Source organism: Sphingomonas sp., assembly GCF_030145815.1.
In the GTDB taxonomy this organism is placed as follows: domain Bacteria; phylum Pseudomonadota; class Alphaproteobacteria; order Sphingomonadales; family Sphingomonadaceae; genus Sphingomonas.
In genome coordinates, this window is record NZ_JAIXHL010000002.1 from 223,019 (window position 1) to 280,689 (window position 57,671).

The window sequence follows — 57,671 nt, forward strand, 5'->3', positions numbered from 1 at the left end:
GATGCTGAGCTACACCGAGCAAAAAGCCTATAATCTGGCCATGCGAAAATAAGCCGCAACCTGGAGCACGAAGTCGGCGGGGTACTGAGCGGCTGACCGCGATGGCCTCCCAAGCCTTGATCACGCTCGGCAGACTCGGCGCCGCGCGTTGAGCACATGAACCGACACGCCCGTCGCGCCGACGGATGCCCCTTGGCGCTCGGCCCTCCGAACATATGGATCGGCAGATCCCGTGCCTTCGCGTCGCTGGTCGAAGCGGCCGGTGACCGCTTCGAGGAAGCACTGGAGATCGTCGAGGATTATCTGCGGCCCGTTGCCGATCTCGACACCTTCGCCTTCCGGATGACCAAGGACGGTGCCGACGGCAAGAATCACAGCGGACGCTTCCCTGCGGCTGCGCTACGCATGCTCGACAAGCTGGGCGGCCCGGATCGGCAGACGGCACCGTGGAATATCGGCGAGCTGCTTGAGACCGTCGCGACAGCGCGTCCCCGGCAACACCTCCCGCCTGGGCGTTTTTAAGCATACCGGTCAAGGGAGCGCTTTGCGCCTTCACTCACAGACCCGCAAAAATCACTGGTGACGGTTTCTCCAAGTCACTTCTTCAATCACCGGCTGAATCGCTTTTGACAACTTTCGAAGCCAGACCGCCTCATTCGCTACGCGCTCGGGGTCTGCCTCGATCGACCATGCGCGGCGTTCAGGGGACCAGGAATATCCCGCCCCCTTGAGCACGTCCTTATGCTCGAAAAGCGCCCGAGTGGCATAAAGGCGATGCGTGATGCGTCGTGCGTTGCCAATCATATGCGCCGCTATCGAACGCCCATCCCCCGTGTGAGAGGCGAGCAAGCAGGTTGTTGCCCACACATCGGCAGCGGCCCGGTGAGCGTCTGGCAGGTAGAATCCAGCTTGTGTCAGAAGGCTCGCAACGCTGCGACCGCCGCTCCAGCCAAGCTCCGGCCAGTCGATGTCCCTCATTGAGCATGCCCATGGCAAGCGCGCGAATGCGGGAAAGCGCTGGGTGACGAAAGCGTGGTCGAATTTCGCATGATGCGCCACGACCACATCGACACCGCGAAGCGCCTGCATGATCTCGGTCTCGGCAAACCATTTGCCGATAAGCATGTCCGAAGTGATGTGGGTCAGCCGCTCGATCTCGACCGACAGATCCTCGGCCGGATCTTCCAGCCAAGACTGCGGCGGCGTCACATCGACGACGTCCCCGCCCTCAAGATCGATCGACAAGGTGCCGATCGCGAGTTCGATCATCTTGTCGCGCTCGGGGTCGAGCCCTGTGGTTTCGCAATCCAGGATTGCGCATTTGATCACGCTGTCCGGCACCGGCATCGAGCGGCACCAGATTTCGTCGGGCTTGGGCAGGCGACGGAGCACGCGGTAATCGCCGATCTGTTCAAGCCGACGGGCAAGCCGCTCGCCGCGGCGATTTGGGTTGAGGTGATAGAAGGGCATAAGCAGTTCCTCGAAAATGCGAACGCCCGCCGCCTGGACAGGCGACGGGCGTAAGAACGGTTGGATGGATCGAGCGTCAGGTGCGGGTAGCGGGACGCAGTCCGATCAGTTGGAGCCAGGCATCCTCGGCGGCCCGCGTCTGGTCCGCATTGGCAAACCATTGCCAATGCCGAGCTCCGCGCCGCCCATTGTCACGCCAGAACCGCGCGGTTGCCAGCAGATGGACGTGCGGGGTTCCGACCGGCGCACCGCCCGCATCCCGCCGGAAATGGATCGCCCAATCGACGATCATCCCTTTGTCGGTCAGGTGCTTGTAGACGTAGTTCTCGACCAGCCAGGTCCAGCGCGCGGGATCGTCGGCGGATGGAAGATCGGCCACGATGTGCGTCGCGGCGACCGCCTGCGGACCCTCCCGCGCGGCCGCCTCATCGGCATCTCGCCACAACGCATCGCCGTTTCTGAGGTGCGGCGGCAGCTTCAGCGGGTGGCAGCGGCCTGCCGCCAGCAGATCGCCGCGATCGACATAGCTATCCGGCACCTTGCCAAATCTGTCGCTGCCGCTGATGCGGTTGATATACAACCAGGATGCCGTCGCCGTGTAATGCGTGGAATACGGTCCTTCGGTCGAGCGGCTTTCGCGCCCGGCGGCACAGACGGGCCTTGCATTGAATGGCGGGCGGAGACGCGAGCGCGCGCCCTCTTCCGCCCCGCGAACGCGGAGCTTGGTGACGGTATCAGACATCGGAGTTTTCCTTGACGAATGCCGCGTTGCGGCGGTTCGCGCGCCGCAGCCGCAACGCGCGGAGCCGTCAGGCTCGGTTCTCATGCATCACTGCATTTTCCCCTCTGCCTTCTGGCTCATCCTTCACTTCATCTGTCTGACCTTGCTCAGGTTGCGCGGCGCCGCCCGCGCTTTTCCGACGTGGGCTGAAAGTGATCCGGACGTTGCAAGCCGTGGGTCACTACGGGCCTGCGATCACTCTATCCCACTACCTTCACGATGCCGGACAATGGTCGGCCGCCGTTCGGTGTTCGGCGTCGTGACAGCGGGTGCGTCTGTTCGGGCGCGGATGTCAGGTCCGGAGACATGTGTCGAAATAACCGAATGATGCCGGACGTCGGCCAGCGGCGCGGCGTTGCTCAGCGGCATCAGGTCATCGTCTGCAGGGGTAGCACGCCGATAGGCACGAGCCCATCTCCGACGCCGTGCAGTGTCACCCTGGTTGCCAATGCGAGCATCAAGCGCGCGTTGGCGAGTCTGGGCAAGCTCTTTCCGCGTCTTGCGAGCACGGCGTCTGGCCTCAACGAGGGTGATCGTTTCGAGCTCGAGACCGAGCCGTTCGGCGGCGCGCTGGCATTGCGCGAGATAGGCGGCGTCCCCAAACACGGCGACCGCGCCGAACCGGTCGCGGGCCAGCGTCAGCGCTGCCTCGACCGCGCGATCCGAACGATCGTTGACCCAGATGATTGAGCCTGCATCGACCAAGGCGGGCTGGCCGCGACGCGTGTGATCGTCGAGTGACCAATAGCAAACCATGTCGCCGCGCCGTTCGCTGTCGAACCCTGCGAGAGTCGTCCCGGCAGACGGCCCGTGGTCAGCGCACCAGGGCGCCGTGATCCCCACGTCAACCGCTCCGATCGCTTCGAGGTCGACTGCATAGAGGTCGTCAGAATCGGCAGCGGCAAGTCGCAATCCACGCACCGCGTCGATGCGCGCATTGAATGCAGCCTTGATCGCTGATGTCGCGGACTCGCGCAATGTCGGCCAGGCCGCCGACAGATCACGCTTCAACCGGAGGTCCCCGTCGAACACGGCCAAGTCCAAGCGATGGGCGGACAGTGCCGCCTCCATATTACCGAGCGATGCATCTCTGGCGGCAAGCAACGCTCCCACGCGTCCATCGATCTGCCGAGAGACATCGCGCATCCGGCGCGTGCGTCCCAACCAGGTCTCGGCCTTCGCCGGGTCAAGAACGCGCGGGACATAGGGCCCGGGCTCGACACCGACCGGCGGCTCATATTTCCCGAGCCGGTCGTCGAGCTTACGCCAGCTGTGTCGGCGATCGATATTGCTGAGCTTCACATGCTCGTCCCAGGCATAGAGTTCGCCACCATTCACAGATGGTCGAATGCCCATCCCGTGCGAAGCCAGCGCCGCGTGCAATTGCTGCCAAGCCGAAGCGTCGTCGAGGATTGGCCCGGCGATGTCCTGCGCAACTCTGGTGAACGACGCGAACCCCGAGAGCGCCTCCCATTCGAGCGCGTCTTGGCGAAGGGGCGTCCGCTTCCGGACCACGTTCGCAGGTTGTGGCTTGCGCACCACCTCATCGTCCACGACCTCATAGCGGGCGCCTGCTTCGGGTTGCAGCCGTCGCACATGCTCGATCCGGGCGATCGCGCGTTGCATCGCCTCCCTTGAGCCTGAACGCCCATCCGGTCCTTGCCCGAACGGCAGCGCCGCGCCGGTGTCGGGATCGATGGTCACGAACATCATGTGCAGATGAAAATTGTCGGTATCGATATGCGCCGCCCACAGGATCACCGCATTCTCGCAACCCAGTTCCTCCCCCACCGTCGCCACCGCGTCGGCGCACTCGATCTCGGACAGCTGTTCACCGACACGGCACGACATTACGGCGTGACGCACCGGCTTTTTGACCTTGCGACTGCGCGCCTTCAGACGTCGCTCGGCTTCTTCCGACCCGCTTTCCCAGTCGAGCGCATTGCCGCCGACTACGGCCCCGCGAGATAGTACCCGCTCAGGCGGGGGTTCGGTCGCCTTCGTCGCACGGGTCATGTAGGTCGACAGTGTCAGGCCATAGTCCATGCCAATCGCATCGGGCTTCAGCCAGCAGCGGTCACCGTCCACCATGTAGCTGGCGAGATAACGAGCATAGCGCTCGACGCCCTTCGCGCTGCTCTTTGACGGGATCAGCTTGATAATCATCCCGATGATATCGGCGATGCGGGGCGCAAAGCCAAGTTGGACCCGTCCAATTCTCTGCTCTCGCCGTAGGCACTCGGTTGCGACACCCGCGGCACGCGGGCGGAGCGACCGTTCGACCGGGGTTCGCGTCAGCGCACCCCCATCCTGTGTCAAAAATTACCCCTTCTCGAGGCAAGCTCGAGCAGGACGTGGCACAGCATGACACGTCGTCTCATGTCGGAGCGTCACGCGGCATGACATTGCGCAGCGGCGTTGTGCGCAGCGTGGGATGGCCCGCGCACCGCGTAACATAGCGCGACAAAATTTCAGAATGTCCCAAGTTTAAGAGAGATCGAATCGCGAAGGTGTCTCCGTTGAAACACGGAGTAACCTATCATGCCCCGTAAGGCATTGGACGGCGCGAAACTCGCCGCCGACATCGACCGGCTCGAGCGCGAGGACAAGACCTCGCCCCCCACCGCGCAGCCATCGCTGATGGACGCGGTGCGCGGACTTGCCACCTATATCGAGACCCGCGCCAGGCTGGGCTGGACCGATCCGATGATCGCGGCTGTGCTCACCAACGCCGGATATCCGATCAGCGCCGACACCCTGCGCTCGTATCGCAAGCGCCTGCGCGACGAAGGCCTGATGGCCCCGCTGCCGGTCGAAGAACAGAAGAACAGGACGCGGCCGCCGGCCGCCATTGTCACTACGGTGCCGCTGCCGACGACCGTCGAAGTGGCGTCCACAGCCGATGCGATAGGAGCGCCCGCCACGGTCATGCCCAGCGGCGCGCTGCCGCGCACTGCGGCGATACCGACAACAGAAGAAGCCGCCATGGCGCGCGCGCCGCCAGAGCCGGGCCTGACTCCGTCTCCGGCCCGCACCTTCCGGGTCGATCCCACCAAACTTCCGCCCGACCGGGCGTGACCAATCCAAGGAATGCATCATGAACTACGTCACCGAACAGAACATTCCCCTCAATCGCGCCGCCCGGCGGCGGCTCAAAACCATCCTGTCGATCAAGAACAAGGGCGGGGTCGGCGGCAGTCACCTCGCCATGGCGACCGCAACCGTGCTGCGGATGAGCGCCGGCGGCGCCTTCACCACCGTGCTGGTCGATCTCGACGGCTCGACCGGCACCACCATCGGCAAGATGGGCGAGCGCGACGAGGACGGCCACATCAAACAGGAGCAGTCGCTCGACCGCGGCGTACCCGCGATCGACCTGTTCGATCCCGGCCAGCGCGGGGCACTGTTCTCGCTGACCGAGATCGAGGACCGGTTCCTGATCCTCGACGGGCCGGCGGCTTCGATCAACACGTTCAAGGCGCTGACCGAGAATCTCGCTGCCAAGGACTGGGTCCGGCACAACGACGAATGCGGCCGCGATCTCGTGGTCATGATCCCGATCACGCCGCACCTCGCCTCGATCGCGGCCGTGCCCGAGGCGATCGCGCTGTTCGGCGATGCCGCGCGCTACATCGTCGTGCGCAGCATGCTGGGCTGCAAGCCCGGCGACTACGTCCTGTGGGATGCGCCCGAGTTCCGCGACAAATTCGGGCGTATGGTCAGCGGCCGCTCCCGGGCGATGCTGGAGGAGGCCGGCGGCGTGGTGCTCGACATGCCCGCGCTCAACCCCGGCGTGCTAGCGCGCGCCGAAGCGCTCAAGGTGCCGTTCGCGGAAGCTATCCACCCGCCGCTTCTCGACTCCGCCGAACGCATCTCAGTCCGTCGCTGGCTGGAGACTTGGGCGGCGCAGCTCGATGACGCGCGCGACATGCTCGGGCTCGATGCGGACTTCGCTTGGAACATTGCGTGAGCGGCGGCAACGGCACCGGTCGCCGCAAGACCGCCGATGAGCTGCTCCGCCAGTTGCTTACCGAACCCGAGCATATGGCGGTGCTCGAATATTCCCGCGACCAAGGACTCGAGCGCGACAGCGCCGTGTTCTTCCTGGTCGCAATGCTCAAGACCTTCGCGTTCGTGTTCGATCGGACACTGGTCGCGATAGAGACGGCCGAGGCCGGAACCGACGCTTTGCTCGCTGCCACGCGGCAGGCTGAGACCCGCCTCGATACACTGCTGACCCAGAAACACGCGCTGTTCGCCGAGATGATGGAGCAGAACCTGGAGCGGATGGCCTTCTATACCGGCGAGATGCGTTCGGCGATCGGCGAGGTCCGGATCACCAAGGACGAACTCGCCAAGACCAACAAGGAAGCCGTCGGCACCTATCGCGCCTACAAGCGCCTTGCCGATGATGGCAGCGGCACGGCGCTGTCGCAGCTGTTCCAGAAGCATGCGCTGGAGGCACTCGACCGGCGTGTGCCGTTCTACGACGACACGATCCGGCTGCTGATCCTCACGACCATCGCGCGTTCGGCCCGCAAGGCCATGACGATGATGGGCGCCGGGTTCCTGCTCGTCCTGCTCGTCGTGATGCTCCGCCACTGACCCGTGAACCGCGTCGGCGCCTCGCTGTGGCCCATGGCGGGTCCGCGATGCGGGGCGCCTGCCCAACTCTCAACTATCGAATGGAAAGACAATGACCCGCAAACCGCTTCCCGACGATTTCAACGTGCAGGCGTTCAACGCAGGCGATATCATGGTCATGCTCGAACAACAGGTCGGCATACCGCTGCACGCGACCATCCACATGGACATGCAGCCGCTGCACGATCTCATGCGCCTGTTCGTGGCGCCCGAGGACCGGGCGTGTTTCGAGTATCTCATCATCATCGATGACGAAACGGCTGAGTTGCTCAAGGACCTGATGCTGAGCACCGTCGCCAGGTTACGACCCGAGCGCGAGACGCCCGAGCACAGTATCGGCGTTATGTCGCGCACCGTCGCGGCCGAGAAGCTCGGCGGCAGCGTGCCGGCGGATCTCCCGCTGGTCGAGCTCGAGGCCAGGCTCTTCAACGCCACCGGCGTGGAGGAAGTGATCCTCGAAGACGCCGACGACGCCGAGTACGGCGCGGCGATGAACCGGCTGATCTCGAGCCGGCCCCACGGCCGATCGCGGGAGTTGGACTGATCAACCAAAGGTATAGCCGGCCGCCGCCGCAACCCGCCGCGATCATGCGTCACCGAAAAAATCGGCCGCCGGTTTCACGATTCCGATGGTCGCTCTTACAAGATGGTCGATGTCCAGTATCATCCTCACCGAGCTCGATGCGCTCGCGCTTCGCCACAGGTTTGTCGACCGGTTAAACGGCCGGGCCGATATCGTCGCGCCCCGGACGGTTACACCGACGCTGAGCAGGCGGATCGATCGTTATCTTGTCTCGGGCCTCGACTATGATGGCGAGCCCGGAATGGGCGGTTGGCCGGTGCCGACCGGCGGGCGCTACGTCAAACTGTGCTTCTCGCCAACGGTGCAGGCCAACCTCGGGGAGGCGTCCGCCGGTCAGCCGTACCGGCTGCCGCTGACGCTCCTGGATTACATGGCCTATGTCGAGAGGATCACCGGGCTCGGCCCGGATTGCGACGAGGCGCTCATCGACGTGTTCCGGTTTACGCCGGCCTGGCTCTTCGAGGCGACCGAGACCATGCGCGTGCAATGCCCCGAAGCCTGGGTGCTCCTGCTCAGCAACGAGTTCGATCTTGCCTGCAAGCTGTGGAAACCGCTGCGCTCGATCGTCGAGGGCAGCCCGTTTAGGCATGGGCTGATCCACGGGTTCATGATCCTCGCCGAATTCGAACGTGCGCATCTTATCATGCGGCATCTCGCCCGCGCGCGCGCGATCATCGACCGGCCGAAATTTCTGGAGGCGTTGCAGTCGAGCCTGCCGCTGTCATCATGGTTCAAACCCAACGAGCTGCGCGAGATCTACCGCTGGCTCGAATATGCCTGCCTCTCGTCGGGCGCGTTGCGGGATTTTGTGATGGATCGCACCGACCACCAGATCGCCAGTCTGCCGGCGGGCTATCCGTTGTGGGCGGCGGCGCGCGGCGTGCTGCCGGGTCCCGCCAGCGCGTTCGGCGATCATCCCCAGGTGCGCGAGATCATGGCAAAGGTGTTTGTACTGCCGCCGTTGCCGCCATCTGCGGATGGCAGCAAACCGCCGGTCGAGCGGAAGCGCCCGATGCTGCGCGATCATACCCTGTTGCGCTGGTATGGGCAGACCAATGCGGTGCTGCCCCTGATCGTGCTCGACGGCGTGCGCGACGTCTATCCGACCAGACGCGTGCCCAACCTGCCATCCAACAGGCAGGGGACTACCGCATCGACATCTGCCCGGCCCCAACTCGTTGCCCTGGCCTCGGCGATACGGGCAAGCGCGGATCCCGCCCTGCATGCCGAGCTGGTCGCTGCCGCAGAGAACTACATTGAAGGGTCGCGGAAGTTTGCCGGCGCAGACGTCGCGCTTGACGGCAATCGCAAGCTCGGGCTGAAGATGGCGAAGCGCTATCTCCCGCCACGCATGCGTGGCGGCTCCGGCGCCCGGTTCGATCCTACGATGTGGTCGATGCCGACGCGCGATGCCGGATTCTGGCGCATGTTCGTCGAGGTTCGCCGCAGTGGCAGGCTCTACCGCAGTCCGCATGCCAGGTTCCGCACGATGATGCGTCAGTCGCTCGGCATCCTGCGCCGAGCGTTCGGGCCGTTGTTCACACGCCTAACTTGGTCTGATGAAACCGCGCGCATCGTCTGCGACCTAGCATGTGCCATCGGCCCGATCAGCGCCAACCCCCAGATCGCCTATGCCATTCAGCAGCTCGAGCGAAAGCCGAGCATAATACGGCGGTTGGGCAACACCGTCCGCCGGCCAGGCTACGGGCATGGCAAGAAAAGCGGCGCAGCCGCGAAAATTACGCGAGTCACCTGATGATGGAGGTCGACGGGGGAACCCTTCGATCGCCATTAGTGTCAATTCGCCGGTCGTTCATAGGGACCACTTCGCACCCCAATAGCGGTTATTCAAGCTAACCTATGACGGCCCTAAACCTGACGATCACCATTGGCAGCTCTGATCTGCGATGGAATGAGGCGCTGGTCTACCCGTACTCCACAGGCTAGCATCCCGCTCAAGCCCCACCGGGCTAAAAGACCGCGGGGAACAGGGGGTGTGATGGTTCTCTCTACAGATGTTCGTAGGAACAAGCTGACTGACATAAAGGCATCAGGCGAAAGTCAGGGCAAACAGAAGCTCTATTATATGGGTGAGACCCAGAGCTTCGATGTCTATCGGATCGACCTCGATCATCTGATCTATAATCGACACAACGGTCGCATCGAGGCCGAGATGCTGACGTGGGAGCAGGAGAACGCTGCGCCGATCGGCACCTATGATGACGAACTGCATGAGAAGATCGGCACGTTCCTCTGGGATTCCAACAAGGGGAGGAATAAGGCCACCCTTACTGACCTGACTAGCAAGGGCCAACAGAAGCCGGGAATCGTCAGCCTCGATGGCGTGATCATCGATGGCAATCGGCGTGCCATGCTGCTCCGGAAGCTCGAAGGAGAATCCAAGAGCAAGCAGTACTTTGACGCCATCATCCTTCCCCACGCCTACGCTGACAACCAGGCCGAGATCGTTCGTCTGGAGACGCAGTATCAGCTCGGCGAGGACGCGAAGGTCGAATACGGCCCGCTACAGAAATACCTTCACGCACGTCGACTTCATGACGATCTCAACATCTCTGCCGAGGAGATCGACACACTGATGGGCGAGTCCCGCGGCAACACCAAGAAGTTGCTCGAGATCATGCAGCTCATGGACGACTATCTCGAGCACATCGGCTGTCCGAAGCTCTATTTGATGCTCAAGGACAGCGATGGCACGAAGGAAGGCATGTTCGTCGACCTTCATGCGGATCTGAAGCGCATCGAGGTCGGCAAGGCGAAGATCCCATGGGCGTTCGATCCGGACATTGACCCGTTGCAGCTTCGGCTGATCCAGTTCGACTACATCCGGCTCGGTGACTTCGCCGACGCGAAGAAAGTGTACCGCGAAATCTCGCATCAAGGGAAGGACCGCAATTTCTTCGCGAGCAAGGATATCTGGGAGCAGTTCCGCGATAGCCATTCCGCGGAGATCGACCCGATCACGATGGAGATGGGGACGCTAGAGGCCTACATCGCGGCAGATCCGGATGCCTTCGCGACCAAGATAGATGCGGCCCGTGCGCGGGACAAATCTTGGAGTGCGAAGGTCAATGCACCGATGAAGCGGAACTTCGGCCAGTCGAGCTACAAGCTCAACCTGGCGACCGAGGTCCTGAAACCCGGCGAATACCTGAAGCGCGCTAAGGACCAACTCGACAAGATCGACCTGGATAGCGAAGGCCTTCTCTCCGCGGCGGAGAATGAGGCGCTTGCGGTCGAGATCGGCCGCATCGCCTTCAACATCAAGAAGCGTTTCGACCGTCGGGTCTCGAAATAGGTAGATGGCCACGATCGAGTATGATCCGGCTGACGAGCTGCTTATCCTGCGCGGCGCGGGAACGGTCGTCCGACATCCGCTATTGGCGGCATTCACCCGCCAGGTCGGCGGAGCGCTCGATGATGATGGGTCGCTGCGGATTCCGACCGCTCCCGAGGAACTCACCAACCGCTATCAGACGCTTTCTCGATTGCTGGCGAAACTCGCCGTCGAGATCGAGACCGGCGGGCATGTCTCGGACGCGTTGGACCGCGTCGAGTCGGAGGAGCAGCAGTTCGTAGAATTCTCGCGGCAGGCTCGTGCGATCTGGGATGCGCAGATAGACACCGAAGCCTTCCGTGATTTCGTCGCTGTCGTCGAGGAGGCCTGCCCGGGTCGCACCTTCTATCGCAAGCAGCTCCTCTCGGCGTTCCATCTCGCCTTCTCGCAAAATGCGTGCAATTTCTCGGTGCCGGGCGCGGGCAAGACCTCGGTGGTCTACGCAGCCTATGCCTACCTTCGAAGTTTGCCGTCAGAGGACCCGAAGTCGGTCGATCGCCTCCTGATTGTCGGGCCGCTCTCCTCGTTCAAGGCGTGGGAGGACGAGTTCGCCTCGATCTTCAATCACCAGCCCGTGTCGCGCCGTCTTTCCGGTGGTGTGCCGACATTGGATCGGACCGATCACCTTCGTGGGATCAGCGTCAACTCGCGTTCAACAGAACTTACGCTCACCACCTATCAGACACTGGCGAACATGGAGGATGAGTTCCGGACCTTCCTCATGCGGGTCGCCCCCCGCGCGATGGTGGTTCTGGACGAGGCGCATTACATCAAGAGCGCGGATGGGCTGCAGGCCGCCGCGGCGTTGCGGCTCGCCCCACTAGCCCGTGCACGCGTGGTGCTCACGGGGACGCCGGCGCCCAACGGTTACGAGGACCTCGCGAACCTGTTCCGCTTCATCTACCCGACACGAAACATCACGGGGTTCCCGACGGCCTCCCTGCGGGCCATGACGGACGGCTTGATGCCCGCCGCCATCCCAGAGCTCAAATCCAAGATCGAGCCGTTCTACACGCGCATCCGCAAGAGCGACCTGTCGCTGCCCGACGCCGAGGAAAGGCGCGTCGCCGTGCCGATGTCGGCGGACCACGAACGCATCTACCGGAGCCTCGAGAACCGCATCGTACCGCACCTGAAACAGCAGATGGACGATCCCTCGGCGACGATCAGGGTTCGGGCGCGGCTGATACGCCTTCGCCAAGCGGCCGTGAATCCGGAGCTCCTCCTGCGCCCACTCGAGACCGAGGATGGTATTTTCGACACGGGCGGAAGCGGCGATCTCAACATCGCCGAACTCGAGGTGGCCGACCTGATCAGGAACTTCTCCGCCAGGACGGACCTCGCCCGCCTCGGGGTGTGTCGGACATTGACCATCAGCGTGCTGGCCGATCAGGGGAAGATCCTGATCTGGTCCTATTTCCTCGGGAACCTCGACCTATTGCGGCGTGGGCTCGGTGACCTTGCGCCTTTCATCGAGGTCCTCACCGGCGCGACCCCCGTGGCCAGTCGCGAGGATGACGCGGCCGTTGAGCTTGGCACGCGAGAGGAAATCATCGACCGGTTTCACTCCACCACCGACCGGGCGATCTTGATCGCGAACCCTCAAGCGGTCGGTGAATCGATCTCGCTGCACAAGGCATGCAGGACAGCCATCTATTTTGACCGGGACTTCAACGCGGGCCGCTTCATTCAGTCAAAGGACCGCATCCACCGATACAATCCAGCCGGCGGCGAAGCGGTCACTTATCATCATCTGGTCACGCCCGGAACCGTCGATCAGGATATCGACACTCGGCTCACGGTGAAGGAACGTCGACTTGCGGACCTCGTAGACAAGGATGACATCCCGCTGTTGACGGCGGCCGATGACAGCGACCTCAGCGATCTGCGCGCTATCTTCGAGGCATATGAGCGCCGCAAGGCCCAGTGACGGCCTGCTCCCCGCTGGCTCGACCATCTCGATGGTCGAGCTGCTGGCGAGAAGGTCTGACGGGACGTCGATAGACCACCTGTTGAGGGACCTTGCCGCGATCAACAGCATATCTTGGTCGAGGGCCCGGAACACGGTCGCAAAGCTGATCGCGTATGGCTTGTTCGAGACCGACGCCAAATCCTTGGTCCGGCTGGCTCCTGGAGAGCGCCCGGACGTGCCGGATTGGATCGCGGAGCGGGTCGCCGCCGAGTTCACCGCGCTGCTGACAAAGGCCGAAGCCTGGTCATGCGTAGGTCGTGATCCGGCGACCGGCGACCTGACGATCGACGCCATGACACTGCCGCCGATCCGGGACGGCTTGGCGATGTGGCTAACCGAATTCGCGATCGCCCAGCGCGCGGCGGTTCAGACGCGTTTCTGGAAGGTGTCCGACAATCACAACAACGCCTTCCTGAGGGGCGCTCGAGATGCGAACAAGGAGACGCCGCGCCGGGCGAAGTCGGCCGAGCGCCTCGCTGCCGATCTAGCTCAGCAGGCCGAGGCTGGCGCGGCCGCCGAGGTATGGGTCGTCCAGTATGAACGCGAGCGGTTGTCCGATCATCCATTGCGAGACCAGATCCGCCGGGTCTCGGAGGACGACGTCTCGGCGGGATATGATATCGTGTCATTCGCTTCGGTCCATTCGATTCGGCACGATCGGTTCATCGAGGTTAAGTCGTATGGCGAACGGAAGGTGTTCCATTGGTCGCGCAACGAGATCGCGACCGCTGTGGAATTTGGTGAGGACTATGCGCTTTACCTCGTGGATCGCGAGCGGTGCGAGCAGGCGGGATATTCTCCCCACATGATAACTGGACCCACGCCAGAGATGTTCGCCTTGCCCGACAGCGGTTGGCGCGTTGAGGCCACCTCGTTCGAGCACGTCGCCATCTCGGAATAAATTCAGCTCAATCGAGGAGACCCCAGGAAGTCAGTCAATCGCCTCGTCAGGTCGGCTATGTCGCGGGTCTCGCACTCCCAGATCGTCAGCGTCTCCCAGCCAAGTGCGGACGCGTCACGCTCGAGCCGGTCATCCCGCTCACGATTGCGCGCGAACTTCGCCTTCCAGAACTCGGTGCGGGTGGAAGGTGTCCGGGAGAGGCTGCAGCCGTGGGCATGCCAGAAGCAACCATGGATTTGCACGCAGCGTCGACGAGCTGGGAATGCGATGTCAGGTCGACCAGGGACCTCGCCGAATTGGACGCGGAAGCGGTAGCCCAGGCTGTGAAGGAGCCGACGAACGACCAGTTCTGGTTTGGTGTTCGCCCTGCGGATGCGCGCCATGTGCGCGCTACGTTGTTCAGGTGTCAGCCGATCCGCCATTACCGGCGATATAGGGTGGAGCTATGGGATGTTCACCGTGCTGAAGTCTCCGACAACCTCCTTTTGGGCTGATTGCGGATCGGTGCGGCCAAGAGGGGATTCACGCGCGACGCGATGAGCAGCCCGGCCAGGATCAAGGCCGCGTTACGCTGTAATTTGGGTACGCCCGGGATATCCGCGAGGCCGTCGCGATACTCATGCTCGAGCATCGAGGCTATCAGGCGCTGTGCCTCCGCGTCGTGATCGGCCAGCGCATCGATCAGGCTCGAGCCCGTTTCGCTGAGTTTGTCCAACACCATGAAGGGACGTGTCCCGCCGGGCCCATGATGGCTCCAGACCGCCTGCAGGTTGTGGATGTCGGCCGTCGATATGAAGTCCGCGAGATCATCGAGCGGCGCGGTGACTGCCTCCGTCAGTTCGATCGACATGGCCGATGTCAGCCTCCGCGCCATGGATTGGTCCAGGACGAGACTGAGTATCTCCTTCGACGTCCCGAAGTAGAACGCGACCTCCCATCGGACATCCGCCCCGCAGTGATCGTTCCGAAACTCGAAACGGACGCCGCTCTTCAATTGCAGGCTTGGTATCGCGAACCGGAAGGTCCGCGTGGTCGGATAGCGCGCTCCTGCGCGATCCGGTGGCGTCTCAACTGGAGTGGGCACCGGCCGCACCAGCGCCTTGGCGACGTCTGACAACGGCTGCACCTTGTCAGCTGGGTGGTCTTGGAGGACATGCCCCATCAGGTAGGCGAACGCGGGCGGTACGGCGTTCCCGATCATGCGGAGCTTCTGACCGTAGTTCGCCCCGTAAAACTGGAAGGTAATCGGAAAACCTTGGAGGCTGGCTCGCTCCCGCAGCGTGAGCCGCCGATATTCCTCACGATCGGACCCGGTCGCGATGACGATGCTCTCGCGTGACACGCGCGTGCATGTGGCGGTAATCGTCCGAACGGTCCGATCCAAGGGATCGGGGAATGGCATGGCATTGTAGACGGTGTGCGTTACCTTGTGGGACCGGTTGATCCGGGCCTCCTCGAAATTCAGGACGTCCTCCTCGACATGATCGATCAGGTCCTCGCGTGGTATGGCGATGCCAAAGATGGGATCGACGACAATCTCATTCTTCAGCGAGCGGATCACATCGCCCAGGAGCCGTGGCCGGGTGTTGGCTTGGTAGGATTCCAGCAGGCCGATGTCGAAGTTGCCGGCGACGCACCGCCGTCGCCGTTGAGGCAGGCCATAGTTGGCCATGTCAATGATATGCGTCACGCAGCCCAGATGATTGAACTCCTCGAGCGCTCCACCCTCCTTGAGTTCCGCCTCGATGATCTTCGCCACACGGGGCACGTTCTCCATTGCCCAGACACGCGGTTGCAGATGATCGACGATGGTTAGGAAATGCTTCACGTCTTCTAGACCATCGGCGATGTCACCGCCCCCACCACGATTGCTGTAGGAGAACTGGGTACAGGGGGGGCTGCCGACGACGATGTCTATGTCGTCAGGGAGGTCTGCGAGCGCTAGCCGGCGGATATCAACCGTCTGCGCTTGATGGAAGTTGTTCTTGAAGTTGGTCTCGTTCGCAGGTCCCCATTTCTCGTAGGACGCGACAACTTCGACGTTCGCCAAACGCAACCCCAATGACCATCCGCCGACACCGGAGTAGAGGTCGATCGCCCTCGGCCTTTTCGATTTGCGTCCCATAATAGCCCCCACGAATACACGGGAACCCTTCAATAGATCCTCTCGCGCTATTGCAAGATCTTTCGTCGCCACGTGTGCGGCTTCAAGTCGGAGCAAGCCGACTAGCCGTGTCAGCCGCCGCCCTCGCGTCGGGTATGCGCGGTCGCATTTTTTGTCGCCAAAGCTGGAAGACCGCCGGGACGCCACGGAGAAGCTGTGGGACGCATTCGAGCGCATGAAGACGCTTGAACCGGGCTCGGACAAGAAGGTGCAGGCCGACGCGCTCCCTCAATCGTGCTGCGAATCCCGGATCGAAGATGAGAGTTGCGCTGGGGCAAGAGGCGAGGGCGTTGACCATGCTCGGCAACAGCCTGCGCATCCGTCACTCGGAGGTGACGCAGGAGATGATCGACCGATCCGAGCAGCTTGACTGGCTTTCGTGCGGATGTTCAGCTTAGTGCGCTTTCTCCTCCTTGGCGCCGGGCGCAGCGACTGAGAATCATGGTCAGGCGCGCGATCCAAAGCGCGAGGCCCTTGCAATGTTCTTGGTGCGTTCCCAACTGCTGACGGAGCTCTATGGGAGGGGCGACGCATGAGGCAGCTTGAGGTTGAGAACCAGCTCCGCGATGTGGTCAGCCGCATCATCCTTCAGGTGGAGCTGGCGACGGCGCAGGGTAGGACCGACATAAACCTGGCGCTGGAGGATGCGTTCATCCCCATCCTGAAGTCGGTCTTCAACCTGCCGCACCTTATAAACCTCAACCGCAAGCAGAAGAACTATCCCGGCATCGACCTCGGCGACGACCACGACCGCGTCGCCTTCCAGGTGACGTCCACGACCGGCCTGGAGAAGGTGAAGTTCACGGTCGGCCAGTTCATGACCCGATCCTACTACAACACGTTCGATGAGCTCTACGTGCTGATGCTCGGGAAGAAGCAGTCATCTTACAGCCAAAACGCCGTGAACGCGCTTCTGACGGAGGACTTTTCCTTCAATTGCGCCAAGCACATCATCGACCTCGGTGACATCCTGGGCATGGTGACCGGACTGCGGTTGGCCGCGCAGGAGCGAGTGCTGGCGGAGTTGAGGCACATCCTCGGCGAGGTTGACGCCTTCATCAGCATCCGTTCCGAGACGGTCGAGGCGCCGACCGCGATCACAACCAATCTGCAGGAGATCCGGCTGCCCGATGCCGTGTACGTCGCCGAATTGACGATCAACGATAAGGCAGTGGTCGAGCGGGCGAAGGTTGAGCTGAGCTACAGGGGGTATGCCAAGGGTCGCAGGGCGGTCGTGAAGATGGCCCTGCTCCTGAACGACGTGCAGACCGACGCATGGGTCTGTCATGACAACAAGCTGTTCTCGTTCACGGATATCGCCTCCAGCGGCCTCGTCAGCATCGTGGACGAGGGCACCGTGGAGCGGCTGGACGTCGCCGATCTGGCAGACTCCGACGAGCTGGACAACGTCAACGTCCTGAAGCAGCTGCTCGCGGCCGAGGCTCGTCAGATGCTCAAGGCGCGCAACGTGCGCGCCCATCCGAAGGACGGCTTCTTCTTCTTCGTGCCGTTCGAGGATGGCCAGGACATCCGCAGGGAGGCCTGGGTCGGCAAGGCCAACGCGACCCGCACTGTCTATGTGGTCAGGTATCAGAAGAAGGACCCGGACAAGGTCCTGCACCATCAGCACTTCTCATTCGAGCTGACGTTCTCGAACCTTGGTGGGACCTGGTTCGCCCAGATCGTGCCGAGTTGGTATTTCTCTTACGACGGCTTCAGGCGGTCGAACTGGCACGACAAGCTGCTGTCCAAGCAGAAGCGGCTCGAGCTCAACCTGAGCGTGCGGAATGCGGTGCGTTTCGTCGCGTACTTCCTGTTGAACAGCAGCGGGGCGGATGAGGCGGATGAACAGTCGCTGAGGTTCGGAACGCTACTCGAGTTCGACGTGGATCGCGATGGCGAGGAGGACCTGGACGACGGGGACATCGCCGCGGATGCCGCCTTCGATGACGACATGACCGATGATGAGGTGGCGGCATGAAACTGACCACCCTTGCAGAGCCGCTTCTCGAGTTCGGCACCGGAACGCACATCTGCCCGCGCACGGGCATCGAGAACATGGGAGTCTATGACAAGCGCGATGAGCTGCGCCGGACCGAGCTTCGGATTGGCGTCGTTGGTCGCGGTGAGGGCATCGACCTCTTCGACGAATGGCTGGAGCGCTGCCGGGAGGGCGTCGAGCGCAAGAAGGAATCCCAGCTCCTGAACCTTTTCCGTGGCTTTGGAGGGGTGAACCAGAGCTATGGCTTTCTCACTAGGCTGATCAACTCGCCCCAGTATGCACGGCTGCTCAAGAAGTCGGAGATCACGGCGATCGTGAAGCTGGCCTCTCGCGCCGACCGAGTAGAGCGGGCCGTAAATCTCTATTACGAGCAGATCCGCTTCCTGGCCGAGAACAGGTCCGTCGACGTGATCGTCTGCGTCATGCCGAACGAGATGTTCGATTCCGTGACCACCGCCGCAGTCGGCGACGACAAGGATGATAGCGAGCTCGAGCACAACTTCCGGAGGAGGCTGAAGGCCCGGTGCATGCACCTCGGGACGCCGCTTCAGCTCGTCCGGGAGAAGACCATCCTCATCACCAAGTTCGCCGGAGAGCAGCAGGATCCCGCGACGAAGGCCTGGAACTTCTGCACGGCCCTCTACTATAAGGGGAACCGGACGATCCCCTGGCGGCTGGTCGAGGACGGCTCCAAGCTGAGATCGTGCTACATCGGCATCGGGTTTTACAAGAGCCGTGACGGCGAGACAGTGTCGTCCAGTCTGGCACAGGTCTTCGACGAGTTCGGCCATGGCATCATCCTGCGCGGGACGCCCGTTTCAATCGACAAGAAGAACCGGCATCCCTTCCTGAGTGAGGATCAGGCCTACGAACTGCTCAGCGACGCGCTGGACGAGTATGACCGCGCGTTGGAGCACATGCCGGCCCGGATCGTCATCCACAAATCCAGCCGGTTCCGCGATGGCGAGCGCAAGGGCTTCTTGCGGGCGTTGAAGGAGAAGGGCATCCGCTCGAAGGATTTCGTCGCCATCACGGACACCGACGTCCGCCTCTTCAGTGACAAGAAATATCCGCCCAAGCGAGGAACCCTGCTAACCATCTCGGAGACTGAAGGCGTCCTGTATACGAGGGGCACCGTTGATTTCTACAAGACTTATCCGGGACAGTACGTGCCGAGCCCGCTCAAGATCACGGTCTACGAGCAGGACTCTTCGCTCGAGAGCCTGTGCGATGAGATTCTTGGTCTGACCAAGATGAACTGGAACAACACCCAGATGGACGGGCGACTGCCTATCACGCTCGAATGCGCGAAGAAGATCGGCGACATCATGAAGTATGTGAGCGTGAACGAGAAGCCACAGGTCAGTTACAGCTTCTACATGTGATCGTGGCTACCGCCAGCCGGCTGATCTGACACCGCAGCGCTGACGCTGATTGGATGATTCGTGTCGGGACTGAGCGGCAATAATCGCGGCTTGGCAGTTGCTGGACATGTTGGCATCGTAGATGAAATCGACGGTCTCGGCGCATCGTTGTGCGCCATCTGTGCACGCATATTGCGACGAACACTTTATAGCGCACCCAACCGGATTGGAATTTGCGACCCAACGCTTAGAATGGTCGTGCTCTATCCTTCATTGAGTCTGACGGATTAGGGGGCAGTCGCGAGGCAGATTTTCGCTAACCGCCCAAGGCCCGCAAGCCAACAAATCCCAGTTGGAGCCGTTCAATTCCCGCCGCCGATGATGTCCGCTTTCGCGTTCGTGCCGCCAAAACTACCAGTCCGCCAACGGCTCAGAATAAGACAACCACCGCCCCGGTTGGGTACTAGCGGCTCGGATGCAGTCATCTACAACGAGCGCTTCAGCGAAAGCATTCGTATTGCGAACGGGCGCGATCGGGCATATAATAGTAGCTCGCTTCAATGCGATGAGCCGAGATCAGATCGCACCCGGGCAGCGTCCCGTAATGTGAGTCGGCGATAGAAGGGTGGCAGTTGGCACCCATGTTCCGGCGGTGGCGATGCCCGCGCGGACTGGCCGGCCCTAATGGCTCGGTCATGGAGCTTTCCGCGTGAACAACGCTCGCGGATCTCATCCCGCATTGGCCTCGATGCAGGCCGAAAGGACATCGCATGCCTAATTTTGTCTATGCCGGCTTCACCGTGACCGGCGACCCCGTGGAAGTTCAGCGCTTCAAGGACAGGATGATCAAGCCGGAGCATGAGGTCGGCATGGCCGCCTACTTCGACATCCCGTCTCCGCCGCGAAAGCAATATGTCGATCCGGCGACACCGGAAGGTGCCAAGCTGACCCTGGACTTCAACGGCATCATCCAGATGCCGCCCGAGAAGGATTGCCCGAACTGGGAGGAATGGGCGATCGAGCACTGGGGAACCAAATGGAACGCGCAGTCGGTCGATATGCGCGATGAGGGACCGGGCCGGTTCTGGTTTCAGTTCACGACCGCCTGGGATTTCCCGACACCCGTGTTCGAGGCGCTCGCCCGGGAGTTCCCGACCCTGGTCTTCGAGGGATCCGCTTATGAGGAGGATGACGCGTTCGCACTCGCCGGCCAGATCAACGGCGACAATACCTGGGGACCGGCCGTGATCGACCGGGGCGAAGAGCCCGACGAGGATGACGAAGGCGATCCCTTCTGACCTGATCCCGTTCCTCATCGAAAGAAACATCATGTCCGACTCAACTGGACCCACCTTCGCCAGGAGCGGCAAGCAACCGGATCCGTTGCCGGTTTGCGCGATCTGCCCAAAAGCGATGTGGTATCGCTCGTCCAAACGGCTGCGCGCCTTCTGCCGCGAGCTTCGCACCATCACCTGGCAGGACGACGAAGTCGAGCCGATCCTCGAATGCGATGGCTATGAGGCAACGCTGGCGCCGCCCGACGAGGACCGGCGATAAGATGGAGTGCTCGTCCCTAGCCGCCACGATGGAGCGCGGCGATGCGTTCGCTGCGCTCCATCGTGGCCGGGAACAGGCTCCGGAGCTCGGTTTGCCGGATGGCAAGCTTGAGCCCGGCCGCCATCGATCGACGCTGGGCGCGGCTGGGCCGACGGTCGAAGTCCAGGATCGTGGCCTGCGCGCCGCTTCGCATCGCAATGATGCGGCGGCGGATGCGGGCAGCGCGAAGGGTGAGCACGATGCCCATGGCCGTTGCGATCAGGTCAACGGTCAATCGGGCGATCACCGTGCAGCCCTCCCAGGCAGCAATCATGATCGTCAGCGTGATGAAGACGGACATATCCCTGTTCCTTTTTTCCTGATCCCATCCGGATCATCCTCTCCTGCCCACCAGATAAATTTGAGAATGTCCCAAGCTTGGGTGCCAGCCGGGCTGGCAGTTCAACGCCATGGACCGGCACAGCGACAGCGACGATATCTCCGCGCGCTTTGCGGTCGCGCGCGGCGTCGCGGGGGAACACCCGCCCCACTCGCGTCTGGTCCATACCGATATTCCAGAGCAGCTTCCGGTCCTGCCAGGCGAAAGCGATCTGATCCTCCAGCATATCGGCAATGCGCTCGCCAGCATCTTCGACCAGTAGTGTCGTGACGCAGGAGGATGCACCATGACCGAACGCCGACGCGCCTTCATCTATCTGCGGGTCAGCAATGACGATGAAGGCGGCAACAACGCCTCCAGCGCGGCGCAGGAGGCCGCCTGCCGCTCCCTGTGCGAACGCGAAGGTATTGCGGTGGCCGAGGTGTTCGAAGAACTGAACGTGTCAGGCCGAAAGCTGCAGCGCAGGCAGTTCGACCGGATGATCGCACTGGCGACCGCTCCTACCCGCCCGGTGGACGTCGTCGTCGTTTACGCGCTGAGCAGATTCACCCGGCGCCTGCTCACTCAGGTCACCGCCGAGCACAAGCTCACCGAGGCCGGGGTGAAGCTGATATCCGTCATCGAGGGGATGGGCGACGATCCCAACAGCCGGATGATGCGCGGGTTCATCGCGGTGATGAACGAGAAGTACGCCAACGATGCATCCACGTTCACGTGCCGCGATCGGCGCGGCAATGCGCAGGCGGGGTACTGGAACGGTGGTCCGGTGCCGTTCGGCTATGAATCCCGCGTCGTGACTATTGAGGGACGCAAGGAGCGCAAGAAGCTGTTCGCGCGCGAAGACGAGGCGGCAACCGTCCGCCTGATCGTCAAACTGGCCTGCTCCGGACTGACCGGCCAGCCGATGGGCACGCGAGCGATCGCAAAATATCTGAACGACAATGGCTACACGATGCGGGGCAGGAAATTCTACCACAGCAACGTCGATGGCATCCTGACGCGCGAACATTATGCCGGATCCTACCGCGACCGCACGCGCGACGATAACGGCGTGCCCCCAAGCGCTGCCGACGAGATCGTTGTCGCATGCCCAAAGATTATCGAGCCCGATGTGATGGCCCGCGTTGCCGCAATCCGATCACGGGCGGCCCCGCGCGTGACGGCGCCGCGCACCACCAACTCGCCAGTGCTTCTCGGCGGCCTGGCGACATGCGGGCATGCCGAATGCAACGCCGGCATGGTGATCAGGAGCGGCAAGGGCGGCCGGTACCGCTATTACGTCTGCAACCGCAAGGCGACGGCCGGTGCGGATATTTGCGGTAGCAGCTCGATCCGCGAAGATGCGCTCGACACCATCGTACTGGATGGCCTGCTCCACCGTGTGCTTTCCCCCGACCGCTTGCGCCAGCTTCTCGCTGACGTGCTCGACCGTTCCGATGACGCGAGGCAGCGCCGCGAAAGGGATCTCGGCCGCGTTCGGCGCGAGCGCGTCGCGGCGGAGACGCGGCTCCGGCGGCTGCTCGAGATCGTCGAGGAAGGCATGATGAGCGTGCGCGATCCGATCTTCGCAGCGAAGCTCGCAGAAGCCAATGCGTCCATCGCCGCACTTTCGGAGACTGAGCGCAGTCTAGCCGGGCAGCTCGGCAGCGCGTCGCGCCAGATCACGGACGAAGCGATCCAACAATTCGGTAATGCGCTGCGTGCTCGCATCATGGCCGAGGATAGCGCCATGCGCCGCGCCTACGTTCGCCTGCTCGTCTCCAGCGTGACGGTCAACGACAACGAAATCGTCATAGCGGGGTCAAAGGCAGCCCTCGAAAATGCTGCCCAACAAGGCGATCCCGCAGCTTGCGCCGCGGTGCCCAGTTTTGACCGGAAGTGGTGCCCCTGGCCGGACTCGAACCAGCATGCCTTGCGGCGGTCGATTTTGAGTCGACTGCGTCTACCATTTCGCCACAGGGGCAGCGAGCGGGCTGGCTAGACGATGGGCCGCGCGGCGGCAAGCCTTTAACGGCCCATTGGTGCCGATGCGTTTGACACTGGCCCTGCCCCTGCCTATATCGCGCCCCTACCCCGACCGGTCGGGACATGGCACGCCGTCGCGCAGCGCGCCGTACGAATGGACCGGACAGGGATCATAGACGCTTGAGAGGCTGAGTTTTTCCCCGTTTCGACGCAGGGAATCGCTCGGCCCTTTTGGCGTCTGTCTGCGTGCCTGTCCCGGCGGATACCGGGGCGAAATTCAGGCTGAGAAGGCGAAAACAGCACATGGCAACCAAAGCGATCGAAAGCGGCACCGCAAAGCGCCGCATCCGCAAGGTGTTCGGCGACATCCACGAAGTGGTGCAGATGCCGAACCTGATCGAGGTTCAGCGCGAATCCTACGAACAGTTCCTGCGGAGCGATCCCTCGATCGGCTACGTTTCGGGTCTCGAAAAGACGCTGCGCAGCGTGTTCCCGATCCGCGATTTCGCGGGCACGGCGGAACTGGACTTCGTGACCTATGAGCTCGAAGAGCCCAAGTTCGACGTCGAGGAATGCCGTCAGCGCGGCATCACCTATGCCGCCCCGATGCGCGTTACGCTTCGCCTGATCGTGTTCGAGGTCGACCCCGATACGGATGCCCGTTCGGTGCTCGATATCAAGGAGCAGGACGTCTATATGGGCGACATGCCCCTGATGACGGGCAACGGCACCTTCTTCATCAACGGCACAGAGCGCGTGATCGTGTCGCAGATGCACCGCTCGCCGGGCGTGCTGTTCGACCATGATCGCGGCAAGACCCATGCCAGCGGCAAGTATCTCTTCGCCGCACGCGTGATCCCGTATCGCGGTTCGTGGCTCGATTTCGAGTTCGACGCCAAGGACATCGTCAACGTCCGTATCGACCGCAAGCGCAAGCTGCCGGTGACGACTTTGCTCTATGCGCTGGGCCTGAACAGCGAAGAGATCCTCAACCACTTCTACAACACCGTCACGTACGTGCGCGGTCCCAATGGCTGGCAGATTCCGTTCGCCGCCGAAAACTGGCGCGGTGTCAAGCCGATGTTCGACATCGTCGACGCCAAGACCGGCGAAGTCGTGTTCCCCGCCGGCCAGAAGATCAGCCCGCGCGCTGCCAACAAGGCCGGCAAGGACGGCCTCGAGACGCTGCTGATCCCGACCGAGGAAATCTTCGGCCGCTACAGCGCGTTCGACCTGATCAACGAGACGACCGGCGAGATCTACATCGAAGCCGGCGACGAAGTGTCGGCAGAGAATCTGGAGAAGCTGGACAAGGCCGGCATCGACCGCATCGAGCTGCTCGACATCGACCATGTCTCGACCGGTCCGTGGATCCGCAACACGCTCAAGGCCGACAAGGCCGAAGAGCGCGAGCAGGCGCTCTCGGACATCTATCGCGTGATGCGCCCCGGCGAGCCGCCGACGCTGGAGACGGCGGAATCGCTGTTCGGCGGGCTGTTCTTCGATCCGGAGCGCTACGACCTGTCGGCCGTGGGCCGCGTCAAGCTCAACATGCGCCTCGACCTCGACTGCCCGGATACGGTGACGACGCTGCGCACCGAAGATATCCTCGCGGTGATCAAGACCTTGGTCGGCCTGAAGGACGGCAAGGGCGAGATCGACGATATCGACAACCTCGGCAACCGCCGCGTGCGTTCGGTGGGCGAGCTGCTGGAAAACCAGTATCGCGTCGGCCTGCTGCGCATGGAGCGTGCGGTCAAGGAGCGCATGTCGAGCGTCGACGTGTCGACGGTCATGCCGAACGACCTGATCAACGCCAAGCCGGCGGTCGCCGCCGTCCGCGAATTCTTCGGCAGCTCGCAGCTGTCGCAGTTCATGGACCAGACCAACCCGCTGTCGGAAGTCACCCACAAGCGCCGCGTGTCGGCGCTTGGGCCGGGCGGTCTGACGCGTGAGCGCGCGGGCTTCGAAGTCCGCGACGTCCACCCGACGCATTATGGCCGTATCTGCCCGATCGAAACGCCGGAAGGCCCGAACATCGGTCTGATCAACAGCCTCGCGACGTTCAGCCGCGTGAACAAGTATGGCTTCATCGAAACCCCGTACCGCAAGGTGATCGACGGCAAGGTGACCGACGAGGTCGTCTATCTGTCGGCGATGGAAGAGGCCAAGCACACGATCGCGCAGGCATCAGCCGAAACCGATGCCGAGGGCCGCTTCGTCGAGGAGCTGGTGTCGGCCCGTCAGGCCGGCGAATTCCTGATGGCGTTCCCGGACACGGTGACGCTGATGGACGTGTCGCCGAAGCAGCTGGTTTCGGTCGCAGCCTCGCTCATTCCGTTCCTGGAAAATGACGACGCCAACCGCGCGCTTATGGGTTCGAACATGCAGCGTCAGGCCGTGCCGCTGGTGAAGGCGGAAGCGCCCTTCGTCGGCACCGGCATGGAAGAGACCGTTGCGCGCGATTCGGGCGCGGCGATCGCGGCCAAGCGCGCCGGCATCGTCGACCAGGTCGATGCCTCGCGTATCGTCGTCCGCGCCACCGGCGAGGTTTCGGCAGAGGAAAGCGGCGTCGACATCTACACGCTGATGAAGTTCGAGCGTTCGAACCAGTCGACCTGCATCAACCAGCGTCCGCTGGTGAAGGTGGGCGACATGGTCAATGCCGGCGACATCATCGCCGATGGCCCGTCGACCGAGTTCGGCGAGCTGGCGCTGGGCCGCAACGTCCTCGTCGCGTTCATGCCGTGGAACGGCTACAACTACGAAGACTCGATCCTGATCAACGAGCGCATCGTGAAGGACGACGTGTTCACGTCGATCCATATCGACGAGTTCGAAGTGATGGCCCGCGACACCAAGCTGGGGCCGGAGGACATCACCCGCGACATCCCGAACGTCGGTGAAGAAGCGCTGCGCAACCTCGACGAGGCGGGCATCGTGTACATCGGCGCCGAGGTCGAGCCGGGCGACATCCTGGTCGGCAAGATCACGCCGAAGGGCGAAAGCCCGATGACGCCGGAAGAAAAGCTGCTCCGCGCGATCTTCGGTGAGAAGGCCAGCGACGTGCGCGACACCTCGCTCCGCCTGCCGCCGGGCGTTGCCGGTACGGTCGTCGACGTGCGCGTCTTCAACCGCCACGGCATCGACAAGGACGAGCGCGCGATGGCGATCGAGCGCGAGGAGATCGAGCGCCTGAAGAAGGACTCGGACGACGAGCGCAACATCCTCAACCGCGCGACCTGGTCGCGTCTGCGTGAGATGCTGATCGGTCAGGTCGCGACTTCGGTGCCGAAGGGCCTGAAGAAGGGTGCCGAAATCGATCAGGACCTGCTCGACAGCGTCGATCGCCACGAATGGTGGAAGTTCGCCGTCGCCGATGACAAGGTCCAGAGCGATCTGGAGACGGTCAAGGGTCAGTATGACGAGGCCGTCAAGCGCATCAAGGACAAGTTCGAGGACCGCCGCGAGAAGCTGGAGCGGGGCGACGAGCTGCCGCCGGGCGTGCTGAAGATGGTCAAGGTGTTCGTCGCGGTGAAGCGCAAGCTGCAGCCGGGCGACAAGATGGCCGGCCGTCACGGCAACAAGGGCATCATCAGCCGCATCCTGCCGCAGGAAGACATGCCGTTCCTCGAGGACGGTACGCCGGTCGACTTCGTGCTCAACCCGCTGGGCGTGCCGTCGCGCATGAACGTCGGGCAGATCTTCGAAACGCATCTCGGCTGGGCCGCACGCGGCCTGGGCAAGAAGATCGGCGCGGCGCTCGACGCATGGCGCGAAGCCAATCCGAACCCGCAGGCGGGCGAAGCCCCCGAAGCGGTCAAGGAACTGCTGCTCGAAGTCTATGGCGACAACTATGCCGATCAGATCAAGAGCCGCGACACCGCGTCGCTGATCGATCTGGCGGAGAATGTCCGCGCCGGCGTTCCGATGGGCACCCCGGTGTTCGACGGCGCGGTCGAGGCGGACGTGTCGGCGATGCTGAAGCTGGCCGGGCTCGACGAGAGCGGTCAGGTGACGCTGTATGACGGCCGCACCGGCGATGCGTTCGACCGCAAGGTGACCGTTGGGTACAAATATGTGCTCAAGCTGCACCACCTGGTCGACGACAAGATCCACGCGCGCTCGATCGGCCCGTACAGCCTCGTCACCCAGCAGCCGCTGGGCGGCAAGGCGCAGTTCGGCGGCCAGCGCTTCGGCGAAATGGAGGTCTGGGCGCTGCAGGCGTACGGCGCTGCCTATACGTTGCAGGAAATGCTGACGGTGAAGTCCGACGACGTGGTCGGCCGCACCAAGGTCTATGAGGCGATCGTCAAGGGTGACGACACGTTCGAGGCCGGCATCCCCGAGAGCTTCAACGTGCTCGTCAAGGAAATGCGCTCGCTGGGTCTCAACGTCGAACTCAAGTCGATGGACGACGGCGACGAGATGGCCGAGGCGGCGGAGTAAGCGATCCAGTCCCCCTCTCTCCGCTTGCGGGGAGAGGGTCGGGGAGAGGGGCCTGAATGGCGCGCTCTCCCACCGGACTCCCCCTCTCCCCTGCCCTCTCCCCTGAAGGAGAGAGGGAGTTTGAGGAAAAAGAAATGAACGAACTGACCAACTTCGCGAACCCGGTGGCCAAGCCGGAGACCTTCGACCAGATCCAGATCGGCATTGCGTCGCCTGACCGCATCCGTTCGTGGTCGTTCGGCGAGATCAAGAAGCCCGAGACGATCAACTATCGCACGTTCAAGCCCGAGCGTGACGGCCTGTTCTGCGCGCGCATCTTCGGTCCGATCAAGGATTACGAATGCCTGTGCGGCAAGTACAAGCGCATGAAGTACAAGGGCATTGTCTGCGAAAAGTGCGGCGTCGAGGTGACCGTCTCGAAGGTCCGCCGTGAGCGCATGGGCCATATCGAGCTGGCTGCGCCGGTCGCGCACATCTGGTTCCTCAAGTCGCTGCCCTCGCGCATCGGCCTGCTGCTCGACATGCAGCTCAAGCAGCTTGAGCGCGTGCTGTATTTCGAATCCTACATCGTCACCGAGCCGGGCCTGACGCCGCTGGAAAAGTTCCAGCTGCTGACCGAGGACGAACTGCTCGACGCGCAGGACGAATATGGCGAAGACGCCTTCTCCGCCGGCATCGGCGCGGAAGCGGTCAAGATCATGCTCATGGACCTCGACCTCGAGGGCGAGAAGCGCACGCTGCTCGAAGAGCTGGCGACGACCAAGTCGGAGCTGAAGCCCAAGAAGATCATCAAGCGGCTCAAGGTCGTCGAGAGCTTCCTGGAATCGGGCAACCGTCCCGAGTGGATGATCCTCGACGTGGTTCCGGTCATCCCGCCCGAACTGCGCCCGCTGGTTCCGCTGGACGGCGGCCGCTTCGCGACGTCGGATCTGAACGACCTGTATCGCCGCGTGATCAACCGCAACAACCGCCTCAAGCGGCTGATGGAGCTGCGCGCGCCGGACATCATCGTCCGCAACGAAAAGCGCATGCTGCAGGAAGCGGTCGACGCGCTGTTCGACAACGGCCGCCGCGGTCGCACGATCACGGGTGCGAACAAGCGTCCGCTCAAGTCGCTGTCCGACATGCTCAAGGGCAAGCAGGGCCGCTTCCGTCAGAACCTGCTCGGCAAGCGTGTCGACTATTCGGGCCGTTCGGTCATCGTGACCGGTCCGGAACTCAAGCTGCATCAGTGCGGTCTGCCCAAGAAGATGGCGCTCGAGCTGTTCAAGCCGTTCATCTACGCACGCCTCGACGCCAAGGGTCTGTCGATGACCCTCAAGCAGGCGAAAAAGTGGGTCGAGAAGGAGCGCAAGGAAGTCTGGGACATCCTGGACGAGGTGATCCGCGAGCACCCGGTTCTGCTGAACCGCGCGCCGACGCTTCACCGTCTGGGCATCCAGGCGTTCGAGCCGGTGCTGATCGAGGGCAAGGCGATCCAGTTGCATCCGCTGGTCTGCTCGGCGTTCAACGCCGACTTCGACGGTGACCAGATGGCCGTGCACGTCCCGCTGTCGCTCGAAGCGCAGCTGGAAGCGCGCGTCCTGATGATGTCGACCAACAACATCCTGTCGCCCGCCAACGGCAAGCCGATCATCGTGCCGTCGCAGGACATGGTGCTGGGCCTCTACTACATCACGATGGAGAAGGAGGGTGAGCCCGGTCAGGGCATGGTGCTCGGCGACATGTCGGAAGTGCACCAGGCGCTGTTCGCGGGTGCGGTGACGCTGCATTCGAAGATCACCAGCCGCGTCCCGCAGACGGATGAGGACGGCAACACCTACATGAAGCGGTTCGAGACCACCCCGGGCCGCATGCTGCTCGGCGAGTGTCTGCCGAAGTCGCACAAGGTGCCGTTCGACGTCGTCAACCGCCTGCTGACCAAGAAGGACGTGGGCGACGTGATCGACGAGGTCTATCGCCACACCGGCCAGAAGGAGACCGTGCTGTTCGCCGACGCGATCATGGCGCTCGGCTTCCGTCACGCGTTCAAGGCCGGCATCTCGTTCGGCAAGGACGACATGATCATTCCGGCGTCGAAGGAAGCAACGGTCGATGAGACCCGCGCGCTCGTGAAGGACTTCGAGCAGCAGTATCAGGACGGCCTGATCACGCAGCAGGAAAAGTACAACAAGGTGATCGACGCCTGGAGCCGTTGCGGCGACGTGGTGGCGGCCGCCATGATGGACGAGATCAAGTCGGTGAAGGTTGACGAGGCCACCGGCCGCGAAAAGCCCGCCAACGCGATCTACATGATGGCGCACTCCGGTGCGCGTGGTTCGGCGGCGCAGATCAAGCAGCTGGCCGGCATGCGCGGCCTGATGGCCAAGCCGTCGGGCGAGATCATCGAAACGCCGATCATCTCGAACTTCAAGGAAGGCCTCACGGTTCTCGAGTACTTCAACTCGACCCACGGCGCCCGCAAGGGTCTGGCCGACACCGCGCTCAAGACGGCGAACTCGGGTTACCTCACCCGCCGTCTGGTCGACGTGTCGCAGGACTGCGTCGTCATGGAGCAGGATTGCGGGACCGAGCGCGCGCTGGAAATGAAGGCGATCGTGCAGGGCGGCAGCGTCATCGCATCGCTGGGTGAGCGTATCCTGGGCCGCACCACGGCCGAGGATGTCGTCGATCCCAAGACCGGCGATGTCGCGATCCCGACCGGCACGCTGCTCGACGAAGCGATGATCGCGCAGATCGAGGGTCTGGGCGTTCAGGGCATGAAGATCCGCTCGCCGCTGGTCTGCGAAGCGAAGATCGGCGTCTGCGCCAAATGCTATGGCCGTGACCTCGCCCGCGGTACGCCGGTGAATATCGGTGAAGCGGTCGGCGTCATTGCGGCGCAGTCGATCGGCGAACCGGGCACGCAGCTGACCATGCGTACCTTCCACATCGGCGGCGCGGCGCAGCTCAACGAGCAGTCGAATCTCGAAGCGCCTGTGGACGGCAAGGTCGAGTTCCGCGATCTGCGCCTGATCACCGATCAGCGCGGTCGTCGCGTGGTTCTGGCCCGGTCGGGCGAGATCGCGATCCTCGACACCGATGGTCGCGAGCTGGCGGTGCATCGCATCCCGTATGGTGCCTATGTCATGTTCGACGATGGCCACATCGTCAGCAAGGGCGACCGCATGGCGGAGTGGGATCCGTTCACCATGCCGGTGATCACGGAAACCGGCGGCGTCGTGAAGTATCAGGACCTGATCGACGGCAAGACGCTGACCGAACAGGTCGACGAAGCGACCGGCATCGCGCAGCGCGTGGTGATCGAAAACCGCGGTTCGGCGGCGAAGAAGGAAGATCTGCGTCCGCGCCTGACCCTCACCGGCGACGGTGCGGCGGAGGCCGCGCGCTACATGCTGTCGCCGGGTGCGGTGATCAGCGTGGAGGACGGTGCGACCGTGCAGGGCGGCGACGTTCTGGCCCGTGTCAGCCGCGAGTCGGCAAAGACCCGCGACATCACCGGCGGTCTGCCGCGCGTCGCCGAGCTGTTCGAAGCGCGCAAGCCCAAGGAAAATGCCATCATCGCCAAGGTCTCGGGCCGCGTGGTGTTCGGCAAGGACTATAAGGCGAAGCGAAAGATCGGCATCCAGCCCGAGGATGGCGGCGAGATCGTCGAATATCTCGTCCCCAAGTCGAAGGTGATCGACGTTCAGGAAGGCGACTATGTCAAGCGTGGCGACAACCTGATCGGCGGCAGCCCCGACCCGCACGACATTCTGGAAGTGCTCGGCATCGAGCCGCTGGCAGAATATCTCGTCGCGGAAATCCAGGAAGTCTATCGACTCCAGGGCGTGAAGATCAACGACAAGCACATCGAGGTGATCGTTCGCCAGATGCTGCAGAAGGTCGAGATCACCGACGCCGGCGACACCACCCTGCTCCCCGGCGAGCAGGTGGATCGCGACGAGATGGACGAGACCAATGCGAAGCTCGAGCCCGGCCAGGCCCCCGCACAGGGCAAGCCGATCCTGCTCGGCATCACCAAGGCGTCGCTGCAGACCCGCAGCTTCATCTCGGCGGCGTCGTTCCAGGAGACCACCCGCGTCCTCACCGAGGCGGCGGTCCAGGGCAAGCAGGACACGCTGATCGGCCTGAAGGAGAACGTGATCGTCGGCCGCCTCATCCCCGCCGGGACCGGTGCGGGCATGGGCCGCATGCGCATCGCCGCCACCAGCCGCGACGCCGCGCTCCGCGCCCAGCAGCGCAAGCTGCAGGAAGCGCTGATCGCGCCGAACTCGGCCGCGGAAGAGCGTGCCGCCGAGCTGGCGCAGGACCCGATCGACGCGATGGTCACCAGCGATGCGCTGGAGAAGGTCGAAGTGTCGGGTGACGGCAGCGACGAGGCTGCGGGCGATTATCTGAACTCGGGCGAGTAATCGCCCGGTTCAGCGGATCGCGCTGACCAAAAAATGCCGCCGCCCGAGGCATCGGGTGGCGGCTTTTTGTTGGTACCGGACAGGGCCGGAAAGCCCGACGCCTCAGAAGAAGGTCGACAAGGTCAGATAGCCGAACTTCATGTCGCCCGTTGCCGGCGCATTGGGCGCGTCGGTCAGGAACCGCCCCTTGGCGAGGAAGGCTGCGCCCGCCTCGACCCGCAACTTCTTTGGCACCAGCCAGTTGCGCACGCGACCCTCGACCTGGGTACCGGCATCGCGGCCCGATGCGCCGCTGGCGTCGCGCACCGCCGTGGCGGCGAAGCTGTCGGTCGGGGACGCGAGCAGGAACTTGCGCGCCTTCACCGCAAAATCCCATGCCTTGCTCGGCTTCGCCTCGATCGCCACGCCCGGGCTGACGACGTTCGACCAGCTCGCCGGGCCATAAAGGCTGAGCGGCCCGAAATCGCCGCGCCGTCCGCCGAACAGCGGGTCGAAGCGGCGATAGTCGGTGGCCGTCGTATCCCCGCTGGCATAGCCGAAAAATGCGGTGACGCGCGGGGTCCAGCCCGACGCGAAGGTATAGCCAATCTCGACATTGGCCATGCCCGCGCGGACCTTGCGGTCGAGCAGGTCGCTCGCCGATGTCGATCCGCGCGTCGTGCCGCGCTGGAGCGCGCCTTCCACTTCGAAGTCGAGCTTGCCCTTGCCCGGCGTGCGATTGACCCGGCCGCCAAAGGTGACGAGGTCGCGGTCGCGGGTCGCCCGGCCGGCGCGGTCGCGCTCGTCCAGCGCATAGGCAAAGACTTCGGCCTGCGCCCCGGCCAGCGCCTTGGAGCGGGTGTAGGACCCGCCCCAGAAATGCAGCCCGGCGTTGGCGCGATCCAGCTCGACCTTGTTGTCCTCGATCGACGCGCGGTCGGATGGCAGCTTGTCGAACGGCCGAACCGCAATCAGATACACCCGGTCCCCGCGGGCGCTGCTCCAGTCGAGATTGACGCCGACAAAGCTGTTGGGCGAGTTCGACCAGTCAGGCCGGTCGAGCAGGCGACCCGAGCCCGACGATGCGGTGAAGCGACCGACGCGCAGCACGCCCTTCCCCTTTTGGCCCGCGACGGTGCCGAGATCCACGCCCAGATAGGCCTGGAGCGGTTCGAGCGCGTTGGTCTCGCTGGTCCCCGCGACCGACTGGCCATGCTGGAAATAGCTGCGCGCGTCGTCGAGTTCCGCGGTCAGATGGACGCCACCAAAATCATAGCGCGCAGTGACGAGCGTACGGAACGAGAGCATGGCGTCGCTGTCCGGGGCACCGGGACGCACCTGCCCGTCGACCACTTCGACCCGTGCGCGGACGCTGCCTTCGATCGTCAGCCCGGTGCTGTCGGCGTCCTTGCCCGATGCCGCGTGCGCGCCGCCTGCCGCTCCGATCAACAGCGCAACCGCCGCGCCGCTCAGCAGCGCGGCATAACCCGTCTTCATGCGTGATATCCTCAAACTGAACCCTGAGCCTCATTATAGACGGCCCGACCAAAGACCGGCGCGCGCGGCGCAATTGCGGTGGACCGGTGACCGACAGACCAGGCTATCGCGCCGCGCATCCCCCGGCCCGCTGAAGGACGATATTGACCGCTACCGAAGAAATACGGCGCCCCATTTGCGACCCGGTGTAGCGCAACAAGTATAAAGACAGCGTTTGCGCCCCGGCCCGCTCCGCATCGCTTCAGAATTCCAGCGTCGTCCGCAGGCCCGCGACCAGTACAGCCCCCCGCCCCCGCTCGCCGGCGGGATTGACGATCAGTTGAAGGTCGGGCTGGACACTGAGCCAGGGCGCAAGGCGATCCGAATAGGTCAGCTCGAACGCGGTTTCCGCCGGTACGCTGTCGACACCGACCGCGCTAAGCAGGCGGCGATAGCCATGCGACAGATAAGCCTGATTGACCCCGAAGGAGAGCTGGGAGTCGGCGCGCCCCGGAATAGGCCGGGTCACCAGCACACCTGCCTGCCAGCCGCCTCGAAAGGGCGTGGTCCGGCCCTCGGAGATGCCGACCCGGGCGAAGGCCGAAATCCCCGCCGCATCCGCGGACTCGCGCAACACGATCTCGCCGATGGCATAGATGCCCCAGGCCGTGCGCTGCAGCGGATCCCCCGCCGCATCGACCGCGTCGATATCGTCATGCCGGTCGGTATAGCCCCAGCCGCCGACCGCCAGCTTCCCGGCCTTGCCCGCCGTGCCGAGCTCCCCGATCAGCAGCGCGCCCTGATCGAAGCTCAGATCGACCCCCTGCGGGTCGCCCAGCGTCCCGGCGGCGGCGTTGAGCACGGCGATTCGGGCGTAGCGCCCCTTGTCGTCGAGCTGATGGTCAAAGCGAACGGCGAGCGCGGTGGACGGGAAGATCGACGGGCCATTGGCGCCGGTCGCCGCAATTTCGGACCCGACGCCGAATGCCGGCGCGATCAGAAGGCCTGCGGCATCGTTCGAGTAGAATTCGCTGTTGAGGTCAAAGAGCCCGACCCGGACGCTGCTGCGCGTGCCCAGCTTCTGCTCCACCCATGCCTCGAATAGCCGCAGCCGCTGGCTCGCCACCTCGATATTGTTGACACCCTGCAGCGTCGCCGCGCGATCATTGGGCATGCCGCCGAGATTGTTGAGCACATGCACATGCGCCTGCCCGCCGCGCCAGCCAAGCAGGGCATCGAAGTCAAGGTCGGCGACGACATCCAGATTATCCAGCAGAAAGACATCGTCGCCAGAGCCGCCTGATAAGGCAACGACATCGACAGTCTCGACCAGCGAAATCTGCACGGCATCTTTCGCCAGCACGGGAGATGCATGCATCGCAAAACAACATGCGGCGAGTTTGAGCATTTGATATCGCACGACCTGATCCTCATGCAGTTTACGCATATTTTAGAGGATCATGACCGGGACCGCTCGTGATCGACCTATAAGAATTGCGACTTTCATTTCGGGGGATGTTGCTATGATTTCGTTGAACCGCGCCGCGCGGCGGGTATCCGGGCTCATCCTGGGATTGATGCTGCTATGCGGTGGCGCCGGATTGGCGGCGATCTGGATCCTGAGCGACGCTCTGTCCCGTCAGCAGGACGCGGCGTCGCTACTGCGATCGCATCTTGAAGCCGACATGATGCACGACGCGGTGCGCAGCGACGTGCTCGCCACGCTCGCCGCAGCAGATCCCGCCACGGGCATCAAGCGGGCCGAAGCCATTGCCGACCTCGAGGATCATCTCAAGACTTTTGCCGAGTCGATTGCCGAGGAGCGCGCCTATGCGGGGTCGGCGGAGATCACCAGGCTGACCGAAACGCTGGCACCGCCGCTGGCCGCCTATGGCGAAGCCGCGCGAAAGATCGCGACCCTATCCGAACGCGATCATGCCGGCGCGCTTGCCGCCCTGCCCGATTTCTTTACCCGCTTCGGTGCGCTCGAAACCGCGATGGAAAGCGCGTCGGGAGCCATAGAAACACATGTCGTGCAGGTCGGGGACAGCAGCCGGCGGGCCGGCATCATCGCCATGGTGCTGCTCGGCATCACCCTGCTGCTCGGGATCGGCGTCGCCGTGCAACTGTCCCGGCTCGCGCGCCGCCATCTGGTCACACCCCTGATCGGCGTGACCGACGCGCTGCGCCGACTGGGTGCGGGTGAACCGGATGTCGCGATGGTCCCAGCGGGCAAGGTCAGCGAGATCGGCGATCTGGCCGCCGCCACCGCCGGCTTCCAGCAACAGCTGGCCAGCGCAGCCGCCGCGCGGGAGGCGCAGACGCAGTTGATCGTCGACAGTATCGGGGCCGGATTGGGCGCGTTGTCGCGCGGCGACCTGACCGCAGTAGTGACTGCCGACCTGGACGGCCCGTTCGCCAGTCTGAAATCCGATTTCAACGATGCGCTCGTCCATCTGCGCGCGCTGATCGGTGCGGTGGTCAACGGCGCACAGGCAATCCAGGCCGGAACGGGCGAGATCGCACATGCATCAGACGATCTGGCCCGCCGCACCGAAGGCAATGCCGCGAGCCTGGAGCAGACGTCCGCTGCCGTCACCCAGATGAACGACCGCCTGCACCAGACCGCAGAGGCGGCAACCCGCACCGTGGCGCGCGCCGATGGCGCGATCGCGGTGGTGGCGTCGGGCCGCGCCGTCGCGGAAGAAGCGACGCTGGCGATGACGCGCGTGGCCGACAGTGCCAAGGGCATCGACGATGTGATCGAAGGGCTCGACAAGATCGCGTTCCAGACGCGCGTGCTGGCAATGAACGCCGCCGTCGAAGCCGGTCGCGCGGGTGAAGCCGGACGCGGCTTCGCCGTCGTCGCCGACCTCGTCTCGGCTTTGGCCATGCGCGCGGAGGAAGAGGCCGGCCGCGCGCGCGAGCAGCTGACCGTGACCCGCACAGATATCGGCTCGGCCGTCGAAGCGGTGCGCAAGGTCGATGGCGCGCTGGTCGATATCACCAGCGATGTGCGCGAAGTGCATGCCCTGCTCGGCCAGATGGCGACGGACAATCAGGCGCAATCGACCGCGATCACGCAGATTGCGAGCGCGATCCAGGCAATGGACCATTCGACCCAGCAGAACGCCGCGATGGTCGAGCAAACATCAGCCGCCGCACGCAAGCTGTCGAGCGAAGTCGCCGCGCTGACCGAACAGTCGGCGCGCTTCACCATCGGCGGAGGAAATTACGCACGGGCGGTCAGTCCGCGCCCCGGTGCGGCCCGCGCCGTCCCGGTCACACCCGAGGCGGCTGCGCCCGCCAAGGCAGCGGATAAGCCCAAGCCGGCGGCAAAGCCCAAGCCGGCGGCAAAGCCCAAGGCCGAACCCGCCGCTCCCGCCTATCGCTCGCCGGTCAAGGCGCTGCCACGGACCAACGGGTCGGCGGTGGTTGCAACCGACGGCGATAGCTGGGACGCCTTCTGAAGCACCGGGCCGGGTCGCCAATGACCCGGCCCGGTTCAATTCAACCGAATACTTCGGGCGCGTCGAGATCCGCGCCCTTGGGATCCTCCCCGAAACGGTTCGGGCCGGCTGTGCCCGCCGTGCAATACCAGACCAGCAGCACGATCGAACAGATGAAGCCGGCGAACAGTGCGATACCGCCAACGACCATCAGCGACGATGTGCCGCCGCCCATTCCGCCCAGCGACTGCACCATTCCCACTCCTAACAGCACCGCACCGACCAAAATCGGCCCCATTGGGAGCAGAATCCACCAACCGCTGCGATCGAGATCATGGAGTCGCCGTACGCTGACTGCCAGGCTGGGGATCAAGGTGCCGAGCGCAAAGATATTGCCGAGCAGTCCGCCCGACGCTGCACCAAACGGGTCGGCCGGGTCGGCAGTGGCACTGCCGTCTAGTCCGAGCGCGTTGTCGAGGATCGCAAGCACGATCGACACGATCACCAGGAACAGCGTGTACATCCAATATTCCTTGCGCCGCGAGCGGCCCGAAAAATCGAAATAGCGTTTCAGCGGCAGGATCATCCATTCCATCGGTCATTCCCCCTTATTGTCCGACTCACCCTGGTGGCCAGCGGAAGCGGTCAGCCTAACGCGCTGAAACGGCGTTGCAATCAGCTTCGCGGAGCCTGTCGCCGGTAGCTCAGTGCTTCGGCGACATGGATGCGGCCCACCGTTTCGGCACCCGCCAGGTCGGCGATGGTGCGCGCGACGCGGAGCACGCGGGTATAGCCGCGCGCACTCATCCGCATCGCCTCCGCCGCCTGCGCCAGCAGCTTGCGTCCGGGTTCGTCGGGCGTGGCTGCGCTGTCGAGCACCGGACCGTCGGCCTCGGCATTGGTGCGCGGGCCGTCGCTGCCATAGCGGGCACGCTGGACGGCGCGTGCCGTCGCGACGCGGGCGGCAACTTCGGCAGAACCTTCGCTCGGCGGGGGCAGCACCAGATCGGCGGCGGTGACCGGCTGCACCTCGACATGCAGGTCGATGCGGTCGAGCAAAGGCCCTGAGACCTTGGCCTGATAATCCGCCGCACAGCGCGGGGCGCGGGCGCAGGCCAGCGCGGGGTCGCCAAGATGCCCGCAGCGGCACGGATTCATCGCCGCAACCAGCTGCACCCGAGCGGGAAAGGTCACATGCGCATTGGCGCGCGCAACGCTGACGGTCCCCGCCTCCAGCGGCTGGCGCAGTGAATCGAGCACCGCGCGCTGAAATTCGGGCAGTTCGTCTAGGAACAGCACGCCGAGATGCGCAAGGCTGACCTCGCCCGGCTTGACCCGCAACCCACCGCCGGTCAGCGCCGCCATCGAAGCGGAATGGTGGGGTGAGCGGAACGGGCGCGTGCGCGTCAGCCGCCCGCCCTCCAGTGTCCCGGCGACGCTGGCGACCATCGACACCTCCAGCGCCTCGGCTGCGTCGAGCGGCGGGAGGATGCCGGGCAGACAGCTCGCCATCAGCGACTTGCCCGCACCCGGCGGCCCGACCATCAGCAGATTATGCCCGCCAGCTGCGGCGATTTCCAACGCGCGCTTCGCGGTTTCCTGCCCCTTTACCTGACGCAGGTCCGGCCCGAACCCCGGCGCATCGGCCTCCCCCGGCTCGGGCGCGCCCAGCAATTGCTGGCCCTTCAGATGGTTGAGCAGGCCGATCAGGTCGGGTGCCGCCAGAACCGCGCCGGTCCCGGCCCAGGCCGCTTCCGCCCCCTGCGCCGCGGGACAGATCAGCCCCTTCCCCTCCCCCGCCGCATGCAGCGCCGCGAGCAGCACGCCCGGCGACGGCGCGATCCGTCCGTCGAGCGCCAGCTCGCCGACCACGACATAATCCGCCAGCGCCTCGGCATCGGTCACGCCCATCGCCGCCAGCAGCGCCAGCGCGATCGGCAGGTCGAAATGCGACCCTTCCTTGGGCAGGTCGGCGGGCGACAGATTGAGCACGATATGCTTGGGCGGCATGGCAAGGCCGATCGCCGCCATCGCCGCGCGCACCCGCTCGCGGCTTTCCGCCACCGCCTTGTCGGGCAGGCCGACGATCATGAATTTGGGCAGGCCGGGGACCAGGTTGCACTGCACCTCGACGCTGCGCGCCTCCAGCCCGAGATATGCGACCGTCGAGACACTCGCGACCATCAACGCCCCCCTTTTGTTCGCACACTCTTAACCGCTTTTCGTGCGAGGGAAACGGTTCATCTTCCCCGCGTCTTGCATCTGCAACACACGCCCCCACTTGGGAGCGATGCGCCGCAATCCGCATCCCTTTGTGCGAATCGCCCTGCTGACGACCGGCTGGCTGCTGTTCCTGATCGTCGCGCCGCTCGCATCGCCGCTGCCCGGCCCGGGCGGCACGGTCATCGCGGCGTTCGGACTGATCCTGGTCCTGCGCAATTCGCGCTGGGCGCGGCACCGATTCGTGCGATTGAAAGCGCGCTGGCCGCGGGTCGGTGCGTTCATCGACCGGATTCTGGTGCGCGGAAGCGCCAAACGCCGTCGCGCGGTGGCAAAAAGGCTCGCTGCGAATTGACTTCGCTGCCCGCTTTGGCTAACGGCCCCGTTCACACGGTCGCCCCCGCGGCGGCCTTTTCAGTTTCTAGAATTCAGGGAATGAGCGATGAAGCGGACCTTTCAGCCGAGCAACCTGGTGCGAGCGCGCCGGCACGGCTTCCGCGCGCGCATGGCGACCCCCGGCGGTCGCAATGTGATTCGCGCCCGCCGCGCCCGCGGCCGCAACAAGCTGAGCGCGTAAGCCTGACGCCAGCATCGCTGGTGTCGAACCAGCCCGTTTCCTCAGCCAAGGAAGCGGGCTGTTTGCGTTCACCCGCCCCGCTGGCACGGATGACCCAGCGCCGCGACTATCTCGCCGCCAATGCCGGCAAGCGCGCGCCGATGCCCGGCTTCGTCCTGATCGTCCGCCCGCGCGGCGATGATGATGCGACGATGCGAATCGGCATCACCGTGTCGAAGAAGGTCGGCAACGCCGTCACGCGCAACCGCATGAAGCGCCGTTTCCGCGCGCTGGTGCGGGAGGTGCTGCCGGTCGATGGCATCGCGGGTGCCGACCATGTCCTGATCGGCCGCGCCAGCGGGATCGAGCGGGACTATGGAGCGCTCAAGACCGAACTGGCCAAGGCGCTGGCAAAGGTGAAACGGTGATCGCCCGCATCCTGATTCTGATCGCGCGCGGGTGGCAGATCGGCCCGTCGCGCATCCTGCCGCCCAGCTGCCGTTTCGCGCCAAGCTGTTCAGCCTATGCAATACAGGCGCTCTCCCGCTATGGGGCGCTCAAGGGCGGATGGCTCGCGCTGCGGCGCATCCTTCGCTGCCATCCATGGGGTGGGCACGGCTATGATCCCGTGCCCTGATGTCCTGACCGGGGAATGACGTGAAAGAAGACCAGAAGAATTTTCTGCTGTTCGCGGTAATCGCGGGGCTGCTGCTGTTCGCATGGCCGGCGGTAACCAACTGGCTGTTCCCCACTCCGCCCGCGACGACGGTAACCAAGGCGGCCGACGGCACGCCCAAGGTAGTGCCGAACCCCGGCGCAGACCCCACCGCCGACACGCCGCAGGCGATCCGCGACCGCGACAGCGTGCTGCGCGAAACCCCGCGCATCGCGATCGAAACCCCGACGGTGCGCGGCAGCCTGAACCTCAAGGGCGCGCGCATCGATGATCTGGTGCTGGTCAAGCACAAGGAAACGATTGCCAAGGGCAGCGCCCCGATCCGCCTGCTGTCGCCCAGCGGCACGCGCGACGCCTATTTCGCCGGCTTCGGCTGGTCGGGTCAGGGCCTCAACGCCCCCGGCCCCGACACGGTGTGGCAGGCCAGCGGGTCGAAGCTGACCCCGACCACCCCGGTCACGCTCACCGCCACCAACGGCACGCAGCGCTTTGCGATCGAACTGTCGGTCGATTACGGATACATGTTCACCGTCCGCCAGAAGGTCGCGAACCTGGGGCAAAAGGCGGTTGCTGCGGCGGGCTATGGCTATCTCTATCGCTATGGCGCGGGCAAGGACGTCGACACCTGGACGATCCACGCTGGCCCGGTCGCCTCCTATGGCGGCGCGGTCGACTATGGCGTCAATTACGATACGGTGAAGGACGAAGGCACCAAGCGCTTCGACGCCAAGGGCGGCTGGATCGGCTATACCGACATCTACTGGCTGACGGCACTCGTGCCCGATCAGGGCATGCCGGTCAGCCTCAGCTTCCGCCCCGGCGCCGGCACCGCAACCCAGGCGCAGTTCGAACCGACCACCGCCCGCCAGATCGCGCCGGGCCAGGTGCTGACCCAGACGACGCGCTTCTTTGCGGGTGCGAAGGACATCAACCTGCTCGACAGCTACGAAGAGGAAGGCGGCATCCACCAGTTCGGCAAGGCGATCGACTGGGGCTGGTTCGAAGTCTTCGAAAAGCCGATCTTCCATTACCTCCACTGGCTGTTCCGCATGGTCGGCAATTTCGGTCTGGCGATCATCCTGCTGACCGTCACCGTCCGCCTGCTGCTGTTCCCGATCGCGCAGAAGCAGTTCGCGTCGATGGCCGCGATGCGCGCTCTCCAGCCCAAGATGAAGGCGCTGCAGGAGCGCTACAAGGACGACAAGCCGCGCCAGCAGCAGGAGATCATGAAGCTGTACAAGGACGAGAAGGTGAACCCGCTCGCGGGCTGCCTCCCGACCCTGCTGCAGATTCCGATCCTCTACGCGCTGTACAAGGTGCTGATGCTGTCGATCGAAATGCGCCACCAGCCGCTGGTGCTGTGGGTCAAGGATCTGTCCGCGCCCGACCCGGCTAACCTGGTCAACCTCGTCCATTACCTGACCGGCATCCAGCTGCCGATGTTCATGGCGCTGGGCGTGTTCCCGATCCTGCTCGGCGTGTCGATGTGGGCGCAGTTCAAGCTGAACCCGGCACCGACCGACGAAGTGCAGAAGCAGATGTTCGCGATCATGCCGTGGATTCTGATGTTCGTGATGGCACCGTTCGCAGCGGGTCTCCAGCTTTACTGGATCACCTCGAACCTGCTCACCATCGCGCAGCAGAAGTTCCTGTACAGCCGCCATCCGGCGCTCAAGGAACCGGTGCCCGCGACCGGCGCGGTGATCGACGCCAAGCCGGCTAAGGGGAAGAAGTGACCGAATTCGACCCCGAGCTGATCGAGGGCGCGCGCAAGACCTTTGCGGGTCCGGTCGCGTTCCTCAAATCCGCGCCTGCGCTCAACTTCCTGCCCGACGCGGTCGTGCCGGAAGTCGCGTTTGCCGGGCGATCGAACGTCGGCAAATCCTCGCTGCTCAACGCGCTGACCGGGCGCAACGCGCTGGCGCGCACGTCGAACACGCCGGGGCGGACGCAGGAACTGAACTTCTTCGACGTGGGCGATCCGGTGAAGTTCCGCCTGGTCGACATGCCCGGCTATGGCTTTGCCAAGGCGCCCAAGGATATCGTCAAAAAGTGGCGCTTCCTGGTGAACGACTATCTGCGCGGGCGCGACGTGCTCAAGCGCGTGCTGGTGCTGATCGACAGCCGCCACGGCATCAAGGATGTCGACCGCGAGATCCTCGACATGCTCGACGCAGCAGCGGTCAGCTATCGCATCGTCCTGACCAAGGGCGACAAGATCAAGCCGGCCGAGCTCGCCGAAGTAACCGAACGCACCATCGCCGAAGCGCGCAAGCGTCCGGCCGCCCATCCCGACATCCTCGCTACGTCGAGCGAGAAGAATGACGGCATTGCCGAGCTGCGCGCCGCGGTGGTCGAGGCCGTTAGTATCTAGTTTCTGTCCCGAAAATTACGCTTTCTGTCAGAGGCTTATCCGACAATGTTCCCACTGTCGTCTCACCGGAGACGATTCGAACTGGGGAACCTATTTCATGAAGTTAGTATCTGTGGCGGCCACGGCTCTTCTGGCCGTGAGCCTTAGTGGTTGTGCAACGGTTATGAATGGACCGAACGTCAACTATGCGACCCAGTCGAAGCCAGATGGGGCTCAAGTCAAGTTCACGAGCGGTGAAACGTGCACCACGCCTTGCACGCTCAAATTCAAGCGCAAAGATGACAGGCGCGCGGACATCAGCTTGGCTGGCTACAAGTCCACTTACATCTTGATTCAGTCCAAGCTGGGCGGTTCGGCTTTTGGCAACATCCTGCTTGGCGGTGGCGTTGGCGCAATCGTCGATGGCGCGAACGGCGCAAGTAATCGGCTGTATCCGCGCCCGCTGATCGTCCGGCTGGCACCGGAAGGCTCGAGCGAGGAAGCAGTGCTGCTCGACAAGGATGGCAAGGTCGTCATGACGGTAAAGGCGCACAACGACTCGGTGCGTGCCGATGTCGCCAAGACCATCGGGCCGAAGCTCGCGGGCCTCGAAGACTGAACCAACGTGATGGTTGGCGGAACTGAGTTTCGCCAACCGAACGCGTATCGCCAAGGCGAACAAGGGAGACGCCCGGGCCTTCCCGGGCGTCTCTTTTCTGCGGCTCAGGCCGGGTTATGCTTGGCGAGAAACGCCTCCATCGCCTTCAGGAACTCGAGCCGGTCCTCCTGGCGCGAGAAGTGATGGTCGCCCAGCGGCTGGACGATATAGGTCACGTCCTTGCCCGCGCTCTTCAGCTTTTGCGCCATGACCTGCGACTGGACGATCGGCACGACGCGGTCTTCCTTGCCGTGCATGATCAGCACCGGAATGCTGAACGACCCCGCGAAATTGACCGGCGACACGTCCTTGAGGTCGCTTGCCTGCCGCCGCAGCCAGTCGCCGCGCGACTTGGAATAGAGGAAATTGCTCTGATAGCGGATCATCCGGTTGAGGTCGGACACGCCGGCATAGGAAATGGCGCAGCGATATTTGTCGCTGTCGCGCTGGGCCGCCCGCAGCGCGGCATAGCCGCCATAGGACGCGCCGACCATGCACACGCGCTTGGGATCGGCGATGCCCAGCGCGGCGAGCGCCTTGACCGAATCGTCGAGGTCATCCTGCATCGCGCGACCCCATTGACCCTCGCCCAGTTCCATGAACTTGGTGCCGTAACCGGTCGAGCCGCGATAATTGGGCTGGATCACGACATAGCCGCGATCAGCCAGGAACTGCGTCCACCAGTCCCACACTTCGCTGTCGCGCGCGCGCGGACCGCCATGCGGCATGACGATCAGCGGCAGCGCGCCCGAACGTCCCTTGGGCGTCGTCAGCACCGCCGCAATCTCGACCCCGTCGCGCGCCTTGTAACGGATCGTGCGCACCGGATGCAGCCGCTTCAATCCGATTGCGCTATTGTCGTTGGCGATCGGCAACAATTCCTCGCCCTCGCGCTTGAACAGCAGCCAGGCTCCCGGCGAATCCGGACCACTGACGCGGATCAATGCGGCGCTCTGGTCGCGGCTCATCGATGCGATGTCGACCTGCGCGCCCTTGACCCGCGCCTCCAGCCGGGTCTGTAGCGCCGCCATCGCCGGATCGACCCATTTGGTCATCGGCCGGTTCTCTTCGACCGCGACGCCCAGAAACCCGTCCCCCGCCGGGTCCGGGACGATCCCGGCGATGTCATAGCCCGGCGTGGCGAACAACTGCTTGCCGCGCTTGAAACTGGTCAGATCGAGTTCGTACAGCGCGGAAAAGCCATCGGCATCGTCCTCGACGATCAGCGCCTTGGTCTTGTCGCGCAGGAACATCGACGGAATGGTCATGCGGTCATCCGGGCCGCGCGTACGGTCGATCGTCCGCACGGGGCTGTCGGCGGCTTCGCGATAGAGCAACCGGCTGGTGCGTCCGTCGAGCGACGAACCGATGCCCATGCGCACCACGCCATCGCGGTCGGCATACCAGTCGAGCACGCCTTCGCGCGGCCCCTGCACCAGCTTGCTCTTGCCGGTGGCAAGATCGAATTCCTCGACCCGCGCCCAGAAGTCGATCGTGTTGGTATAGATCGAGCCCTGATAGGCCAGCATCAGCCGCGGCGTGCCATCGCGCGCGGTCCAGATGACATCGTCGCCGATCTGCGCCGCTTGCTTCCCGGCAAGTACCGCCATGGCCGAAGTCTTGACGTTCAGGCTGACGGCACGCCGGAAGTAGAAATTCTCGCCCTCCAGCGGCTGTTCGCGGCCGATACCGACCACGGCCCATTCGTCATTGACCCAGCGCCACCAGTTGAGGTCGGACTTGCCCGGATTGTAAAAGGACGGCGGCGTCTTGCCATCGAGCGGGATCATCGCGAGCAGCATCTGCCCGTTACGCGCGACCCGGGCGAGCAGCCGCGTGCCATCGGGCGACAGCGCCGGATTCTCGATCTGCGGCAGCTGGGCAAATACCTCGACCGGCAGGGGCGCGGGCGCGGCGCGCGCAGGGGCCGGTGCGGGCGACGGATTCTGCGCCGCCGGCGCGGCACCGATCGTCGCAAGACCAGCGGCCAAGATCATGAACTTACGTGACATTACTTCCCCCTGCGCAACCGGCCCCGGCGCGCAACCTGTCGCGTCAGCGGCCGCCGTGCAAGCGAAATGGTCAGGCGGGCGGAACGCGTCTCGCCCAGCGCTGGAGACGGGGTCGGACGCGCAGGAATGCGCGATAGCCGCGCTCCAGCAGCGCGAGCACCACATGGTTACGCGCCGCCAGCCCCAGCGGGCGGAGCAGCGGGATCGCGCGCCACATCGCCGCGAATGCCGCCGCGCCGGACAGCAATCGGCCATTCTCCCGCGCATGGAAGCGGGCGAGCAACTCCGCCCGATCGACCGGGCATGCGCCATCGCCCAGCCCCTCGATCGCGACGAACGCGATTCGCCCACGCCGCTCGAGTCGACGCATCAGCGCGATCTCGCGAACGCACAACGGGCATTGGCCGTCGTACCAGACGGTGACGTGGGTCATGGCGACCGTCTACCACCGCCGCCGCTTCGACCATAGTGGACAGGTTGCCCCATCCCCGCCCCGCCGCTATCCCCGCGCGATGCTCAAGCTCTTCATCGGCAACAAGGCCTATTCCTCCTGGTCGCTGCGCGGCTGGCTCGCATGCAAGCTCTCCGGGCTTCCGTTCGAGGAAGTGGTCGTCCCGCTCTACGATCAGGATTGGGACAAACGGCGCGAGGGCGACGAGTTCGCGCCGTCATCGGGCAAGGTGCCGATCCTGTGGGATGGCGACGCGGTGGTGTGGGACAGCCTCGCCATCGTCGAATATCTGAACGAAAAGTCGGGCGGCGACAAATTCTGGCCGACCGATCCCGCCGCGCGCGCGATGGCGCGGTCGATGGCGGCCGAGATGCATTCGGGCTATGCCGCGCTGCGCCGCAAGCACAGCATGAACATCCGACAGGTCTATCCGCCCAAAACCCCGGACGAAGACGTGATGCACGACATTCAGCGGATCATGGAGCTATGGGCGCAGGCCCGCGCGCGCTATGGCGGCGATGGCGAATTCCTGTTCGGCCAGTTCGGCGCGGTCGACGTGATGTTCGCGCCGGTCGTGACCCGCTTCGTCACCTACTCGCTCCCCGTCGCACGCTTCGCCCCGGCATACATGAACGCGGTGCTCCAGCATCCCTTCATGCAGGACTGGATCGCCGGCGCGCAGGAAGAGGAATGGGTGATCGAACAGTTCGAGCAGGCGCCGGTCTAGAACCCGCCCCCGTCTTTCCGCCTGAACCCGACGCCATTCGCGAGATGCATGTCTATATCGGGATAATGGCAGTCGCTCGCCGCCGGGCGGCCGATCGCGACGAACACACAATCGGCGTCGCTGCGGTTCTGCAGGACATGGCCGTTGCCATCGGCCTTGGGAAAGGCCGCGACGTCGCCGGGGCGCATCACATGCTCGCCCGCGTCGTCGACCAGCACCGCTTCGCCCGCCAGCATCACGACCAGCTCATCCTCGCCCTCATGCCAGTGGCGGTGCGCGGACCATGCGCCGGGCTTGAGCGTAACATGGCTCGCGCCGAAGTCGGTCAGCCCCGCTGCGGGCGCGAGGCGGCGGTACCAGCGGCCCTGCACGACATCGGCATATTCTGCCGGATAGCCGGTCGCATTGGTCTGCGGGATTGTGTCGAGGTCGAGCTTGGGCAAAGGAGCCTCCCAGTGAAGGAGCGAATATGCCCGATGTCGTCGACCTGACCAAGGCGCTGATCGCCGCGCCCAGCATCACCCCCGCGCGGGGCACTGTGTTCGACGTGCTGGAGGCTGCGCTGATCCCGCTCGGTTTCGCTGTCGAGCGGTTCGTGGCGGGTGAGGCGCCCGACGGGCCGGTCGAAAACCTCCTCGCCGTCCGCAGCGCCGGTCCGGGGCCGCATTTTGCCTTTGCCGGACATCTCGACGTGGTGCCGCCGGGCGAAGGCTGGGCAAGCGGCGCGTTCGAGCCGGAAGTGCGCGGCGACCTGCTCTACGGACGCGGCGCGGTGGACATGAAAGGCGCAATCGCGGCGTTCGTGGCGGCACTCGCCCCCCTGCCCGCCTCCGGCACTGTCAGTCTGATCATCACCGGCGATGAGGAAGGCCCGGCCACCTATGGCACGCTCGCGATCATGGATCGGATGGTGGCACGTGGCCTGACCCCAGACCTGTGCCTCGTCGGTGAGCCGACCTCCGCCCACCGCCTCGGCGACACGATCAAGATCGGGCGGCGCGGATCGACCGTGATCGATATCGAGGTGCCGGGGCGGCAGGGCCATGTCGCCTACCCCCATCTCGCCGACAATCCGATCCCGCGCCTCGTCCGCGCGCTGGCCGAGATCGACGCCATCGTGCTGGACGAAGGCACCGACTGGTTCCAGCCGTCGAATATCGAGGTCATCGACCTGGAGGTCGGCAACCCCGCGACCAACGTCATCCCCGGCCGGGCCAAGGCGCGCATCTCGATCCGCTTCAACGACCAGCATCGCGGCCACGACCTGATCGCGCGGGTGCAGGACATCGTCCACACGCACGCCCCCGCCGGAATCGTGCGCGGCCGCGTCTATGGCGAAGCGTTCCTGACCCAGCCGGGTGAGCTGTCCACGTTGGTCGCCGATGCGATCCGCGCGGAAACCGGGGTCGAGGCGGAACTGTCCACCAGCGGCGGAACGTCCGACGCGCGCTTCCTGTCGCGTATCTGCCCGGTGGTCGAATTCGGCCTGCTCAACGCGACGATGCACAAGCTCGACGAAGCGGTCGCGCTGGACGACCTGCACACGCTGACGCGGATCTATGCGGGGGTTTTGGGGCGAGTGTTCAGGTAGGGCTTACGCCCGCAGCGCCAGTCGCGGCGCGGCGCTCGCCCATTCGAGAAACGCATCCTCAGCCATCGGCTTGGCGATGACATAGCCCTGCAGAATGTCGCAGCCGATCACGCGCAGCACTTCCAGCTGCGCCTCGGTCTCGATCCCCTCGGCCACGACCTCGCACCCGATGCCGTGGATCAGGCCGATCACGGCGTGCGCGATGGTGCGCGCCTCGGCGCTGGTCGCGACATTTTCGACCAGACTGCGGTCGAGCTTCACGCGGTCGAGCGGGAGGTCGCGCAAGCGGGCGAGGTTCGAATAGCCGGTGCCGAAATCGTCCACCGCCACCGTCGCGCCATCGCTGCGCAGCGCCGCGATCGCATCGATCACCTCGCGCGAGCAGTGCATCGCCAGCGTCTCGGTAATCTCCAGCTCCAGCAGCCGCGCGGGCGCACCAGCGGCCTGCATCGCCTCACGCAACCGACGGAAAAAGGCGGCGTGATCGAGCTGGCGCGGGCTGATATTGACCGCCATCCGCTGTTCGATGCCCAGCGCCCCCCAGCGCGCGATCGTCGCGGCGACATGCTCGACCACCCATTCGCCAATCTCGACGATCAGGCCGGTTTCCTCGGCACGCCCGATAAAGCTGCCCGGCAGGCACAGCCCGCGCGTCGGATGCTGCCAGCGCAGCAACGCCTCCGCGGCGACGATGCGACCGTCCATCGCGCTGATCTGCGGCTGATAGACCAGAGTGAACTGGTCGCGCTCGACGGCCATGCGCAGGTCGCTCTCCAGCAACGCGCGCTCAGCGATCTCGTTGGCGAGGTGGTCGGTGAAATGCTCGGCGCGCCCGCGACCCTTGGCCTTGGCGTGGTACATCGCCGCGTCGGCGGCGCGCATCAGGTCGGTCAGCGACGTGCCATGCTCGGGCCGGATCGCGATGCCGACCGATGCGCCGATCGACACTTCCTGATCGGCCAGATCGAACGGTTCGGACAGCGCGAACAGGATGCCGCGACCGACCCGGTCGGCGTCACGGACATGGCCCAGCTCGGGGAAATAGATGGTGAACTCGTCGCCCGACAGGCGACCGATCAGCGGCTGGCGCGCATCGCCCTCGATCGCGAAGCGGTCGGCCACCGCGCGCAGCCGGTTCGCGACCATGCCGAGCAGCTGATCGCCGACGGCATGGCCCAGCGTATCGTTCACCGCCTTGAACCGGTCGAGATCGATAAAGAACAATGCCGCCATCGCATCCTGCGGCAGCTCGGCCAGCATCCGCTCGCAACTGCGGCGAAAATGGGTGCGGTTGGGCAGGCCGGTGACCGGATCGTAAAGCGCGAGTCGCTGGACGCTGTCCAGATTGCTGTGCAGCTGGCGGAACAGACCGTCCATCGCCCGCGCCAGCGGCGGAACGCACTGCTCCACCTCTTCCGGAATTTCACTTTGCAGGTCGCCATTGGCGGCGCGGGTCAGCCGCTCGATCGCTGCGTCGATCGCTGCCGCAGTCGAGGCGATGGTGCGCTCGGCATAGGCCCAGCACATCGCGGCACAGATGATCGCTGCAATCAGTGCGCGGCTCGCACTCGCCACGTCGAACGGCCCGCGCGTCGTGGCGGCGAGCGCAAGAATGAAGACGAACGCCCCCGCACACAGCGCGAACGCAATCGCGCGGCTTTTGAGCGAAAATCCGTCCATTGCGGTTGCGCGATCCCCCACGCCAGCCGGACCATCCGGCTTCTTGGAGATGGGTATGCAGGCAAAGAGTTAAAAATTTCGAGCGGGCGACCGAAATCGACGCAGGATGATATAGAGCGCGCCCTGTCCACCGTGGCGCGGGTGCGCGGGGCGCACGGCGGCGATGGCATCGGCATGGCGAGATGCGGCAAGCCAGTCCCCCACCGCAGCCCGGATCGCACCGCGCGCGTGCGGCCGCTCCGACTCCGGGCGCGGCGGCTTCCCGGTGATCAGCAGCAACACCCGGTCGCCACGCGCAATCGCGCGCGCGAGCCCCTGGTCGAGCAGCGCATGCGCGCTGGCCAGCGTATGACCGTGCAGGTCGATCGAACTTTCCGGCGCAACCAGCCCGCGCGACAGGCGCCGGTCCCAGCCGCCGTCCAGCGTGTCGCGCGGCGGCTTGGGCGGGGGCGGCGGTGCGGGCTGGCGCGGCGGCGGGACCCGGCCCTTCACGCGTTTCACCGGTTCTGGATCAGGTACAGGCGCAGCCACCGGTGCGGCAAACGGCACGACCGGCGGGGCTGGGACCGGTTTGGCCCGCGCAATCGGCGTCACACTGGAAATCACGCGCTGCCACAACGCCCGCTCCTCGGGCGAAAGCGCGCGCGGCGGGCGGGCCATGGATCAGTCGCGCGCGGCGCCGAGGCGCGCGAGCGTCCCCTTGGGCAGCAACAGCCACGCGGTGCCGCGCGCGGCCATGCCGCCGGCAATCGCACGGGCATCGTCGCCCGCACCCCAGAAGGTGTCGAACCGGTTGGAGCCCTTGATCGCGCCGCCCGTGTCCTGCGCGATCCACAGCCCGTTGGCGTCCTGGCGATCCATCGACAGAAACACCGGCGCGCCGAGCGGCACGAATTTCGGATCGGTCGCCACAGTCGCCTGCGCGGTCACCGGAATCCCCAGCGCGCCGAGCGGCCCGGCCCCGGTCAGCTCGCGGAAGAACACATAGCTCTTGTTCTCGCGCATGATCGCCTTCCCCTCTTCGGGGTTGGCGCGCAGATAGGCCATGATGCCCTGCATCGACGCCTGCCCGCGCTGCACCAGCCCGCGGTCTAGCATCAGCTTGCCGATCCCGGTATAGTCGCGCCCATTCTGGCTGGCATAGCCGATGCGCATCACCCCGCCATCGGGCAGGCGCAGGCGGCCCGAACCCTGGATCTGCAGAAAGAACAATTCGACCGGATCGGCCGCCCAAGCGATTTCCAGCCCGCGCCCGGCCAGCGCGCCCTGCTCGATCGCGGTACGGTCGTGATAGGGCACCAACTTGGTACCTTCGACGCGGCCACGGATCGACTTGCCCGCCAGCGTGTCGGTAAAGCTGCCGAGATCGACATCGATCAGATCGGACGGGCGGGCATAGACCGGCACCTCATAGCCGGGGCGGCGGGTGCGCGATCCGGCGATTTCGGGTTCGTAATATCCGGTCGCGAATGCCTTGCCGTCGGCGACCTGCACCGTCTCAAAATACCGCGCGAAAAAGGTCGCGGCATCGCGATCCTGAGTGGTCCGCGCGGCATCGCAGGCGGGTTGCCAGTCTGCGCCGCGCGTGAGGCCGGTCGCGTCGGTACGACGAACAAGTGTCGCGCAGCTGAGCTTGAACGCACCGAGCGCACGCGCTGCGGCGGCCATTGTGATCGGCAGGTCATCGACCGCCGGACCTGCGAGCAATCCGGCGGCGGCAGCGGTGGTAACGCCCGCCGGAACGGGTGCGGCAGGAGCCGGGGTCAGCGGTGTCGCCGCAACCGGCTGGCGCACCGGAACGCCGGAGGACGGTGCGGCGCGCGCGGGTGCAGTACCGCCGGTCGCGGGACGACCCGCCGGAACCACCCCGGACGAACACGCGCCCAACAGCGCGGCGCAAGCCGCTACCCCCCAAGCGCGCATCACCTAACCCCTTTATGCCCGATCAAACTTCGTCGGTGTCGCTCAGCTTCCAATTCGGATCGCCGCTGCCCAGCGTGCGGCTGAACGTCCAGGCATCGTGCGTCTGCACGGCATCGCTCAGCGACCCGGCGATGACGTTGCCGTCCTTGTCACGGGTGATCGCCGCGATATCGGCGTCGAAACGGACCGTGATCCGCGCCACGCGGCCGTCGAGCGCGATGTCGGAGATGGTCGCGCGCTCGATGCTGATCAGACGGTTGTCGAGCGTCTCGCCCGCCGCCTCGCGCGCGTCGATCGCGGCAATGAAGTCATGGCGCACATTGTCATCGACCAGCCAGTCGAGCGTCTCGCGGTCGCCCTTCCAGAACGCCTCGAGGATCATGCGGTAGGCGGATTTCGCGCCCTCGACGAACTGCCCCACATCGAACGACGGGTCGGCAGCGACCAGCGCGCGCAGGCCGCCCTCGGCACCGCTCTCCAGCGGTCGAGGACCCGCGTCACGCACTTCGGCGGGCATGTCGATCGTGCGCGGCATCTGCGGCGCGCCGATGCGTTCTTCAGCCGGCTTGGGCAGCGGCTGCTCATGCCCGGTGCGCTTGCCCAGCACCGAGTAGAGGCGGAGCGCGAGGAACGCGGCAATCGCGGCAAACAGGATCACTAGATACACTTGGGCACCTTCTTTCTTCGCTCCAACATAGGCGGGAAACCGCCGCGTTTCAAATCCGGTCTGCTGCGCGGTGCACGCCCGTTGAAACGCTCAAGCGCCCCTGCTAGTCGCGACCGTCATCGCAACGCGGGTCGCCGCGACAAGTATCCCGAATATTGACAAGGAAGTTTGACGACCATGGACACGCCCGACACCGCAGCTCCCCAGGCGAATGGCGCCGACACCGCCCCGTCGGTCGGCGTGATCTCGCAATATATCAAGGACTTCTCGTTCGAGAATCCGAACTCGCCGGCAATTTATCAGGTGCAGGGCCAGCCCGCGTTCGACGTTCAGTTCAACATCGGCGCGGCCGAAGTGGCACAGGACGTCCATGAAGTGACGCTGAAGATCGATGTCCGCGCCACGATGGAAGAGCAGGTCGCGTTCATCGTCGACCTGTCCTATTCGGGCCTGTTCGCGATCCGCAACGTGCCGGACGAGCATCTCCAGCCCTTCCTGCTCGGCGAAGCGCCGCGCCTGCTCTTCCCGTTCGCGCGCCGCGTGCTGGCCGATGCCGTCCGCGACGGCGGCTTCCCGCCGCTGATGCTCGAGCCGATCGACTTTAACGGCCTGTATGAACAGCAGCGCGCGCAGCACGACGCGCAGGGCATGCTGGGCGGCGAGGCCGGCCAGGCGTAAAGGTGTTCGCCCCCTCCAATCCTCCCCGCCAGGGGGAGGTGGCAGCGCGCAGCGCTGACGGAGGGGGCGGAACCACTGCGGCAAGAGGTTAGAGGACACAGCCGTCCTCCCCCTCCGCCGCCTTCGGCGCCACCTCCCCCTGGCGGGGGAGGATTGAGATAAAGGGCGGGGAATCCATGAATCTCGTCAAGGCACTCGGGTCGATCGGCGGGCTGACGCTCGTCAGCCGGGTGCTGGGGCTGGTCCGCGATTCGCTGTTCGCGCGCTATGTCGGCGCCAGCTTCGCGTCGGACGCCTTCCTGATCGCCTTCCGCCTGCCCAACCTCTTCCGCGCCTTGTTCGCCGAAGGGGCGTTCAGCGCCGCGTTCGTGCCGATGTTCAGCAAGAAGGTCGGCGAGTCCGGCGGCGACACCAAATCCGCCTTGTCCTTTGCGGAAGAGGCGCTGTCGGTTCTCCTGCCGATCCTGATCCTGATCACCGCGGTGATGGAGATCGCCGCATTCCCGGTGGTGTGGGCGCTGTCGGGCGGGTTCAATGAGGCCAGCCCCGGCGAGTTCGCCTATGCGGTCGAACTGTCGCGGATCACCTTCCCCTATCTGCTGCTCATCAGCCTCGTCTCATTGCTCGGCGGCATCCTCAATTCGCTCAACAAATTCTGGGTGAATGCCGCGGCGCCGATCCTGCTCAACGCGACGCTGATCGTGGCGCTGCTGTTCTTCCACACCGACGACACGCTGCTGACTGCACGCAATCAGGCGATTGCGGTGACCGTGTCGGGCGCACTGCAGCTGCTGTGGCTGATCCTCGCCTGCCGCGCCGCCGGGGTGAAGCTCAAGCTCCGCCTCCCCCGCCTCAGCCCGGACGTGAAAAAACTGCTCAAGCTGATCGGCCCGGCAGCGGCGGGTGCGGGAGCGTATCAGATCAATCTCGTCATCTCGACCGCGCTCGCCGCCAGCCTGCTGGTCGAGGGGTCGGTGTCCTACATCTACTACGCCGACCGGCTGAACCAGCTCCCGCTCGGCCTGATCGGCATCGGTCTTGGCACCGTGCTGCTTCCCACTATCGCGCGCCAGCTGGGTGCGGGGAATGACGGCGCGGCGATGCACACGCAGAATCGCGGGATGGAACTGGCGCTGTTCCTCACCCTCCCGGCCACCGTCGCGCTGGTGGTGTGCGGCGTGCCGATCGTCGCGGCGCTGTTCCAGCATGGCGCGTTCACGCCCGAGGACAGCCGCGCCACCGCGCAGGCGCTCGCCGCCTTCTCCGTCGGTCTGCCCGCCTACATCCTGATCAAGGTGCTGACCCCGGGCTTCTACGCCCGGTCGGATACCAAGACGCCGGTGCGCTATGCGACGATCTCGATCGGCATCAATCTGGTGCTCAACCTCGCGCTGATCGTTCCGCTCAAGCATATGGGTCCGCCGCTCGCCACTGCGATCGCAGCCTGGGTCAATGTCGCCCTGCTCTACCGCACGCTCGTCAAGCGCGGCCATTTCGACGCCGATCCGCAATTGCGCCGCCGCGTCTGGCGGCTGGTCGGCGCGGCGGTCGCGATGGGCGCGGTGATGTTCTTCCTCAACGACCTGTTCACGCCTTACACGCACGGAGCCTGGACGATCCGCACCGGGGCGATGACGGTGCTGGTCGGCGCCGGATGCGTGGTGTACGCGGTCGCGTGTTTCGCAACCGGCGCGTTCCGGCCGAGTGACATCAAGGCGCTGGTGCGCCGCAAAGCAACCTAAGGTCTGGACCCTCACTCATGCGCGTCGTTTCCGGCATCAAGCCAACCGGCAATCTCCACCTCGGCAACTATCTCGGCGCGATCAAGCAATGGGTGGGTATGCAGGCCGATGTCGAGGCGGCGGGCGGCGAGTCGATGTACTTCATCGCCGACCTTCACGCGCTGACCGAATGGAGCGAGCCGGCGGCGATCACCGACAGCACGTTCGAGGTTAGCGCCGCGATGATCGCCAGCGGCATCGACCCCAGCCGCTCGATCCTGTTCAACCAGGCGCGCGTTCCGGCGCATAGCGAGCTCGCCTGGCTGCTCAACAATGTCGCCCGCGTCGGCTGGCTCAACCGCATGACCCAGTTCAAGGACAAGGCGGGCAAGAACCGTGAGGGCGCGAGCGTCGGGCTGTACGACTACCCCGTGCTGATGGCCGCCGACGTCCTGCTCTATCGTGCGACGCATGTGCCCGTCGGCGAGGACCAGAAGCAGCATCTCGAGCTGGCGCGCGACATCGCCGCCAAGTTCAACCTCGACTACAAGACCGACCTGCTGCTCGAGCCCGAACCGCTGATCAGCAAGGCCGCGCCGCGCATCATGTCGCTGCGCGATGCGACGCAGAAAATGTCCAAGTCGAACCCGTCCGATGCGGCGCGGATCAACCTCGTCGATGACGACGACGCGATTGCCCAGAAATTCCGCAAGGCCAAGACCGACCCGGAGCCGATGGGGGAAAGCTGGGAGTCGCTCAAGGACCGGCCCGAGGCGAAAAACCTCGTCACCATCTTCGCCGCGCTCGCCGACCGCACGCCGGAGGATGTCGTCGCCGAATATGCCGGGCAAGGTTTCGGCAGCTTCAAGCCCGCACTCGCCGACCTCGCCGTGGCGAAGCTCGGCCCGATCCGCGACGAAATGGTCCGCCTGATCGCCGACAAGGGCGCGGTCGATGCCGAACTGCGCAAGGGCGCGCAGCGCGCCGCCACCCTCGCCGCGCCGCTGCTGCGCGATGTGCAGCAGGCAATGGGGCTGCGCATCGGCTGACAGGGATTGTCGCTGGCATGAACGGGACAGGCTGATAGTCTGGCCCGCATGCGCTTGCTGCTTTCCCTGCTGCTTGTCACCGCCCCGGCGCAGGCGTCCGAACGCGCGCCGGTTCCGAAAGCTGCGGACAAGGTTCAGGCGGCGCTCGACGCGTGCCTCGCAAAGCCGGAACCAGCCGACCGCTGTTTCGCGCTCCAGCTCGCCCGCGCCCGCGCTCTGCTCGCCACCGACCCCGCCGCCGCGCACGCGCTCGCCCAAGCTGCCCGCCGCGCCGCTACAGACGCGCATGATGCTGCCGCAGACCGCGTCGCCCCGCTCGATTTCCGTCGCCGCAACGGCACCATCACCCCAGCCGATGCCGCCGCGCTCGTGCGTGGCGAGGAACAGGTCCGCCGCCTCTGGATCGACCTTGCCGAGGCCAGCGAAGTGCTCGGCGACGCGGCCCTCGCCTCGGGCCGGATCTATCGTGAGGCTGCCGAGAATTATGGCAGCACCGTCGCGCTGCTCGAAGAACATGGCCGGAGCGATGCCGACAAACGCTGGCGCTTGCGCGCCAAGGGCAAGCACGCTGCGGCATTCACCGACTCCCCGTCTCCCGACGAAGGGGCAAAGCCCGCACGCGAGGCCTATGACGAGGCACTGGCCGCCTATGGCCCCGCCGACCCGCTCACCGTCTCGCTGGCACTGACACTTGCCGACTCGCATACGCAGCTCGGTCGGTTCGACGCGGCGGAGCCGCTCTATCGCGATGCGCGTGCGCGGCTGCGCGATCCGGTCGCACGGATCGATGCCGACACGCGTATCATGCAGCTGTTGACCCGAATGGACCGCCGTCAGGAAGCCGAAGCGCTGGGTCGAGACCTCCTTAGCCGCCTCACTGCGAGCCGCGCCGACCCGCTCCAGTCCGCGCGCGTCTACCTCGATCTTGCGGCCGTGGTGGCACCCGAGGACGGCCTCGCCTTCGCCCGCACCGCGCTGGCACTGCGCACCGAAAAGCTGGGCGAGAAGCATGTTGACACCGCCCGCGCGCAACTCGCCATTGCGACGCTGCTCGAGGCGCTGGGCCGTTACGCCGAGGCCGAGCCGCTGCGGCGTACGGGGGCGTGGGCATTGCGGGGCAAGCTCTTTGCCCAGCACCCCGAAACCGCGGCCGCCTGGCTGCGCTACGGCGAAAATCTGCTGCTTCAGGGCAAGCTCAAAGAAGCCGCCGGCGCGCTAAGCACCGCCGAGTTTTCCGTGCGCGATTCGGTCGGGGAAAAGCACCCGCAATATGGCCGGGTGCTACTGTTCACCGGCATGACGCAGCTGCGCCAGGGCGATCCGCAATCGATCGCGACAATCGAACGCGGTCTGACGATCATCCGCGCCGGCCTCGCCCCGACGCATATCGACCGGGTACAGGCGGAGCTGACCTGGGGGATGCTCAAGCTGCTGAGCGGCGACCCGGCGACCGCGCGGTCGCAATTCCGCGCCGTCGGCCAGGCCGGGCTGGAGCGCGCCGCCGCCTTTGCCGACTATGGCCCGGCAGCGCAGCGCGAGCTGAAGCAATTCTCCGGCGTCTACGCGCTTCAGGTCCGCGCGGCGTGGCAGCTGGCGGCCACGAAGCCCTAGAAGCGCGTCTCCGCATAGATCCGGCTGACATCGCCCTGCCACTCGCCGTGATAGCGGTCGAGCAGCAGTTCGGCTGGCACCTTGCCGCTCCGCACGATCTCACGCAGCGGGTCGAGAAAGCCATTCTCGCTGTCCCCCGCCGAATTGAGCCGCGCGCGCGCCGTCAGGCCTGCCCCGGCGATGTCGATCACCT

The 57,671-nt window shown here is 64.7% G+C and carries 49 protein-coding genes, 1 tRNA gene and 1 pseudogene (2 of these 51 running past the window's edge); 32 read left to right on the plus strand and 19 right to left on the minus strand.

Annotated elements, in window-relative coordinates; translation table 11 throughout:
* On the plus strand, positions 1-52 hold the final stretch of the coding sequence (locus KYX69_RS02730; RefSeq protein ID WP_300493398.1) for an aldehyde dehydrogenase family protein. It extends 1,406 nt beyond the left edge of the window; 52 of the gene's 1,458 nt are visible here — the last part of the coding sequence; its start codon lies off the left edge, out of view; its stop codon occupies positions 50-52.
* A 140-nt stretch (positions 53-192) separates the two neighbouring features.
* The gene (locus KYX69_RS02735) at positions 193-522 is read left to right on the plus strand and encodes a hypothetical protein (protein ID WP_300493400.1); all 330 of its coding nucleotides are present in this window, start codon (positions 193-195) and stop codon (positions 520-522) included.
* Between the two features lie 51 nt (positions 523-573).
* Here KYX69_RS02735 and KYX69_RS02740 read toward each other — a convergent pair whose 3' ends face one another.
* The 3 genes from KYX69_RS02740 to KYX69_RS02750 form a co-directional block, all read right to left on the minus strand.
* A complete protein-coding gene (locus KYX69_RS02740) occupies positions 574-1,470 on the minus strand; it encodes a 3'-5' exonuclease (protein ID WP_300493402.1) in 897 nt (298 codons plus the stop codon).
* Positions 1,471-1,546: 76 nt separating this feature from the next.
* Positions 1,547-2,212, minus strand: a complete 666-nt coding sequence (locus KYX69_RS02745; protein WP_300493403.1) for a MobA/MobL family protein — start codon at positions 2,210-2,212, stop codon at positions 1,547-1,549.
* Positions 2,213-2,446: 234 nt separating this feature from the next.
* Positions 2,447-4,417 (minus strand): relaxase/mobilization nuclease domain-containing protein, encoded by a 1,971-nt coding sequence (locus KYX69_RS02750; RefSeq protein WP_300493406.1) that lies wholly within the window; start codon positions 4,415-4,417, stop codon positions 2,447-2,449.
* A gap of 375 nt (positions 4,418-4,792) precedes the next feature.
* On the opposite strand from KYX69_RS02750, the gene KYX69_RS02755 reads away from it, so the two are divergent.
* From KYX69_RS02755 to KYX69_RS02790, 8 genes are all read left to right on the plus strand, one after another.
* A complete protein-coding gene (locus tag KYX69_RS02755) occupies positions 4,793-5,329 on the plus strand; it encodes a hypothetical protein (protein WP_300493408.1) in 537 nt (178 codons plus the stop codon).
* Positions 5,330-5,348: 19 nt separating this feature from the next.
* Entirely contained in the window at positions 5,349-6,221 is an 873-nt protein-coding gene (locus KYX69_RS02760; protein WP_300493409.1) for a hypothetical protein, read from the plus strand.
* Complete coding sequence (locus tag KYX69_RS02765; RefSeq protein WP_300493411.1) at positions 6,218-6,856, plus strand: hypothetical protein; 639 nt, start codon at positions 6,218-6,220, stop codon at positions 6,854-6,856. The genes KYX69_RS02760 and KYX69_RS02765 overlap by 4 nt, the downstream gene beginning before the upstream one ends.
* Before the next feature lie 91 nt (positions 6,857-6,947).
* A complete protein-coding gene (locus KYX69_RS02770) occupies positions 6,948-7,439 on the plus strand; it encodes a hypothetical protein (RefSeq protein WP_300493413.1) in 492 nt (163 codons plus the stop codon).
* 109 nt (positions 7,440-7,548) lie between these two features.
* Positions 7,549-9,234 carry a hypothetical protein gene (locus KYX69_RS02775; protein WP_300493415.1) on the plus strand — a complete coding sequence of 562 codons (1,686 nt, stop codon included), beginning with the start codon at positions 7,549-7,551 and terminating at the stop codon, positions 9,232-9,234.
* Between the two features lie 330 nt (positions 9,235-9,564).
* Entirely contained in the window at positions 9,565-10,794 is a 1,230-nt protein-coding gene (locus KYX69_RS02780) for a hypothetical protein (RefSeq protein WP_300493418.1), read from the plus strand.
* A 4-nt stretch (positions 10,795-10,798) separates the two neighbouring features.
* Entirely contained in the window at positions 10,799-12,763 is a 1,965-nt protein-coding gene (locus tag KYX69_RS02785) for a DEAD/DEAH box helicase (protein WP_300493422.1), read from the plus strand.
* Between the two features lie 31 nt (positions 12,764-12,794).
* On the plus strand, positions 12,795-13,706 hold the full coding sequence (locus KYX69_RS02790; protein ID WP_300493425.1) for a DUF3883 domain-containing protein: 912 nt from the start codon (positions 12,795-12,797) through the stop codon (positions 13,704-13,706).
* A gap of 2 nt (positions 13,707-13,708) precedes the next feature.
* On the opposite strand, the gene KYX69_RS02795 is transcribed toward KYX69_RS02790, so the two are convergent.
* Positions 13,709-14,128: a very short patch repair endonuclease gene (locus KYX69_RS02795; RefSeq protein WP_300493428.1), complete on the minus strand. Its 420-nt coding sequence runs from the start codon at positions 14,126-14,128 to the stop codon at positions 13,709-13,711.
* A gap of 32 nt (positions 14,129-14,160) precedes the next feature.
* The gene (locus KYX69_RS02800) at positions 14,161-15,831 is read right to left on the minus strand and encodes a DNA cytosine methyltransferase (protein ID WP_300493429.1); all 1,671 of its coding nucleotides are present in this window, start codon (positions 15,829-15,831) and stop codon (positions 14,161-14,163) included.
* Between the two features lie 571 nt (positions 15,832-16,402).
* On the opposite strand from KYX69_RS02800, the gene KYX69_RS02805 reads away from it, so the two are divergent.
* The 4 genes from KYX69_RS02805 (at position 16,403) to KYX69_RS02820 (ending at position 20,793) form a co-directional block, all read left to right on the plus strand.
* The gene (locus KYX69_RS02805) at positions 16,403-17,851 is read left to right on the plus strand and encodes an SMEK domain-containing protein (protein WP_300493431.1); all 1,449 of its coding nucleotides are present in this window, start codon (positions 16,403-16,405) and stop codon (positions 17,849-17,851) included.
* Positions 17,848-19,257 (plus strand): hypothetical protein, encoded by a 1,410-nt coding sequence (locus KYX69_RS02810; RefSeq protein ID WP_300493434.1) that lies wholly within the window; start codon positions 17,848-17,850, stop codon positions 19,255-19,257. Before KYX69_RS02805 ends, KYX69_RS02810 begins: the two co-directional genes overlap by 4 nt.
* 749 nt (positions 19,258-20,006) lie before the next feature.
* Entirely contained in the window at positions 20,007-20,534 is a 528-nt protein-coding gene (locus tag KYX69_RS02815) for a hypothetical protein (RefSeq protein WP_300493437.1), read from the plus strand.
* Positions 20,512-20,793 carry a hypothetical protein gene (locus tag KYX69_RS02820; RefSeq protein WP_300493439.1) on the plus strand — a complete coding sequence of 94 codons (282 nt, stop codon included), beginning with the start codon at positions 20,512-20,514 and terminating at the stop codon, positions 20,791-20,793. Before KYX69_RS02815 ends, KYX69_RS02820 begins: the two co-directional genes overlap by 23 nt.
* A 16-nt stretch (positions 20,794-20,809) precedes the next feature.
* On the opposite strand, the gene KYX69_RS02825 is transcribed toward KYX69_RS02820, so the two are convergent.
* Positions 20,810-21,133, minus strand: coding sequence for a hypothetical protein (locus KYX69_RS02825; RefSeq protein ID WP_300493441.1), 324 nt, complete (start codon positions 21,131-21,133; stop codon positions 20,810-20,812).
* A gap of 109 nt (positions 21,134-21,242) precedes the next feature.
* Between KYX69_RS02825 and KYX69_RS02830 the strand changes: the two genes are divergently transcribed.
* The gene (locus KYX69_RS02830) at positions 21,243-21,434 is read left to right on the plus strand and encodes a hypothetical protein (protein ID WP_300493443.1); all 192 of its coding nucleotides are present in this window, start codon (positions 21,243-21,245) and stop codon (positions 21,432-21,434) included.
* Positions 21,435-21,458: 24 nt separating this feature from the next.
* Positions 21,459-22,532, plus strand: a pseudogene (locus KYX69_RS23160) (recombinase family protein); the annotation flags it as partial.
* Positions 22,533-23,051: 519 nt separating this feature from the next.
* On the opposite strand, the gene KYX69_RS02840 reads toward KYX69_RS23160, so the two are convergent.
* Positions 23,052-23,135: transfer RNA gene (locus KYX69_RS02840), tRNA-Leu, on the minus strand.
* Between the two features lie 305 nt (positions 23,136-23,440).
* Here KYX69_RS02840 and rpoB point away from each other — a divergent pair.
* Together rpoB and rpoC are read left to right on the plus strand one after the other, a co-directional pair.
* A complete protein-coding gene (gene rpoB, locus KYX69_RS02845; RefSeq protein ID WP_300493447.1) occupies positions 23,441-27,586 on the plus strand; it encodes a DNA-directed RNA polymerase subunit beta in 4,146 nt (1,381 codons plus the stop codon).
* A gap of 134 nt (positions 27,587-27,720) precedes the next feature.
* The gene (gene rpoC / locus KYX69_RS02850; RefSeq protein WP_066664565.1) at positions 27,721-32,001 is read left to right on the plus strand and encodes a DNA-directed RNA polymerase subunit beta'; all 4,281 of its coding nucleotides are present in this window, start codon (positions 27,721-27,723) and stop codon (positions 31,999-32,001) included.
* A gap of 102 nt (positions 32,002-32,103) precedes the next feature.
* Here the strand turns inward: rpoC and KYX69_RS02855 are convergent, their stop codons facing one another.
* A complete protein-coding gene (locus KYX69_RS02855) occupies positions 32,104-33,477 on the minus strand; it encodes an alginate export family protein (protein ID WP_066664567.1) in 1,374 nt (457 codons plus the stop codon).
* A 241-nt stretch (positions 33,478-33,718) separates the two neighbouring features.
* Positions 33,719-34,834 (minus strand): carbohydrate porin, encoded by a 1,116-nt coding sequence (locus tag KYX69_RS02860; RefSeq protein ID WP_300493452.1) that lies wholly within the window; start codon positions 34,832-34,834, stop codon positions 33,719-33,721.
* A 145-nt stretch (positions 34,835-34,979) separates the two neighbouring features.
* Between KYX69_RS02860 and KYX69_RS02865 the strand changes: the two genes are divergently transcribed.
* Positions 34,980-36,926, plus strand: coding sequence for a methyl-accepting chemotaxis protein (locus KYX69_RS02865; protein WP_300493454.1), 1,947 nt, complete (start codon positions 34,980-34,982; stop codon positions 36,924-36,926).
* A 40-nt stretch (positions 36,927-36,966) separates the two neighbouring features.
* On the opposite strand, the gene KYX69_RS02870 is transcribed toward KYX69_RS02865, so the two are convergent.
* Both KYX69_RS02870 and KYX69_RS02875 read right to left on the minus strand, forming a co-directional pair.
* Positions 36,967-37,491 (minus strand): DUF805 domain-containing protein, encoded by a 525-nt coding sequence (locus KYX69_RS02870; protein ID WP_231734908.1) that lies wholly within the window; start codon positions 37,489-37,491, stop codon positions 36,967-36,969.
* 89 nt (positions 37,492-37,580) lie between these two features.
* Positions 37,581-39,089, minus strand: coding sequence for a YifB family Mg chelatase-like AAA ATPase (locus tag KYX69_RS02875; protein ID WP_300493457.1), 1,509 nt, complete (start codon positions 39,087-39,089; stop codon positions 37,581-37,583).
* A 106-nt stretch (positions 39,090-39,195) separates the two neighbouring features.
* Between KYX69_RS02875 and KYX69_RS02880 the strand changes: the two genes are divergently transcribed.
* The 7 genes from KYX69_RS02880 (at position 39,196) to KYX69_RS02910 (ending at position 43,329) form a co-directional block, all read left to right on the plus strand.
* The gene (locus KYX69_RS02880; RefSeq protein WP_066664576.1) at positions 39,196-39,480 is read left to right on the plus strand and encodes a hypothetical protein; all 285 of its coding nucleotides are present in this window, start codon (positions 39,196-39,198) and stop codon (positions 39,478-39,480) included.
* Between the two features lie 87 nt (positions 39,481-39,567).
* Positions 39,568-39,702 (plus strand): 50S ribosomal protein L34, encoded by a 135-nt coding sequence (gene rpmH / locus KYX69_RS02885; RefSeq protein WP_044332822.1) that lies wholly within the window; start codon positions 39,568-39,570, stop codon positions 39,700-39,702.
* A 62-nt stretch (positions 39,703-39,764) separates the two neighbouring features.
* Positions 39,765-40,109 carry a ribonuclease P protein component gene (rnpA, locus tag KYX69_RS02890; protein WP_300493471.1) on the plus strand — a complete coding sequence of 115 codons (345 nt, stop codon included), beginning with the start codon at positions 39,765-39,767 and terminating at the stop codon, positions 40,107-40,109.
* Positions 40,106-40,318 carry a membrane protein insertion efficiency factor YidD gene (gene yidD / locus KYX69_RS02895; protein ID WP_066664581.1) on the plus strand — a complete coding sequence of 71 codons (213 nt, stop codon included), beginning with the start codon at positions 40,106-40,108 and terminating at the stop codon, positions 40,316-40,318. The genes rnpA and yidD overlap by 4 nt, the downstream gene beginning before the upstream one ends.
* A 20-nt stretch (positions 40,319-40,338) precedes the next feature.
* Entirely contained in the window at positions 40,339-42,093 is a 1,755-nt protein-coding gene (yidC, locus tag KYX69_RS02900) for a membrane protein insertase YidC (protein ID WP_300493475.1), read from the plus strand.
* Entirely contained in the window at positions 42,090-42,731 is a 642-nt protein-coding gene (yihA, locus tag KYX69_RS02905) for a ribosome biogenesis GTP-binding protein YihA/YsxC (protein ID WP_300493478.1), read from the plus strand. Before yidC ends, yihA begins: the two co-directional genes overlap by 4 nt.
* 97 nt (positions 42,732-42,828) lie before the next feature.
* On the plus strand, positions 42,829-43,329 hold the full coding sequence (locus KYX69_RS02910) for a translation initiation factor 2 (protein WP_156442936.1): 501 nt from the start codon (positions 42,829-42,831) through the stop codon (positions 43,327-43,329).
* Positions 43,330-43,433: 104 nt separating this feature from the next.
* Here KYX69_RS02910 and KYX69_RS02915 read toward each other — a convergent pair whose 3' ends face one another.
* Positions 43,434-45,380: a S9 family peptidase gene (locus KYX69_RS02915; protein ID WP_300493484.1), complete on the minus strand. Its 1,947-nt coding sequence runs from the start codon at positions 45,378-45,380 to the stop codon at positions 43,434-43,436.
* Positions 45,381-45,450: 70 nt separating this feature from the next.
* Positions 45,451-45,813, minus strand: coding sequence for a DUF393 domain-containing protein (locus KYX69_RS02920; RefSeq protein ID WP_300493486.1), 363 nt, complete (start codon positions 45,811-45,813; stop codon positions 45,451-45,453).
* A 79-nt stretch (positions 45,814-45,892) separates the two neighbouring features.
* Between KYX69_RS02920 and KYX69_RS02925 the strand changes: the two genes are divergently transcribed.
* The gene (locus tag KYX69_RS02925; RefSeq protein ID WP_066664610.1) at positions 45,893-46,558 is read left to right on the plus strand and encodes a glutathione S-transferase family protein; all 666 of its coding nucleotides are present in this window, start codon (positions 45,893-45,895) and stop codon (positions 46,556-46,558) included.
* Here KYX69_RS02925 and KYX69_RS02930 read toward each other — a convergent pair.
* The gene (locus tag KYX69_RS02930) at positions 46,555-47,001 is read right to left on the minus strand and encodes a cupin domain-containing protein (protein ID WP_300493488.1); all 447 of its coding nucleotides are present in this window, start codon (positions 46,999-47,001) and stop codon (positions 46,555-46,557) included. The two genes, KYX69_RS02925 and KYX69_RS02930, sit on opposite strands and share 4 nt — an antisense overlap.
* Positions 47,002-47,027: 26 nt before the next feature.
* Here KYX69_RS02930 and dapE point away from each other — a divergent pair, with 26 nt between their 5' ends.
* Positions 47,028-48,149 (plus strand): succinyl-diaminopimelate desuccinylase, encoded by a 1,122-nt coding sequence (gene dapE, locus KYX69_RS02935; protein ID WP_300493491.1) that lies wholly within the window; start codon positions 47,028-47,030, stop codon positions 48,147-48,149.
* A 3-nt stretch (positions 48,150-48,152) separates the two neighbouring features.
* Here the strand turns inward: dapE and KYX69_RS02940 are convergent, their stop codons facing one another.
* The 4 genes from KYX69_RS02940 to KYX69_RS02955 all read right to left on the minus strand — a co-directional run bounded on the left by KYX69_RS02940 (position 48,153) and on the right by KYX69_RS02955 (position 52,419).
* On the minus strand, positions 48,153-49,829 hold the full coding sequence (locus tag KYX69_RS02940) for an EAL domain-containing protein (RefSeq protein WP_300493494.1): 1,677 nt from the start codon (positions 49,827-49,829) through the stop codon (positions 48,153-48,155).
* Between the two features lie 69 nt (positions 49,830-49,898).
* The gene (locus tag KYX69_RS02945) at positions 49,899-50,489 is read right to left on the minus strand and encodes a Smr/MutS family protein (RefSeq protein WP_300493497.1); all 591 of its coding nucleotides are present in this window, start codon (positions 50,487-50,489) and stop codon (positions 49,899-49,901) included.
* A 3-nt stretch (positions 50,490-50,492) separates the two neighbouring features.
* A complete protein-coding gene (locus KYX69_RS02950) occupies positions 50,493-51,752 on the minus strand; it encodes a murein transglycosylase A (RefSeq protein WP_300493500.1) in 1,260 nt (419 codons plus the stop codon).
* A 22-nt stretch (positions 51,753-51,774) separates the two neighbouring features.
* On the minus strand, positions 51,775-52,419 hold the full coding sequence (locus tag KYX69_RS02955) for a Tim44/TimA family putative adaptor protein (RefSeq protein WP_300493503.1): 645 nt from the start codon (positions 52,417-52,419) through the stop codon (positions 51,775-51,777).
* Between the two features lie 177 nt (positions 52,420-52,596).
* Between KYX69_RS02955 and secB the strand changes: the two genes are divergently transcribed.
* The 4 genes from secB (at position 52,597) to KYX69_RS02975 (ending at position 57,478) form a co-directional block, all read left to right on the plus strand.
* Entirely contained in the window at positions 52,597-53,097 is a 501-nt protein-coding gene (gene secB / locus KYX69_RS02960; protein WP_300493505.1) for a protein-export chaperone SecB, read from the plus strand.
* Positions 53,098-53,273: 176 nt separating this feature from the next.
* Positions 53,274-54,839, plus strand: a complete 1,566-nt coding sequence (gene murJ, locus KYX69_RS02965; protein WP_300493508.1) for a murein biosynthesis integral membrane protein MurJ — start codon at positions 53,274-53,276, stop codon at positions 54,837-54,839.
* A 17-nt stretch (positions 54,840-54,856) separates the two neighbouring features.
* On the plus strand, positions 54,857-55,867 hold the full coding sequence (trpS, locus tag KYX69_RS02970) for a tryptophan--tRNA ligase (protein ID WP_300493511.1): 1,011 nt from the start codon (positions 54,857-54,859) through the stop codon (positions 55,865-55,867).
* 48 nt (positions 55,868-55,915) lie between these two features.
* Positions 55,916-57,478, plus strand: a complete 1,563-nt coding sequence (locus KYX69_RS02975) for a tetratricopeptide repeat protein (RefSeq protein WP_300493513.1) — start codon at positions 55,916-55,918, stop codon at positions 57,476-57,478.
* Here the strand turns inward: KYX69_RS02975 and KYX69_RS02980 are convergent.
* A protein-coding gene (locus KYX69_RS02980) for a glutamate--cysteine ligase (RefSeq protein ID WP_300493515.1) crosses the window boundary here: on the minus strand, positions 57,475-57,671 show its final stretch. The gene runs 1,177 nt beyond the window's last position; 197 of the gene's 1,374 nt are visible here — the last part of the coding sequence; its start codon lies off the right edge, out of view; it ends in the stop codon at positions 57,475-57,477. The two genes, KYX69_RS02975 and KYX69_RS02980, sit on opposite strands and share 4 nt — an antisense overlap.

Bases quoted from the DNA above. Each gene is read 5' to 3' on its own strand.
- KYX69_RS02755 (WP_300493408.1), top strand. From the start codon at position 4,793: ATGCCCCGTAAGGCATTGGACGGCGCGAAACTCGCCGCCGACATCGAC.
- KYX69_RS02795 (WP_300493428.1), bottom strand. From the start codon at position 14,128: ATGGCGGATCGGCTGACACCTGAACAACGTAGCGCGCACATGGCGCGC.
- KYX69_RS02805 (WP_300493431.1), top strand. From the start codon at position 16,403: ATGAGGCAGCTTGAGGTTGAGAACCAGCTCCGCGATGTGGTCAGCCGC.
- trpS (WP_300493511.1), top strand. From the start codon at position 54,857: ATGCGCGTCGTTTCCGGCATCAAGCCAACCGGCAATCTCCACCTCGGC.
- KYX69_RS02830 (WP_300493443.1), top strand. From the start codon at position 21,243: ATGGACCGGCACAGCGACAGCGACGATATCTCCGCGCGCTTTGCGGTC.
- rpoB (WP_300493447.1), top strand. From the start codon at position 23,441: ATGGCAACCAAAGCGATCGAAAGCGGCACCGCAAAGCGCCGCATCCGC.
- KYX69_RS02910 (WP_156442936.1), top strand. From the start codon at position 42,829: ATGAAGTTAGTATCTGTGGCGGCCACGGCTCTTCTGGCCGTGAGCCTT.
- KYX69_RS02825 (WP_300493441.1), bottom strand. From the start codon at position 21,133: ATGTCCGTCTTCATCACGCTGACGATCATGATTGCTGCCTGGGAGGGC.
- KYX69_RS02740 (WP_300493402.1), bottom strand. From the start codon at position 1,470: ATGCCCTTCTATCACCTCAACCCAAATCGCCGCGGCGAGCGGCTTGCC.
- rpoC (WP_066664565.1), top strand. From the start codon at position 27,721: ATGAACGAACTGACCAACTTCGCGAACCCGGTGGCCAAGCCGGAGACC.
- KYX69_RS02785 (WP_300493422.1), top strand. From the start codon at position 10,799: ATGGCCACGATCGAGTATGATCCGGCTGACGAGCTGCTTATCCTGCGC.
- KYX69_RS02925 (WP_066664610.1), top strand. From the start codon at position 45,893: ATGCTCAAGCTCTTCATCGGCAACAAGGCCTATTCCTCCTGGTCGCTG.
- KYX69_RS02820 (WP_300493439.1), top strand. From the start codon at position 20,512: ATGACGAAGGCGATCCCTTCTGACCTGATCCCGTTCCTCATCGAAAGA.
- KYX69_RS02760 (WP_300493409.1), top strand. From the start codon at position 5,349: ATGAACTACGTCACCGAACAGAACATTCCCCTCAATCGCGCCGCCCGG.
- KYX69_RS02800 (WP_300493429.1), bottom strand. From the start codon at position 15,831: ATGGGACGCAAATCGAAAAGGCCGAGGGCGATCGACCTCTACTCCGGT.
- KYX69_RS02855 (WP_066664567.1), bottom strand. From the start codon at position 33,477: ATGAAGACGGGTTATGCCGCGCTGCTGAGCGGCGCGGCGGTTGCGCTG.
- KYX69_RS02810 (WP_300493434.1), top strand. From the start codon at position 17,848: ATGAAACTGACCACCCTTGCAGAGCCGCTTCTCGAGTTCGGCACCGGA.
- KYX69_RS02775 (WP_300493415.1), top strand. From the start codon at position 7,549: ATGTCCAGTATCATCCTCACCGAGCTCGATGCGCTCGCGCTTCGCCAC.
- KYX69_RS02865 (WP_300493454.1), top strand. From the start codon at position 34,980: ATGATTTCGTTGAACCGCGCCGCGCGGCGGGTATCCGGGCTCATCCTG.
- KYX69_RS02975 (WP_300493513.1), top strand. From the start codon at position 55,916: ATGCGCTTGCTGCTTTCCCTGCTGCTTGTCACCGCCCCGGCGCAGGCG.
- KYX69_RS02920 (WP_300493486.1), bottom strand. From the start codon at position 45,813: ATGACCCACGTCACCGTCTGGTACGACGGCCAATGCCCGTTGTGCGTT.
- KYX69_RS02915 (WP_300493484.1), bottom strand. From the start codon at position 45,380: ATGTCACGTAAGTTCATGATCTTGGCCGCTGGTCTTGCGACGATCGGT.
- KYX69_RS02780 (WP_300493418.1), top strand. From the start codon at position 9,565: ATGGGTGAGACCCAGAGCTTCGATGTCTATCGGATCGACCTCGATCAT.
- secB (WP_300493505.1), top strand. From the start codon at position 52,597: ATGGACACGCCCGACACCGCAGCTCCCCAGGCGAATGGCGCCGACACC.
- KYX69_RS02815 (WP_300493437.1), top strand. From the start codon at position 20,007: ATGCCTAATTTTGTCTATGCCGGCTTCACCGTGACCGGCGACCCCGTG.
- dapE (WP_300493491.1), top strand. From the start codon at position 47,028: ATGCCCGATGTCGTCGACCTGACCAAGGCGCTGATCGCCGCGCCCAGC.
- KYX69_RS02750 (WP_300493406.1), bottom strand. From the start codon at position 4,417: ATGATTATCAAGCTGATCCCGTCAAAGAGCAGCGCGAAGGGCGTCGAG.
- KYX69_RS02790 (WP_300493425.1), top strand. From the start codon at position 12,795: ATGGTCGAGCTGCTGGCGAGAAGGTCTGACGGGACGTCGATAGACCAC.
- KYX69_RS02940 (WP_300493494.1), bottom strand. From the start codon at position 49,829: ATGGACGGATTTTCGCTCAAAAGCCGCGCGATTGCGTTCGCGCTGTGT.
- KYX69_RS02950 (WP_300493500.1), bottom strand. From the start codon at position 51,752: ATGCGCGCTTGGGGGGTAGCGGCTTGCGCCGCGCTGTTGGGCGCGTGT.
- KYX69_RS02745 (WP_300493403.1), bottom strand. From the start codon at position 2,212: ATGTCTGATACCGTCACCAAGCTCCGCGTTCGCGGGGCGGAAGAGGGC.
- KYX69_RS02880 (WP_066664576.1), top strand. From the start codon at position 39,196: ATGCGCCGCAATCCGCATCCCTTTGTGCGAATCGCCCTGCTGACGACC.
- KYX69_RS02875 (WP_300493457.1), bottom strand. From the start codon at position 39,089: ATGGTCGCGAGTGTCTCGACGGTCGCATATCTCGGGCTGGAGGCGCGC.
- KYX69_RS02870 (WP_231734908.1), bottom strand. From the start codon at position 37,491: ATGATCCTGCCGCTGAAACGCTATTTCGATTTTTCGGGCCGCTCGCGG.
- KYX69_RS02860 (WP_300493452.1), bottom strand. From the start codon at position 34,834: ATGCATGCATCTCCCGTGCTGGCGAAAGATGCCGTGCAGATTTCGCTG.
- KYX69_RS02945 (WP_300493497.1), bottom strand. From the start codon at position 50,489: ATGGCCCGCCCGCCGCGCGCGCTTTCGCCCGAGGAGCGGGCGTTGTGG.
- rpmH (WP_044332822.1), top strand. From the start codon at position 39,568: ATGAAGCGGACCTTTCAGCCGAGCAACCTGGTGCGAGCGCGCCGGCAC.
- murJ (WP_300493508.1), top strand. From the start codon at position 53,274: ATGAATCTCGTCAAGGCACTCGGGTCGATCGGCGGGCTGACGCTCGTC.
- KYX69_RS02770 (WP_300493413.1), top strand. From the start codon at position 6,948: ATGACCCGCAAACCGCTTCCCGACGATTTCAACGTGCAGGCGTTCAAC.